We start from the raw sequence: 56,929 nt of genomic DNA, 5'->3' as shown, positions 1-56,929 counted from the left end.
GCGCGGCACGATCATCCTGCGCGGCTACGAGTCGCTGCCCGTCCTGCCGGGCCGGCCGGCGGGCGCGTCGGCCCCGGCGGCCGAACGCTCCCCCGTCGCGCCGGGCTGACTACCGGACGCGGACGAGGTCCTCGTCCTGCCGGACGCCGAAGTCGGCCACCGGGCGGAGCCCGCCGGAGGCGACCGACTCCATGACCCAGATCTGGTCGCGGCCGCTGGCCTTGGCCTCGTACATCGCCCGGTCCGCGGCGTCGACGGCGTGCTCGACCGGCAGGTCGGGGTCGACGACCGCGATGCCGGCGCTGAAGGTCAGGCCCGGGTAGGCCGTCTCGAGGCCGTGGCGCAGGCGGCGGGCGAACGTCACCCCGCACCGGGCCTCGGCGATGCAGCGGAGCAGGACGACCATCTCCTCGCCGCCGGAGCGGGCGGCCCGGTCGCGGGTGCGCAGCTCCCCCTGCAGCAGGCGGCCGAAGGTCTGCAGCGCGCGGTCGCCCTCTGCGTGGCCGCGCTCGTCGTTGAGCAGCTTGAAGTTGTCCAGGTCGAAGACGAGGACGATGTCGCCGCCCTGGGCGCCGGCGAGGAAGCGCTCCATCCCGCGGCGGTTCGCCAGCCCGGTGAGCGGGTCGGTCTCGTTCTCCACGCGCAGCTGCCGGTACAGCTCCTCGTGCTTGCGGCGCAGCAGGCCGAGCAGCTCGCCCAGCACGATCCAGGCCGCGGCCAGGAAGACGGCACGGACGACCGCCGTGCCGTTCACCTCGGGCAGCGTGCCGAAGTAGGCGACCAGCGCCGGCGGCAGCAGGACCGCGCTCCCCCCGGACGGGAGGAACAGCCCGGCGTAGGCGAAGCAGAGCGCGAAGAAGCCGCCGTACACGCCGGTCACGCCCGGGATCGCCGTCGCGACCAGCGCGACCGAGGCGGTGGAGAAGACCGGGAAGGCGAGCAGGGCCCACGGCGACCACCGCCGCCAGGGCAGCAGGAAGCTCAGCGCGACGGCCGCGACGTGCGCCAGCGCGGTCGCCGCGAGCAGGCCGGTGTCGACGTCCCCGACGCGCAGGACGGCCACCGCCGACAGCGGCGTGAGCACCGAGGCCAGCCAGATGAGCCGCCCGTACCCGACGGCATCGCCGCCGCGCCACCACCACCCCCAACGGGATCGTCTCCGGTCGGGGCGGCGCGAGGGTCTCTGCAGCCACATACCCAGGACATCGGGACGTCCGGTCACCCGGTTGAGCGCTCTCCCCCGGAGGGGGTGGGTGCGCCCCGGCGTCCCGGCCGCGGCGTCAGCAGGACGACGACGTGATGCCCAGCCCACCGGGCGAGGGCCACAGCCGCGTGAGCACCCGGCCCCGCACCTCGTCCTCGCGCACCGTGCCGAAGTGGCGGGAGTCGACGGACGACGCCCGGTTGTCCCCGAGCAGGAACACCTCCCCCGGCGGGACGGTGACCGGCCCGAAGTACTGGGCGTCGATCAGCACCGGGTCGATCGAGGGCTCGCAGACGGGCTCGCCGTTGACCACCAGCACGCCGTCCTCGATGCCGACCTCGTCCCCGCCCACCGCGACCGCCCGCTTCACCAGCGGCGGTCCGGCGCCGTCCTGCGGGTCCACCACCACGACGTCCATCCGGTGGATCGAGTCGGACCACCGGTCGACGACCAGGATCGCTCCGGAGGGGACGGTGGGCTCCATGCTCGCCGATCCCACGCGCATCAGCTGCGCCGGCAGCCAGCCGACGACGGAGGCGACGACCGCCAGCAGGAGGACGCAGGCGACGATGCCTGCCCGGGCGCCCCGCCTGCCTCTCGCGGCGGCCCGGCCGGCACGATGCCGCCCGGTCCGTGGTGCGGTTGTGCCCACGCCTCCACCCACGGGAGGAGCCTCCCGCCGGGACAGCCTGGGCCGGAACCCGCGGCGAGGGGACCGGTCACCCCCTCAGCTGGGGGATCCCGCGGAAGGGGCTCCGCCGGGTCGCGCATCTGCCCGGGGGGCGTGGTAGCGGGCCGAACGGTCTCCTGCGCTGCGGAGAGGCTCCCCCGATGGGCCGTCGACACCGAGACTTCTGGCCGGGCCGCGGCGTCCGTCACCCGCATCGCCCCCTCCTGCTGCAGCAGGGTGGCCAACAGCAGAGCAGGGTCCACGACCCGACCGCGCACGTCGGTAGGAAGAGCTGTTCCCCACAGCGGGAGGGTGGGGACCGTCGACAGGCAGCCGCACCAGCCAGGGAGTCGAGTCGTGCAGTTCTACGTGGACGGTTACCGGACCGGCGATCCGCTCGTCGAGCCCCCGCACCCCTCCGTCGCCGAGCGACCGGAGGGCCTGCCGGCGGAGGCCGACGTGGTCATCGTCGGCTGCGGGCCGGCTGGGCTGGTCCTCGCCGCTCAGCTCGCCGCCTTCCCCGAGATCCGCACCGTCGTCGTCGACCGCCGGGACGGCCCGCTCGAGGTCGGCCAGGCCGACGGCGTCGCCTGCCGCACCGTGGAGATGTTCGAGGCGTTCGGCCTCGCCGACCGCCTCGTCGCCGAGGCGTACTGGGTCAACGAGGTCGCTTTCTGGCGGCCGGACCCGGCCGACCGCAGGCGGATCACGCGCACCGGCCGGGTGCAGGACGTCGAGGACGGCCTGTCGGAGTTCCCGCACGTGATCGTCAACCAGGCACGGATGCAGGCCTGGCTGCGCGAGCACATGGAGCGCTCGGCGTCCCGGCTGCGCCCCCTCTACGGCCTGCAGGCGAGCGACCTGGCCGTCGCCCCCGCCGCCGACCTCCCGGTCACCCTCACCCTGCGGCACGTGGCCGGCGGCCGGGAGACCGGCGAGACCTCGACGATCCGCGCCCGCTACGTCGTCGGCTGCGACGGGGCGCGCAGCAGCATCCGGACCGCCATCGGCCGCGAGCTGGTCGGCGACCCGATGAACCAGTCCTGGGGCGTCATGGACGTGCTGGCGGTGACCGACTTCCCCGACATCCGGCTCAAGGCGGCCGTCCACTCGGCCAACCAGGGCAACCTGCTGATCATCCCGCGTGAGGGCGGATACCTCGTCCGGCTGTACATCGAACTCGACCAGGTTGCCGACGCCGAGCTGCACGACCGGCGGAACGTGACGCCCGAGAAGCTGGCCGCGGTGGCCAACCGGATCCTCGCGCCGTACACGATCGACGTGAAGGACGTCGGCTGGTGGTCGGTCTACGACATCGGCCAGCGGCTGTGCGACCGGTTCGACGACGTGCCCGCGGAGCAGTCCGGCAGCCGTCTGCCGCACGTGTTCATCGCCGGCGACGCCTGCCACACCCACAGCGCCAAGGCCGGCCAGGGGATGAACGTCTCCATGGCCGACGCCTGGAACCTCGGCTGGAAGCTCGCCGCCGTCCTGCGCGGGACCGCCCGACCGGAGTTGCTGCACACCTACACCGAGGAGCGCCAGGCGATCGCCCGGGAACTCATCGACTTCGATCGCGAGTTCGCCGCGATGTTCAGCGCCGCGCCCCGGGACGGCGAGGACGGCGAGGGGGTCGACCCCGAGGAGTTCCAGCGGTACTTCGTCCGGCAGGGCCGCTTCACCGCCGGCGTCGCCACCCGGTACGCCCCGTCGATGATCACCGCCCCGGGCGCCTGCCAGGCGCTGGCCACGGGACTCCCGGTCGGCATGCGCTTCCACTCGGCCCCGGTCGTCCGCCTGGCCGACGCCAGGCCGGTGCACCTCGGACACGTCGCCCGGGCCGACGGCGCCTGGCGGCTCTTCGTCTTCGCCGACGTGGCCGACCCGGCCGCGCCCGGCTCCCGCGCGCGGGCGCTGTTCGAGCGGCTGGCCGCAGCGGACTCGCCTCTCGCGCGGCACACGCTCAGCGGCGCCGATCCAGACGCCGTGATCGACGTGCGCGGCGTCTTCCAGCAGGGTCACCGGGAGCTGGAGGTGGAGGACCTGCCGAGAGTGCTGCGGCCGCGCAGGGGCCGGTTCGGGCTGGTCGACTACGAGAAGGCGTTCTGCGCCGACCCGGCCGCCGACGTCTTCGACCTGCGCGGCATCGACCGGCAGCAGGGCTGCATGGTGCTGGTCCGGCCCGACCAGTACGTCGCGACGGTGCTGCCGCTGGACGCCGCCGACGAACTGGCCGCCTTCCTGTCCGGCGTCCTGCTCGAGGCCCGGTAGCCACACCACGACCCAGGCCCCGACCGGCCAGGGCGCCGACCGCGCAGGACAGCGTCCGGGCCGGTCATCGTCGTCGGCCGGCACGGGATGCACCCGCCGGGCGCCCGGATGGGCGGGCGGCCGTGGAGCTCGTCGGTCGCTCGTTGGTCGCACCGCGTGGCGGTGCCGACCGGTCAGGCCGCTGACCTGCGGAGGGTGCTCCCCCGAGAGCACCCTGGCTCCACGTCCGGGCAGGATCGGACATGGTGCCGTGGACCCACAGCGTCGGGCGGCCGCACCCCTCGGTCCGCACGTGCAGCGACGGAGGAGTCACAGCGGACCTCCGAACTCGGCCGTGACGATGGTCTGCAGCTGCGGCAACGGGGTGGCAGCGCAAGCGCCGCCACCCCGTTGCTCGGCATCAGCGAGCGGCCGCCTCCGGGGTCCGCTCGCGTGCCCGCAGGTCGAGGGCGATGTCGACGATCATGTCCTCCTGGCCGCCCACGAGACCGCGGCGGCCGACCTCGAGCAGGATGGTGCGTACGTCGATGCCGTACTGCTTCGACGCGGCCTCGGCGTGGCGCAGGAAGCTCGAGTAGACGCCGGCGTAGCCGAGCGTCAGCGTCTCCCGGTCGACCTGGACGGGCCGGTCCTGCAGCGGGCGGACGAGGTCGTCGGCGGCGTCCTGCAGCGCGAACAGGTCGCAGCCGTGCTGCCAGCCCTGCAGGTTCGCCACCGCGACGAACGGCTCGATCGGGCAGTTGCCCGCGCCGGCCCCGTGCCCGGCCAGCGACGCGTCCACCCGGGTCACGCCCTCCTCGACCGCGACGACGGAGTTGGCCACCGCGAGCGACAGGTTCTGATGGGCGTGGATGCCGATCTGCGTGCCCGGCTCCAGCACGTCCCGGTAGGCCCGCACCCGCTCGCGGACGCCGTCCATGGTCAACCGGCCACCGGAGTCGGTGACGTACACGCAGTGCGCCCCGTAGGACTCCATCAGCTTCGCCTGCTTCGCCAGCTCCGCGGCCGGGGCCATGTGGCTGAGCATGAGGAATCCGGAGACGTCCATGCCCAGGTCGCGGGCGGTGCCGATGTGCTGGGCGGCGACGTCGGCCTCGGTGCAGTGCGTGGCGATCCGGATCGAGCGCACGCCGAGTGAGTAGGCGTGCTTGAGTTCGGCGATGGTGCCGATACCCGGCAGCAGCAGCGTGGTGAGCACCGCGCGCTCGCAGTGCGCGGCGGCGGCCTCGATCCACTCCCAGTCGGTGTTGCTGCCAGGGCCGTAGTTCAGGCTGCCGCCCGCCAGGCCGTCGCCGTGCGCGACCTCGATCGCGTCGACGCCGGCGGCGTCGAGCGCGGCGACGATCTCGCCGACGTCGGTGGGCGAGATGCGGTGCCGGACGGCGTGCATGCCGTCCCGCAGCGTGACGTCCTGGATGTACAGCTCGGGGGTCGTGGTCATGCCGTCACCTGCGCAGCTCGTCGGGCAGTGGTCCCGGTGGCCAGGCTCTCGCCGACCCGCAGGGCCGCCGAGGTCATGATGTCGAGGTTGCCCGCGTAGGGGGGCAGGTAGTGGGCGGCGCCCTCGACCTCGAGGAAGACCGTCACCTTGGTCGTCACCGGCCCGGCGCCGGCGGGGAGCAGGGTGTGCACCGGCTCGCCGTCGGCGATCGGGGTGAACTGCACCTCCTGCTTGAGCCGGTAGCCGGGCACGTATTCGGCGACGTCCTTGGCCATCCGGGCGATCGAGCCACGAATGGCGTCGTGGTCGGCGTCCCCGATCAGGCAGAGCACGGTGTCGCGCATGATCAGCGGTGGCTCGGCCGGGTTGAGCACGATGATCGCCTTGCCGCGGCCGGCGCCGCCGACCGCCTCGATGGCGTGCGCGGTGGTCTCGGTGAACTCGTCGATGTTGGCCCGGGTGCCCGGGCCGGCGGACTTCGACGCGATCGAGGCGACGATCTCCGCGTAGGGCACCGGGGTGATCCGGGCGACGGCGGCCACCATCGGGATGGTGGCCTGCCCGCCGCAGGTGACCATGTTGACGATGGTCGCGTCCTCGGCCAGGTGCTGGTCGAGGTTGACCGGCGGGACGACGTACGGGCCGATCGCCGCCGGCGTCAGGTCGACCAGCTTCTTGCCGTACGGCGCGAGCTTCTCGGCGTTGGCCAGGTGGGCCTTGGCCGAGGTGGCGTCGAAGACGATCTCGATCTCGTCGAAGCCGTCCATCGCGATGAGGCCGTCGACGCCCTGGTGCGTGGTGGGCACCTTCATCCGGCGGGCGCGTGCCAGGCCGTCGGAGTCCGGGTCGATGCCGACCATCGCCCCCATCTCCAGCACGTCGGAGTGGCGGATCACCTTGATCATCAGGTCGGTGCCGATGTTGCCGGACCCGATGATCGCGACCTTGATCCTGCTCATGCCTGGTTCCTTCCGGAGAACGTGACGGTGATGGAGCCGAGCGAGCCGAAGTCGGCCGAGACCCTCGACCCGGGGGGCGTGGCGACCATCGGACCCAGTGCGCCGGAGAGGACGACCTGCCCGGCGCGCAACGGGTCGCCGAGGTCGCGTGCGGTGCGGGCCAGCCAGGCCAGGGCGTTGAGCGGGTCGCCGAGGCATGCGGCGCCGTTGCCCTCCGAGACGAGCTCTTCGTCGAGGCGCATGGTCATGGCGACGTCGACCGGCTCGACCTCCGCGAGGGTCAGCCGCCGCTCCCCCAGCGCGAACAGCCCGCTGGAGGCGTTGTCCGCGACCGTGTCGCCGAAGGTGATGTCCCAGCCAGTGATCCGGCTGTCCACGATCTCGAGCGCGGCAGCGGCGTAGGCGACCGCGCCGCGCACCTGCGCGGCATCCAGCGGCCCCTCCGCGAGGTCGGCACCGAGCACGAAGGCGATCTCCGCCTCTGTCTTCGCCTGCAGCAGCCGCTCGGACGGCACCTCCGGCAGGTCGCTCACATCCATGTCGGCGAAGAGGACACCGAAGTCCGGGCGGTCGACGCCCAGCTGCTTCTGCACCGCTGGTGACGTGAGGCCGATCTTCCGGCCGACGATGCGCGCCCCGGCAGCGAGCCGGGCATCGGTCTGCCGCTGCTGGACCGCATACGCCAGGTCGATGTCGTCGCTGCCGATCAGGTCGCGGACCGGGGCGCAGGGCACGCCGGTCCGGGCGGCCGTCTGCAGTCGCTCCGCGGCTTCGGCGACGACGTCGGCCCGCCGGCTCGAGACGGCAGGTGTGCTTGCGTGGGTCATGACATCCCTCGGGTTGTGCGTGTGTTCACGATGGCCGGAGGTGGCCGACGGCCCCTAGCGCGACGTTCGGCTCAGTGGAACGCCGGGCCAGGATCGAGCCGATGCCTGTCGCCGCGGCCCGGACGGCGGGCGCGACCGTCTCGCGCCGAAAGCGGGGCACGGGGCCGGTGCAGTGCAGCGGCATCCGGCCACCGCCCTCAGCCCCGGTAGCCGCTCGTGGCGGTGACGACGGCGAAGCCGGCGAGGTACTCCCGGATGGGCCGGTAGAAGGACGAACGCACGGTGTACGGGCCGGCAGCGGCGAGAGCCGAGAAGGCGGCCAGCCAGGTGCGCACCTCGTGGGCGGAGTTGCCGGCGGCGGCGGCCATCTCGGTGGCGTCCATGGCGCTGACGGTGTCGAGGTCACCGGCTGCGAAGAGGTCGAGCAGCCGCCGGTCCCACTCAGGGTTCAGGTCCTGGATCTGTGCCGTTCCGGCCGCGAAGGCCGCGGCCGTCTCGATGACTTTGCGCTGACGCGCTTCACGCTCGGCCTCGGTGGGGTTGCGCCCGTCGAGCAGCAGGGCGCGTTGACGCTCGTCTGCGGTGGCCCAGCGTGGGACGGGTGGGTCGTGCGACAGGCCACCGGAGCCGATCACCAGCACCCGTTCGCCGGTCAGACCGTCCAGGAAGGACCCGATCGCGGCGCCGAGCTGGTGCACCCGCCGCATCCGGACGAACGGTGCCGCGACGCCGTTGACGAAGACGGGGATCGTCGGGACGGCGTCGCTGCCGCCGAGCAGGATCTCCAGCGGTTGCACGGCCCCGTGGTCGACCTGCATGCGACGGGAGACGGCGACGTCCAGATCGCGGTCGGCAACCCAGGCTGCCAGCTGCTCTGCGAGCGGGGTGGGCACGTCGAGCGGTCCTACGGTCGTGCCGTAGTCGCCGACCCCGCTTGCTGCGTAGCCGATGCAGAACGGTGGCATCAGGTCGTAGAAGAAGCCGTTGTAGTGGTCGGGTGCGAAGGACACGACCAACGTCGGGTCGAAGTCGGCGACGAATCGGCGGGCACCGGCGAAGGCGTCGTCCACGCTCTCGACGACCTCGACCGGCGGGTCGGCGTACTCCAGAAGCGGACTGTGCGACATGCAGACCAGGGCGAGGCTCATACGCCGACCTCCCGCCCGTGATCGGCGAGGAACCCGACGACCAGCCGGTTGAACTCCTCGGCGTGCTCGATCATCGCCCAGTGCCCGCACCGGTTGAGCAGCACCGCCCGCGAGTCGGGGATGGTGGCCAGCAGCCACAGGGTGATCTCGTAGTGCAGTACCCGGTCGTCCCGCCCGTGGATGAGCAGGGTGGGCACCCGGATGCCGGAGATCGAGTCCCGGTCGACGCGGATCGGGATGGGCGCTCCGTGGGCCAGCCCCTCGACGTAGTTCGTGAGGTGGTCGGGCCGCGCCAGAGCGGCGCGGGAACGGGCCTCGACGAGTTCGGGAGTGGCGAAGCGCTGCTTGTCGAAGGTCATCACCTCGACCAGGGCCCGCATGTTCTCCGGGCTGGGGTCGCGGTAGGCCGCCACGATGGCCTTGAGTCCTTCGCTCGGGCCGTCGGCCGGCCCGAACAGGGTGGTCCCCCGACCCAGCGAGGCGCCCATGGTGACCAGGTGCGACACCCGCTCCGGGTGCAGGGTCGTGAACCGGATCGCGGTGTGGGCGCCCATGGAGTTGCCGACCAGGGCGACCCGGCCCAGGCCCAGGGTGTCCAGCAGCTCGACCAGCGTCGCGACGTGGTCCATGTCGGTCGTCGCCACGGCGTCGGAGTCGCCCCAGCCGGGCATGTCGGGTGCCAGGACGTGATGCCCGGCCGCGGCGAGTGCACCGATGTTCCCGCCGAAGTTGCTCCACCCGGTGGCACCGGGGCCCGAGCCGTGCAGCAGCACCACCGGCGGGCGACCTGCCTCCCCCGCCTCGTACCGTCGTACGCGGGTACCCGACGGGAGCACCACGTCGCGGGCCGTCGACTCCCGGGTCAGGGCTCCCGGCCCGGGCGCCTCCCCGGTCAGCTGAGCGCCCCGGCGAGCTCGGCGACGGTCATGGGCGTCGCGAAGAGCCCCATCGACGCCAGCGACGCCTCGTGGCTCCCGGCGTCAGCGGCCGACGTCGCATCGGTCAGGACGACGACGCGGAAACCGAGGTCGGCGGCCTGACGCACCGCGCCCTCCACCGAGGCGTTGGTGGCCACCCCGCAGACGACCACGGTCTCGATCCCCCGCTCGGTGAGCCGGTCGGCCAGGTCGGAGCCGGTGAAGGGTCCGGGCCGCCGGTGGGTGAGCACCACGTCGGAGGGGTCGATCTCGAGCTTCTCGACCAGCTGGGCGCCGCGGGTGCCCTCGGCCAGGCACCCGGCCTGGGCGACCATCTGCAGCAGCGGCAGCGTCGGCTCCAGGTCGGAGTGGTCCGGGGCGAAGGCGATGCGCAGGGCCACGACGAGTCCCCCGCGGTCGCGTACGGCGCGCATGGCCGTGTTGGTGTTCTGCACGACGTGGCGGGCGGTCGCCTCGGCGGCGAAGATCGCGCCGAAGGCACTGCCCTCGGAGACGATGTCCTCCTGCAGGTGCACGACCAGCAGGGCCGTGGTGGCAGCGTTGATGTCGGACACGGGGAGCCCTCTCAATCCTGGGGACGGACGACGACGCTGGTGAACCCGCCGCCGCTGTCGGTGGCGGCGGCCTCGATGGCCGTGTTGACCTCGGCGAGCGGGAACGGCCGGGTGGTGAGGTGGGACAGGTCGAGGGTCCCGGCACCGGCCATCCGGGCGAGTGCCTCGCCCTCGGCGGTGGTGAACCACAGCGAGCCGAGCAGGCTGACGTGCAGGGTCATCAGCCGGTACATGGGGACCGGCAGGATCTCCGGCATCGCCCCGATGCTGACCATCCGGCCACCGCGGCGCAGCGCCCAGATCCCGGCCATCGTGACGTCGGCGGTCGCGCTGGAGCTGGTGGCGTCGAGGAAGACGTCGACGCCACGGCCCTCGGTGTGCTCCCGGGCCCACTCGGCGACGTCGCGGTCGCCGTAGGACAGCACCTCGATCCGGCCGGGGGCGATCGACGCCAGCCGCTCGAGCCGGCCGCGGTCACGGGCCACGCCGAGGATCCGGGTCGCACCCATCGCGAGTGCGAGCAGCACGGCGTTGACGCCGAGGGTGCCGGTGGCCCCGTGCACGAGGAGGCTGGACCCGGCGCCCACCCCGCCCTTGAGCAGGCCGCTGTACGACGTGCCGAGGTAGCCGAACCGGGAGGCGTGGTCGAAGGAGACGTTGTCGGGCAGCCGCACGATGTTCTTGACCGGGGCCAGGGTGTACTGCCCGAGCCCGCCGTAGGGGTAGTCGCGGTGGATCTGCGCCGAGCCGGGCCCGAAGCCGAAGTACCCCTCGAAGGTGTAGGCGGGGTCGTTCATCGGCTCGCCGTTGCGGGCCGCCCACGAGTCGCCCGAATCCAGGCCGGGGTTGATGTAGACCCGGTCGCCGACCTCGAGGTTGCGCACCCGGCTGCCGACCTCGGTGATCACGCCGGCGCTGTCCATCCCGAAGATCGCCGGCAGTTCGGGCAGCGGCAGGAAGGGCTTCTCGCTCGGGTACGTGTTCACGACGTTGCGCAGGTTCGGCACGATGTGCGCCGCCTCGACCCGGACGACGACGTCGAGATCACCCGGCACCGGAACTGGTACCTCGTCGATCTGGAAGGGCTCACCGACGGCGTGCAGCCGCGCGGCTCTCATGGTGGCGCTCACTGGGTCTCCTGATGCTCACGGCCAACTGGCATGCCACACCGTAGCGGTCACGTGCCGCCGGTCACAAGCATCGCGGGCAAGCGCCCCTGTTTCTGGCGGGACTGGTGCGATACCCGAGAGGAGGTCATATGATTTGGCATGCCAGTTAGTCGGGCGCAGCGTCACTCGGGGTGCTGCCATCCCGCGATCCCGGGACAGGCGAGGATGAGTGCGGTCGGCGGAGCCGAGTAGCCGGAGGTTGGGTCGATGGTGCGAGTGGACCGGGTCGACGTCTCGCGCGGCCGCCTGCTCTTCGACAGCCTGCGCGAGCGCATCGTCGAGGGAGCCCACCCGCCCGGCTCACGGTTGTCGGTCGAGGACATCACCAGCGAGTTCGGCGTGAGCAAGCAACCCGTGATGGACGCCTTGCGGCGCCTGGAGACCCTCGGGTTGGTGGAGATCGTGCCGCAGAGCGGCTGTCGGATCCGGTCCTACTCCACGCAGGAGGCGCACGACTTCTTCACCGTCTTCGCCTCCTTCGAGGGCGAGATCGCGGCTGCGGCGGCCGAGCGGCACGACGAATCCGAGATGGCCGCGCTCGATGAGACACTGGACGCGCTGCACCTCGTCGAGCAGACACGGGATCACAGCAAGCGTGGGCGTGAGTACTTCGCTCGCAACGCCGCGTTCCACGGGCAGATCCACGCGATGGCCCGTTCGCCCCTCGTGGCCGATCTCAGCCGCCGCATGTGGTATCTGTCCGACTTCTTGATGTACAGCCGCGCCGGGGCCACGCGGATCGCTGACTCCGTGGTCGCCCGCAACCACGATCACGACCTGATCCGCACTGCCCTCCGGGACCGCAACGCCATCGTGGCCGAGGCCGCGATGAAGCAGCACATCCTCTCCATCACGTCGCTCTTCACTCCGGAGCCTCCCGGCCGCCCGTGATCCCACGAGGGGCCGGACGCCTGTTCCACTCGGCAGCCCACTGCCCCGGCCCACCACCGTGCACAAATCGCCCGATGACGGCGGTCCTGTTCGTCTGCGGCGGCGACGGCGGCATCCCGGATGGCCGCCGACCCGATGTCAGCGGCGCCCGACGTGCCATTGAGTACGGACGCAGACGGTCACCGACGCCTTGCCGACGTGCAGGCCGGCGACCCGCTCGTACAGACCTCCACCGCCGACCCTCCTCACGAGGTTCCCGAAGACCACCGCCGGCCGGCGCACCATCGCCCTGCCCGCCTGGGTCGTCGACCTGCTCGACCGCCGGCGGCAGCTGCAGCTGGTGACGCCGGCGGACGCGGTGGTCTTCCCCAGCCCGAGCGGCCGGCTGCACGATCCGCACGACACCAGCGCCGACCTGCGGAGCGTGCTGGACCGCGCCGGCTTCGAGTGGGTCACCTCCCACGTGTTCCGCAAGACGGTGGCCACCCGGCTGGACGAGGCCGGCCTGAGCGCCCGGCAGATCGCCGACCATCTCGGGCACACCCGCCCGAGCCTCACCCCAGGACGTCTACCTGGGCTGCGGGCCGGCCAGCCCCGAAGCGGCCGCCGCGCTCGACCGGCTCCGCTGATTGCGCGCGGGACACGCCCGGCGGGCGCCCGGTTGTGGGCTGGGCCCGGAGTTCGTTGGTCGTTTGTCGGTCGCACCGCCTGGCGGTGCCGACCGGTCAGGCCGCTGGCCTGCGGAGATGCTCCCCCGATTGGACTCGAACCAATAACCCTGCGATTAACAGTCGCATGCTCTGCCAATTGAGCTACGGGGGATGGGCGGGGCGACCCGCGCGCCAGTCGAGAGTACCTCACGGGTTCTCGGGGCCCGCGCAGGCACCCCCGTCGCGCCGCCGCTCCCCCGGTCGTACGGTGATCGCCACCATCTAGCCCACCGGAGGTCCACTGTGGCGAAGCTGTCCTTCCTCGTCGGCCTCGGTGCCGGCTACGTGCTCGGCGCCCGCGCGGGCCGTGAGCGCTACGAGCAGATCCGGCGCGCCTGGTCGCAGGCCAAGGAGGACCCGCGCCTGCAGGAGGTCGCGGGCATGGCCCAGGCCCACGCCGACTCGGTCGTCAACTCCGTGAAGGCCCGCATGGGGAGCGAGTCGCCGAGCTGACCCGGCCGGCGGTCCGGTCCGGCCGCTCGGCGGCGGTTCAGTCCGGCCGCTCCGCGGAGACGGCCTCGGCGAGCTTCCGCCGGGCCGCCTCCCGGGACGCCGGGTCGTTGCGGTCGGCCTCGTCGTCGAAGACGACCGTCCACTCCCGGGCGGCCTGACCGGGCACCCGCCGTGCCACGAGCACCACCGCTCCCCCGCTGGGCAGCGGCGAGCGCCGGCTGTCGACGACCGTCTGGTCCACCCGCTTGCGCACGACCGCGGGCAGCTCCCCCGCGTCGGCCAGGACGTGCCGCTCGGCCGGACCTCGCGCCTGCACGCCCGGTTCGACCTCCACCAGCGGGACGACGCTGAAGCTGCCCCCGCCGTCCGTCGTCGCCGCCCACCGGGCGGAGCCGATCTCGTGCCACGGCAGCACGCCGACCTCCCCCGCGGCGTCCAGCGCGAGCCCCGCCGGCACCCGGCGCAGCCCGCGCGAGGTGGCGACCAGCCACCCCTCCCCGCGGACGAGCTCCCCCCAGGCCAGCACCCGCTCGTCGGGGTCGGGCGAGGCCAGGACGACGGCGCGGACGATCTCCGGCGGCCGGGCCAGCCGCCGGCGCACCCACTCGCCGACGCTCACGGGGTCAGCCCGCCCATGGCCCGCTCGCGCAGCGACCGGGCCTGCTGCTCCAGCGCGAGGAGCTGACCGAAGACCTTCGTGTACTCGTCGGCCTGCTCGACCGGGTTCATCCGCTGCAGCCGCCCCTTCAGCGTGGACACCTGCCGCACCGTGGCCATCTCCTGCAGCCGGGCGAGGACGGCGATGACGTAACCGGCGTCGGCCTCGCCGACCGAGCGCAGCGGCTCGACGGCCAGCGCGGTCAGCTGCGCCCGGGCCGTCTCCCGGGTGCAGTGGGCGGCCACCTCGTCGAGCCAGGCCGGCCCCGACACCTGGGCCGCGGCCGCGCCGCCCGCCTCGGCGACGGCGGCGGCGACCGCGCCGTAGTCCGGGTCGGTGTAGGAATCCGGCGGGATGGCGTCGAACGAGGGACCGGCCAGCTCGGGCACCTGCAGGGCGGCCTTGACCGCCTCGCGCTCCACCTCGAGCGCGGCGTCGTCCGGGGTGCGCTTGGGGGCGCGCGGCCGGCCGCGCTGCGGCACGTCGCCGCCGCCCATCAGCCGGCGCACGCGCTCCATCACCTCGGCCTCGTCGGTGTCGCCGATCAGCGCGGCCAGCCGGCGGGCGTAGGCCGGGCGCAGCGCGTGGTCCTTGACCTGGGCGAGCAGCGGCGCCGTCCGGTCCAGCGCGGCGACCCGGCCCTCGACGGTCTCCAAGTCGTACTCGGCCAGCAGCGTGCGCAGCACGAACTCGATCAGCGGGGTCCGCCGGGCGACCAGGTCGCGGACGGCGGCGTCCCCGTGGGCCTGCCGCAGCTCGCAGGGGTCCCGCCCGTCGGGCTCGACGGCGACGAAGGTCTGCGCGACGAACCGCTGGTCCTCCTTGAACGTCTTCATGGCGGCGGCCTGCCCGGCGGCGTCGCCGTCGAAGGTGTAGACGACCTCGCCGCGGAACTCGTCCTGGTCCATGAGCAGCCGCCGCAGCACGCTGATGTGCTCCGGGCCGAACGCGGTGCCGCAGGAGGCCACCGCCGTCGTCACCCCGGCCAGGTGACAGGCCATGACGTCGGTGTAGCCCTCGACCACGACCGCCTGGTGGCGGCGGGCGATGTCCCGCTTCGCGCGCTCCAGCCCATAGAGCACCGTGCTCTTCTTGTAGAGCGGGGTCTCCGGGGTGTTGAGGTACTTCGGGCCCTGGTCGTCGTCCATCAGCTTGCGGGCGCCGAAGCCGATGACGTCGCCGGTGATGTCGCGGATCGGCCAGATCAGCCGCCGGTGGAACCGGTCGATCAGGGTGCCGCGGCTGGACTCCTTGGCCAGGCCCGCGGTCACCAGCTCCTCCTGGCTGAAGCCCTTGGCGCGCAGGTGGCGGGTCAGCGCGTCCCAGCCGCCGGGCGCGAAGCCGCAGCCGAAGTCGAGGGCGACCTGCCGGTCGAAGCCGCGGTCGGCGAGGAACTGCCGGGCCGGCGCGGCCTCGGGGGTGCGCAGCTGCTCGGCGTAGAACTCCGCGGCCGCGGTGTTGGCCGCGACCAGCCGGGCGCGCTGGCCGACGTCCCGCCGGTCGGGGGCGCCGGTGGGCCGGCCGCCGTCGTCCTCGTAGTGCAGCTGGACGCCGGCCTTGCCGGCCAGCAGCTCGACCGCCTCGGAGAAGGTGAGGTGGTCGACCTTCTGGATGAAGGAGATGACGTCGCCGCCCTCCCCACACCCGAAGCAGTGGTACAGCCCGCGCGAGGGGGTGACGTGGAACGACGGCGACTTCTCGTCGTGGAACGGGCACAGCCCCTTGAGGCTCCCGCCGCCGGCCCGCTTGAGCTGCAGGTGCTCACCGACCACGTCGTCGATGCGGCTGCGCTCGCGGACCAGCGCGATGTCCGCCGCGCGGATGCGACCCCGCCCCGCCATCTACCGACCCCGCCCTGCAGTTGTCACGTCGTCATTGTCCCGCGCCCCGCCCGCGCGCCGGCGGGTCAGCCGATCCCCGGGGCGCCGGCGACGCTCTCGCCGGTCACCCGGTAGAGCAGGTACGCCGCCGTCTCGCGGAGGATGTAGCGGAACTGGGTGGCGCGGGTCTGCACCGCGGGCCCCTGCCGGGTCGGCGAGCTCTCCGCCTCGATCCCGGCGTCCTCGGCCATCCGCTCGGCCCGCATGGCGTGCCAGGGGTCGGTGACCAGGACGGCGCTGCCCCAGCCGCGCTCGTCGAAGACGCGGCCCACCGCGCGCATGCTCTCCAGGGTGTCCACGCCCTCCTCGACCGCCACCAGCGCGTCCGGGGACACGCCGCCCGACGCGAGGTACTCCCGCCCCGCCTCCGCCTCGGTGAACTGGTCGCCGGCGGCCTTCCCGCCGACGGTGACGATCACCGGCGCGACGCCCTGCTCGTACAGCTTCAGCGCGTGCTCCAGGCGGGCCTCGAAGATCGACGACGGGACGCCGTTGTACTGCGCCGACCCGAGCACGACGATCGCGTCCGACGCCGGCCGGGAGTCCTGCCGCGCGGTCCACCAGATGGCGGTGGCGGTCGACGCGACGAGCAGCAGCACGGCGAGGACGGCGGCGCCGACCAGCCGGACGACCAGGCTCCCCATCCGCACCCGCACAGCGTCATGCGTACCACGCGGCGCCGACGCCGCGGCGCACCCGGCGCCGACGGTGGACGGCGGTCCGCGTCACCCCCCGGCCGGCTCCCCGCCGAGCGCCGCGCGGCCGGCCTCCAGCCGCGCCACCGGCACCCGGAACGGCGAGCAGGAGACGTAGTCCAGCCCGACGGCGTGGAAGAAGTGCACCGAGTCCGGGTCGCCGCCGTGCTCGCCGCAGACGCCGAGCTTGAGGTCGGGACGGGCGGACCGGCCGCGCTGCACCCCGACCTCGACCAGCCGGCCGACGCCGGGCCGGTCCAGCGACTCGAACGGCGAGACGCCGAAGATCCCCTTGTCCAGGTAGGCGTGGAAGAACGCCGCCTCGACGTCGTCCCGGGAGAAGCCCCAGGTCATCTGCGTCAGGTCGTTGGTGCCGAAGGAGAAGAACTCGGCCGACCCGGCGATCTCGTCGGCGGTCAGCGCGGCCCGCGGCACCTCGATCATCGTGCCGATCAGCGGGTGCACGTCGACCCCGTGCTCCCGGCACACCTCCTCGATGACCCGCTCGGACTCCTCGCGGATCGCCTCCAGCTCCTGCACCGCCCCGACCAGCGGGATCATGATCTCCGGCCGCGGGTCCCCGCCCTGCGCCCGGCGCTCGCAGGCCGCCTCGACGATCGCCCGCACCTGCATGGCGAACAGCCCGGGCACGACCAGGCCCAGCCGCACGCCGCGCAGCCCGAGCATCGGGTTCTCCTCGTGCATCCGCCGCACCGCGGCCAGCAGGCGCAGCGTGCCCTCGTCGGCGTGCCCCTCCGCCTCGGCGAGGGCCACCCGCACCGACAGGTCGGTGAGGTCGGGCAGGAACTCGTGCAGCGGCGGGTCCAGCAGCCGGACGGTGACCGGCAGCCCGTCCATCGCCTCGAAGATCTCGACGAAGTCCTGCTTCTGCAGCGGCTCCAGCGCGTCCAGCGCCGCCTGCCGCTCGTCGTCGCCCTCGGCGAGGATCAGCTGCTCGACCAGCTGCCGCCGGTCGCCGAGGAACATGTGCTCCGTGCGGCACAGCCCGATGCCGCGGGCGCCGAAGCGGCGGGCGCGGGCGGAGTCCTCGGGGGTGTCGGCGTTGGTCCGGACCCCGAGCCGCCGCACCTCGTCGGCGTGGGTCAGGATCCGGTGCACGCTGCGCACCAGGTCGTCGGCGTCCTCGGCCTCGGGATCCAGCTCGCCCTCGAAGTAGCGGACGACGGACGACGGCTCGACCGGCACCTCGCCCAGCCACACCCGGCCGGTCGACCCGTCGATGCTGATGACGTCGCCCTCGCCGACCACCGTGCCGTCGGGCGCGGTGAACCGCCGCTGCTTGGTGTCGACCTGCAGCTCCTCGGCGCCGCACACGCAGGTCTTGCCCATGCCGCGGGCCACGACGGCGGCGTGCGAGGTCTTGCCGCCGCGGCTGGTCAGCACGCCCTCGGCGGCGATCATCCCGGAGAGGTCGTCGGGGTTGGTCTCCCGGCGGACCAGCACCACCTTCTCCCCCCGCCCGGCCCACTCGACCGCGGTCTCGGAGGAGAACACCGCCTTGCCGACGGCGGCGCCGGGCGAGGCGTTCATCCCCTGGGTGAGCTGGGTGGCGTCGCCGCCGGAGACGAACCGCGGGAACATCAGCTGGGCCAGCTGGTCGCCGGTGACCCGGCGGACCGCCTCGTCCATGTCGATGAGGCCCTCGTCGACCAGCTGGGTGGCGATGACGAACGCGGCGGCCGCGGTGCGCTTGCCGACGCGGGTCTGCAGCATCCAGAGCTTGTTGCGCTCGACGGTGAACTCGATGTCGCACAGGTCGCGGTAGTGCGACTCGAGCCGGGCCATGATGTCCATCAGCTCGTCGTAGGCGCCCCGGTCGATGTCGGCGAGGTCGACCAGCGGCACGGTGTTGCGGATGCCGGCGACGACGTCCTCCCCCTGCGCGTTCTGCAGGTAGTCGCCGTAGACCCCCTGCTCGCCGCTGCCCGGGTCGCGGGTGAAGGCCACGCCGGTGCCGGAGTCCATGCCGAGGTTGCCGAACACCATGGAGCACACGTTGACCGCCGTGCCGGCGTCGCCGGGGATGCGCTCGCGGCGGCGGTAGAGGATCGCCCGGTCGGAGTTCCACGAGTCGAAGACGGCGTTGATCGCCAGGTCCATCTGCTCGCGCGGGTCCTGCGGGAAGTCCCGGCCGGTGTGCTCGCGGACGATCGCCTTGAACCGGTCGACGACGTCGCGCAGGTGCTCGGCGTCCAGGTCGAGGTCCAGGTCGGTGCCCTGGTCGGCCTTGACCGCGTCGAGCGCCTCGTCGAACAGCTCGCCCTCGATGCCCTGCACGGTCCTGCCGAACATCTGGATGAGCCGGCGGTAGGAGTCCCAGGCGAAGCGCTCGCTGCCCGACTGCGCGGCCAGCCCCCGCACCGACTCGTCGTTGAGCCCGACGTTGAGGACGGTCTCCATCATCCCGGGCATCGAGGCCGCGGCCCCCGAGCGCACCGAGACCAGCAGCGGGTCGGCCGGGTCGCCCAGCGTCTTGCCCATCGCCTTCTCGAGCGCGGCCAGGTGCTCGGATACCTGGGCGGCGAGGTCGGGCGGGGTGCTGCCGTGCTCGAGGTAGTGCCGGCAGGCGTCGGTGGTGATCGTGAAGCCCGGCGGGACCGGCAGCCCCAGGTTGGTCATCTCGGCCAGGTTGGCGCCCTTGCCGCCGAGCAGGTCCTTCTGCTCCTTGCTGCCCTCGCTGAAGTCGTAGACCCACTTCTGCTGGGTCCCCGTCGTCGACACCGGCCGCCACCTCCGCCTTCCGTGCCCCGTGGGTGCCCCGGGCAGCGTCGCCCGGGGTGGGGAGGGAGTCGATCATGGCGCATGGGCGGGGACGACGCAGCGCCGCGCGACGTGGCGGGTCGCGCGGCGCTGCGGGGTGGATCAGGCGGAACGAACGGCTCAGATGAAGGCGCCGTCGCCGCCGCAGACCCGCCAGCCCTTGTCCTCGGTGACGAAGAAGTTCGCCTCCTGCGACTGCCCGGCCGCGGTGACGGTCGCGTTGACGTTCTTGCCGCTCAGCTCGCCCTGCGTGGCGTCGGTGACCTCGTTGATCTCGACGGTGATCTCGCCGGGGGGCAGGAAGGCGAAGGACTCCCGGACCTCGGTCTCGGAGGTCTCGCGGGCGGCGTCCTCGCAGACCAGGTCCAGGGCACCCTCGGCGTCCCGCTCGGAGAGCTGCTGGACGAACTGGGTGACCGCCCCCTCGGGGCTGTTGGCACCGCGGCCCGAGACGATGAGGAAGCCGATCACCGCGAAGGCGATGGTCAGGACGACGACGATCGCCCCGACGATCTTCCCGGTCATCCACGGCGGAGAGGGCTGCGGCGACCGGTAGTTCGGGAAGCCGCTGGCGAGCGGTCCGCCCTGGAGGCTCTGCGCCTGCTGCGGCGTCGGGGCGTACTGCGGCTGGGGCGCCAGCTGCACCTGACCGGGGAACCCGATCTGCGTCGGGGCGGCGGCGGGCGGCAGGCTCCCGCCACTGGGCGCGGCGGGCTGCTGCGGGTACGGCGGCTGGGACAACGATCTTCCTCTCGAGCGGCCCCGGGCACTGCGTCCGTCCCGCGGGCGGCGTCATGGTGACAGCGCCTGACCGGTCTGAGAAGGGATCCCGGCGCGCGAGTCGCCGCCGCGGGCCCTACCCGGAGATGCCGCAGACGCGGGGGCCGTCCTCCGCCACCACGGTCACCGTCGCCGTGCTGCCGTCGTCCCACCGCACCGTGACGTGCTGGACGGTGTCGCCGTCCTCGTCGGCGTCGGTCGCGCCGGTCACCTCGGGGCCGTCACCGAGCAGGTAGTCCTCGCCCGGGTCGGCGTCGGCCAGCCGGTTGCGCTCGGCCGAGCAGAGCATCTGGGTGGCGGTGTCCAGGTCGCCGTCGCCCAGCGAGTCGTAGAAGACGGTGACCGCGGCGGTCGACTGCTCCTCCGGCGAGCCCTTCACCACCGGCAGCAGCAGCACCATCGCGACGCCGACCAGCACCGTGGCCAGCATGATCCCCAGCAGCAGGCCGTTGCGGCTGCGCGGCGTGCCGGTGTGCGGGCTGGACGGCCCGTCGTCGTAGAGGAACGGGCCCTCGGGCGGAGTGCTCATCCGCCGCTGACCAGCAGCTCGGCGCCCGCGGGCGGGCGCGGGTCGTCGCGGTCGGCCAGCCAGCCCTCGGGCAGCGCCACCGGCCGCGGCGCGCTGGTCCGCCCGCGCGGGCCGCCGAGGACGGCGGTCGGGTACGGCTGGTCGGGGATCCGCGCCAGCAGTCCGGCCAGCTCCTCCAGCGAGGACACCATCGCCAGCGCGCGCCGGACGTCGGAGCCGACCGAGAAGCCCTTGAGGTACCAGGCGACGTGCTTGCGAAAGTCGGTGCAGCCGTGCAGCTCTCCCTGCTCGGCCGAGAGCAGCTCGGCGTGCCGCTGCATCACGCCGGCGACCTCGCGCAGCGTGGGGAGGGCGCGCCGCGGCGACCCGGCGAAGGCGGCGGCGAGGTCGCCGAACAGCCACGGCCGGCCCAGGCAGCCGCGACCGATGACCACGCCCGCGCAACCGGTCTCGGCGACCAGCCGCAGCGCGTCGTCGGCCTCCCACACGTCGCCGTTGCCCAGCACCGGGATGTCGACGGCCTCGACCAGCCGGGCGATCGGCGCCCAGTCGGCGGTGCCGCTGTAGAGCTGGTCGGCGGTGCGGCCGTGCAGGGTGATCGCCGCGGCGCCCTCGTCCTGGGCGATGCGGCCGGCGTCGAGGTAGGTGACGTGCTCGGCGTCGATCCCGATGCGGGTCTTGATCGTCACCGGGACGTCGCGGGCCGCCCGCACCGCGGACCGCACGATGTCGGCCAGCAGCCGGCGGCGCCACGGCAGCGCGGAGCCGCCGCCCTTGCGGGTCACCTTGGGCACCGGGCAGCCGAAGTTCAGGTCGATGTGCGCCGGGCGGGTGCCGGCGACCTCCTCGTCGACCAGCATCTCCACCGCGCGGCCGACCGTCGCCGGGTCGACGCCGTAGAGCTGCACGGAGAACCCGGCCGCCGCCTCCTCGGGGGTGGCCTGCACCATCTGCAGCGTCTTGGCGTTGCGCTCGACCAGCGCCCGCGTGGTGATCATCTCGCAGACGTAGAGGCCGGCGCCGAACTCCCGGCACAGCGTGCGGAACGCCGGGTTGGTGATCCCGGCCATCGGCGCCAGCACGACGGCGGGGTCGACGGTCAGCGGCCCGAGCCGCAGCGGCGCCACCGCCGTCGCCGGCTCGAGGGTGCTGGTCACGCCTCCAGGGTAGGTGGGGCGCCGCGACTGACCGTCGAGCCGGGGCGTGACATGGCTCAACGGTCACAGGCGCGGCTGGAGCCGCCCGTCGTCCCCAGCTCGCGGTCCCGTCCACAGAGCACCACCGTCGCGCCACCCGACCGCACATCCCGGCCACCGTCGCCGGGTGCCCACGCGACTGGATCTGCCGCTCGCCGTCGACCTACCGGCCCGCGGGCGACTCGGCATCTTCACGACCGCCGATCTCGCCGCTCGAGGAGTGACCGAGAAGGAGGTGCGCTCCGCCGTCCGTACCGGTACCTGGGTTCGGCTCCGGACGGGGGTCTTCGTGAGCTCGGGAGACCTCGACGAGGTCGAGCGCACCGGGCGGCGTCCGGGCCTCGACGCGCTCGCCGTCATGGCCACGCTCGACCGTGCTTCGGCCGTCCTCAGCGGCGGGACGGCGGCGTGGGTCTGGGGCCTGCCACGCCCACGGGAGGCAGCCGAGATCGTGCGCCTCACCGACCCGGACCGCTGGCGGCGTGGTCGGGGATGGGTGATGACGCGGGCGGCGCTGCCCGACGACGAGGTGACCGTGCGCGGGGCGTACCGGGTCACCTCTGCGGCACGGACGCTCGTCGACGTCGCACGGTCCTGGCCGGAGACGTCCGCCGTCGCGGCCGTCGACGCCGCGCTACTCCGCGGGCTGACCACTCGGGAGGAGGTCCGCCAGGTGCTCGACCGCCAGACGACCGTGCCGGGCATCCCGCGCGCGTTGCGGGCGCTGGCCCTGGCCGATGGCCGCGCCGAGTCGTGGCTGGAGACCCTCGGACGGCTCACCTTCGCGGCGATCGGGCTCCCGCCCTTCGTGCCGCAGGTCGAGCTGTGGGTCGGGGACCGGCTGCTGAAGGTGGCTGACGGCTGGTACCCCGACGCGGCGCTGGCCGTCGAGTTCGACGGGCGCGTCAAGTACAGCCGATCGCGCTTCGGGCGCACGCCCGAGGAGACGTTGTGGGACGAGAAGCGCCGGGAGGACCTGCTGCGGTCCTTCGGGGTCCGCTTCGTCCGGGTCGCCGCGGAGGACCTCGGCCCCGGCCGGCTGCGGCTGGCCGACCTGGTCCAGCGGCAGCTCCACGTGGGCGGACCAGCGGCGCGTCAGTTCCGGGAGGTGCCGCGGTCGGAGGGCCGGTGGCGGGGCGAGGACCGCGGCGACGACGGGTGGCTCAGCCGCGCGGACGACGGCGTGGGTGGCGCGACTCGAGCCGCGTCACCGCCCGTCGAGCCGCGCCGTGGCCCGGCTTGACGGCCGCCGGCGGGGGTCGACCCACCTCGGGAGCTGGCAGCATGCGCGCGACCGCACCCGACCCGACGAGGAGACGACGCATGTCCGACCTGCCCGAGCTGCTGCAGCTGACCGAGGTGGGCGACCGCCGCTACCACGTCTTCCAGCCCGCCGAGTCCGCCGAGGGCCGCGACGTCGTCTTCAGCGGCCAGCTGCTCGGCCAGATGATGATGGCCTCGGACCTGCACGCCGGCGGCAAGGACATCCGCTCGGTGCACGCCGTCTTCGCCCGCGCCGGCTCCTACCAGTCGCCGATCGAGGTCGAGGTCGAGTCGCTGCAGGCCGGGCGCACCTGGGCCAGCGACACGGTCACCGCGCGGCAGAACGGCAAGCTGCTGGCCCGCGCCACCGTGCTGCTCAACGTCGTGGACCCCGACCTCATGCGGCACGGGCCGGCGATGCCCGAGGTCCCCGGCTTCGCGGGCCTCTCCCCCGCCCGCGGTCAGGCGTTCCCGGGCGCGGAGGTGCGGCCGGTGCCGGGCGAGCCGATGCTCGGCGACGTCCCGGTGGAGATGGCGTGGCACCGGTTCGACCGGCCGCTGGAGTCCCCGGCCGCCAACCAGGCCGTGCTCGCGTGGGCCACCTGCGGCCAGCTCATCGGCCTGGCGATGCGGCCGCACGCGGACACCGTCGACATCGGCCAGGCGCACGTGTCGCTGTCCACCGGCGTCATCGCGCACACGCTGCACTTCCTCGAGCGCTTCGACGTCGCCGCGCCCCTGCTGGTCACCAACGAGGCGACCAAGGCCGCGGCCGGCCGGGTCTACGGGCGGGGTTCGGTCTTCACCGAGGACGGCGTGCTCGTCGCGGCCTTCCACCAGGACTCGATGGCCAAGGACGCCGGCCGCTCGCTGGACCCGCGCACCGCGATGTAGCCGCGGAGGAGATCCGGGAGCGTGACGCCCACGGATCTCCTCCGCTCGGGTCAGCAGCCGGGGAGGCGGGCGGCCAGGTAGGACTCGACCTGGTCCAGGCCGATGCGCTCCTGGCTCATCGAGTCGCGCTCCCGCACGGTCACCGCCTGGTCCTCGAGCGTGTCGAAGTCGACGGTGAGGCAGAACGGCGTCCCGACCTCGTCCTGGCGCCGGTACCGGCGGCCGATGGCGCCGGCGTCGTCGAAGTCGACGTTCCAGTTCCGCCGCAGCGCGGCGGCCAGGTCGCGGGCCTTGGGCGACAGGTCGGCGTTGCGCGACAGCGGTAGGACGGCGGCCTTCACCGGCGCCAGCCGCGGGTCCAGCCGCAGCACCGTGCGGGTGTCGACGCCGCCCTTGGCGTTGGGCGCCTCGTCCTCGGTGTAGGCCTCGACGAGGAACGCCATCAGCGACCGGGTGAGGCCGGCGGCCGGCTCGATCACGTACGGCGTCCAGCGGGTGTTGGTGGCCTGGTCGAAGTAGGACAGGTCGGTGCCCGAGTGCTGGGTGTGCGTGGACAGGTCGAAGTCCGTGCGGTTGGCGATGCCCTCGAGCTCCCCCCACTCCGAGCCCTGGAAGCCGAAGCGGTACTCGATGTCGACGGTGCGCTTCGAGTAGTGCGACAGCTTCTCCTTCGGGTGCTCGAAGTGCCGCAGGTTGTCCGGGGAGATGCCCAGGTCGGTGTACCAGCGGGTGCGCTCGTCGATCCAGTACTGGTGCCAGGTCTCGTCGCTGCCGGGCTCGACGAAGAACTCCATCTCCATCTGCTCGAACTCGCGGGTCCGGAAGATGAAGTTGCCCGGGGTGATCTCGTTGCGGAACGACTTGCCGATCTGGCCGATGCCGAACGGCGGCTTCTTCCGCGCGGCGCCCATGACGTTGGCGAAGTTGACGAAGATGCCCTGCGCGGTCTCCGGGCGCAGGTAGTGCAGCCCCGACTCGTCCTCGACCGGGCCGAGGTAGGTCTTGAGCATCATGTTGAAGTCGCGCGGCTCGGTCCACGCGCCCTTCGTGCCGCAGTTCGGGCAGGTGATGTCGGCCAGGCCGTTCTCCGGCGCCCGGCCCTTGCGCGCCTCGAAGTCCTCCTCGAGGTGGTCGGCCCGGAAGCGCTTGTGACAGTGCTGGCACTCGGTCAGCGGGTCGGTGAAGACGCCGACGTGACCGGAGGCGACCCAGGTCTGGCGGGGCAGGATGACCGAGGAGTCCAGGCCGACGATGTCGTCACGGCTCTGGACGACGGTCCGCCACCACTGCTTCTTGATGTTCTCCTTGAGCTCGACGCCCAGGGGCCCGTAGTCCCAGGCGGAGCGGGTGCCGCCGTAGATCTCGCCGGAGGGGAAGACGAACCCCCGCCGCTTGCAGAGGTTGACCACCTTGTCGAGGCGGGCGGGGTCGTGCTTGGTCTGGCTCTCGGCCACGGGCGCTCAGGCTCCATCCGGCTGGCGGTCGGCGGTTGACCCGTCCACGGTAGTCGCGCGCCGGCGGGGAGCCGGGGACCGGTCACGGTGCCGGGAGGAACACCCCGGGCTCGTCGACGGCGTGCACCCACACCGGCGCGCCGGCGATCTTCACCTCGGCCGCGGACAGGGCCCGCCGGTAGGCGCCGACGCCGTCCCACGCGGTGACCAGCGCCCACAGGCCCGGCTCCTCGGCGGCCTCGCCGGCGTGCCCGCCGCGGAAGCCCGGCCGTGCCGACAGCGCGGCCAGCAGCGCGTCCACCTCGCCCGGGAAGGCGGCCGCCGCGTCGGCGGGCACGCGCAGTCGGGTCACCGCGAACACGCTCGCTCCCCTCCCCCGGCCGGGCGCCGGTCGGCCCGCCCGCGGCATCGTCGCAGACGCCGTCCCCCGGGAACGGCGACGGCCGGTCCCCGCGAGCGGGGACCGGCCGTCGTCGGACCGTCAGGGGTCAGGGCAGCGCGAGGTCGGCGACGAGCAGGTCCTCGCTGACGTAGATGGTCACCTCGTTCGAGGTGCTCGCGGTGCTCAGCTCGATGGTGATCGCCTCGAGGCCGCTGGCGCTGTCGTACTCGATGCTGACCAGCGCGGCGTCGGTCGGCTCCTCGTTGTTCAGCGCCGTCTCGTAGAACACCGCCACGAGGAAGTCGCCGGGGGCGAGGCCGTTGCTGGCCGCCGCCTCCTCGATGACCGCCACCAGGTCGGGGCCAGCGAGGCTGAGGGCGGTGGCGCCGTCACCGTCGATGATGGCGGCCAGGAAGGTCGCGGCCAGGTCGACCGAGCCCGGGATCTCCTCGCCGGAGTCGCCGCCGCCGCTGCTCGGCGGGTCCATCTCCTCCATCGGCACCTCGGCGCCGGTGGGGAGGTCCATGTCCGGGTCGACCTCCTCGGCACTCATCTCCTCCGCGGCGACGGACGCCGAGGTGGTGCTGGTGGCCGTGGCGGTGTTGCTGTTGTCGTCGTCGTCCTTGAGCAGGAAGAACAGCAGGACGCCGACGCCGGCGAGCACCACGACGGCCGCGGTGATCACCCAGGGCAGGACGCTCTTCTTCTGCGGCGGCTGGCCGTAGCCACCGGGACCGAAGCCGGGACCGCCGAACCCGGGGCCGGGCTGGCCGTAGCCGCCGGGCTGGCCGTAGCCACCGGGCTGCCCGTACTGGCCGGGACCGGGCTGGCCGTACTGCCCGGGACCGGGCTGGGCGTACTGACCGGGCTGGCCGTACTGGCCGCCGTACTGACCGGGGGGTTGGCTCATCGTGCTTCTCTCGTCTCGGTTGCCGGGGCGGGAGCCCCCGGGAGCGGGAGCAAGGTAGCCACGCGCCGCGGTCCCGCCTACCGGTTCCTGCGCGCGAGTTGTCACAGCTCCGTCACGAACCGTCCGCGCCTGCACACGCCCCCGGGCCGCACCAGCGAGGCTGGGCACATCGCCGCGGCGGCACGAGGCCGGGCGGATCACCGCGGCGAGGTCGCTGGTCGGCGTCGGACCTCGTACCTACACTCCGCCGACGACCGCACCCCGGCGCCGGCTCGGACGCGGGGCCGGGCAGCGGCACACGGAGGGACGTCAGCACGTGGAGTTGGAACAGTTCGGTCCCTACCGCATCGAGGCCCTGCTGGGCCGCGGCGGGATGGGCGAGGTCTACCGCGCCTTCGACACCGAGCACGACCGGGTCGTCGCGCTCAAGGTGCTGTCGGAGGCGCTGGCCGCCGACACCGGCTACCGGGAACGGTTCCGCCGCGAGGCCCACCTGGCCGCCCGGCTCAACGAACCCCACATCGTCCCGATCCACCGCTACGGCGAGATCGACGGCCGCCTGTTCCTCGACATGCGCCTGGTCCCCGGCCGCGACGTCGCCGCCGTGCTGGCCGAGGAAGGCCCGATGGAGCCCGCGCGCGCGGTCTCGGTGGTCTCCCAGACCGCCCGCGCCCTGGACTCCGCCCACGCCGACGGCCTGGTCCACCGCGACGTCAAACCCTCCAACGTGCTCATCACCGGCACCGGCGACGACGAGTTCGTCTACCTCGTCGACTTCGGCATCGCCCGCTCCACCTCCGACGCCGCCGGCCCCGCCCTCACCCAGACCGGCGCCGCGCTGGGGTCCTTCGACTACATGGCCCCCGAACGCTTCCTCGAGAAGCCCATCGACAAGCGCGTCGACGTCTACGCCCTGGCCTGCGTGCTCTTCGAGTGCCTCACCGGCCGCCGCCCCTTCACCGGCGACGGCCTGGCCACCCTGATGTACGCCCACCTCAACACCGACCCCGTCGCCCCCTCCACCCTGCGCCCCGGCCTGCCCAAGGCCCTCGACGACGTCGTCCTGCGCGGCCTGGCCAAGGACCCCGACACCCGCTACCCCACCTGCGGCGAACTCGCCGCCGCCGCCCGCGCCGCCCTCCGCGACTCCGGCGGCGCCGACGTCGTCGTCCCCGCCGCCCCGCCCACCTCCGTCACGCCGCTGCCCGTCCGGCCGCAGACCGTCGGCTTCTCCAACCCCGGGCCGCCCGGCTACGGGCCGCCGTCCAACCCCGGGCCCGGCGGCTTCGGCCCGCCCACGGGCGGCTACGCACCGGCGGCGGGCACCGGCTACCCGGCTGCGGCCGGTGGCTACGGGCCGCCGTCCAACCCGGGTCAGCCCGGCTACGGGCCGCCGTCCAACCCCGGGCCCGGCGGCTACGGGCCGCCGTCGAACCCGGGTCCGCCCGGCTTCCCGCCGCCGGGACCGGGCGGCACCGCCGGCACCGGCCCCGGCGGCCCGCCGAACGTCAGCAGCGGCTACGTAGCGCACGGCAGCTCCCCGTCCGGCGCGGGGCGCGGCCCCAACCGCCTGCCGCTGATCCTGGGCGGGGTGGGGCTGCTCGTCGTGCTCGGCGTCGTCCTGGTCCTCGTGCTCGCCGGCGGCTCCGGCGGGGGCGGCGGCGGGGGCGGCGGCGGGGGCGGCGGCGGGGCCGACCCGACCACCGCGGGGCCCACGACGTCCGACCCGGTCACCACGACCTCGTCGACGACCCCGGCCGGGGACGACCCCGAGGAGACCCTGCGGGCGATCCTCCCGGAGGCGTTCGACCCCGACGACTGCGAGCCCCGGGACGAGCCCGTCGGCGACGGCGACCTCGCCGCACTGCTGTGCGGCGCCGCGCCGACCCAGCCGGGGCCGGAGGTGTCGAACTTCTTCCTCTACGAGGACGCCGACGCCGTCACCGAGGTCTTCCGGAACGACGTGGTGGAGCAGCTGCAGCGGCCGGAGGCGCCGTCGTTCACCGACGTCCCGACGTCCCAGGGCTGGCACACCTACACCACCGGGGACACCGGCGGGTACGTCGCCACCTACAACAACGACGACGGCGACGCGATCCTCTACTGGACGCAGGACGACGTCGGCGCCATCGGGGTGGTCACGATCCCGGGCGCGGGGACGGCGGGCATCCAGACCCTGTGGCAGTGGTGGAACGACCCCGCCAACAGCGACTTCGTCGCGAACTGACAGCAGCGCCGCGACCCGCCGTCCCGACCGGGCGGCGGGTCGTGCGGCGCCCGGCCCGACCGCGCCGCGGGAGCGGGCCGGACGACGGAGCGGCATCCGAGGAGACGTCGGCACGTGGAGTGGGAACAGTTCGGTCCCTACCGCATCGAGGCCCTGCTGGGCCGCGGCGGGATGGGCGAGGTCTACCGCGCCTTCGACACCGAGCACGACCGGGTCGTCGCGCTCAAGGTGCTGTCGGAGGCGCTGGCCGCCGACACCGGCTACCGGGAACGGTTCCGCCGCGAGGCCCACCTGGCCGCCCGGCTCAACGAACCCCACATCGTCCCGATCCACCGCTACGGCGAGATCGACGGCCGCCTGTTCCTCGACATGCGCCTGGTCCCCGGCCGCGACGTCGCCGCCGTGCTGGCCGAGGAAGGCCCGATGGAGCCCGCGCGCGCGGTCTCGGTGGTCTCCCAGACCGCCCGCGCCCTGGACTCCGCCCACGCCGACGGCCTGGTCCACCGCGACGTCAAACCCTCCAACGTGCTCATCACCGGCACCGGCGACGACGAGTTCGTCTACCTCGTCGACTTCGGCATCGCCCGCTCCACCTCCGACGCCGCCGGCCCCGCCCTCACCCAGACCGGCGCCGCGCTGGGGTCCTTCGACTACATGGCCCCCGAACGCTTCCTCGAGAAGCCCATCGACAAGCGCGTCGACGTCTACGCCCTGGCCTGCGTGCTCTTCGAGTGCCTCACCGGCCGCCGCCCCTTCACCGGCGACGGCCTGGCCACCCTGATGTACGCCCACCTCAACACCGACCCCGTCGCCCCCTCCACCCTGCGCCCGGGCCTGCCCAAGGCCCTCGACGACGTCGTCCTGCGCGGCCTGGCCAAGGACCCCGACACCCGCTACCCCACCTGCGGCGAACTCGCCGCCGCCGCCCGCGCCGCCCTCCGCGACTCCGGCGTGGCCGAGACCCCGATGCCCGCGGCCCCGCCCACGGCGGTGACCCAGCTCCCGGTCCGGCCCGAGACGGTGGGCTTCTCCCAGCCGGGACCGCCCGGCCTGCCCGCGCAGGGACACGGCGCGGCCACGGGGCACGGCGCCGGCTACCCGACCGGCTACGGCCCGACCGGCCCGGGCGGCGCGACCGGCTACGGCCCCGGCGGCTCGACCGGTTACGGCCCCGGCGGCCCCGGCGGCCCGACCGGCCACCCGGGGCCGGCCGTCGCGCCGGCGGGCGCCGGGCGCAGGTCCACCCGCCTGCCGCTGGTCCTCGGCGGCGTGGCGGCGTTGCTGGTGCTGGCCGTCGTCCTCGTCGTCGTGCTGGCCGGCGGCTCCGGCGGCGGCGGTGGCGGCTCCGCCGAGGACACCACTCCGCCCCCGGTGATCACCACCCCGAGCACGCCGCCCACGACGCCCCCGGCCGAGGACCCGGAGGAGGAGCTGCGGGCCATCCTGCCGGGTGGCTTCGACGCGGCCGACTGCGACACGGGCGACGCCACCGGCGACGGCTCGACCGCGGTGCTCGACTGCGGGCCGGCGACCAGCCAGCCCGGGCCGTCCGCGGGGACCTTCTACCTGTACGAGGACGGGGAGGTCGACGACGTCTTCCTCGCCGACATGCAGCGCAACGGCATCCAGCCGCTCCCGACCGGGACGCTGTGCCCGGACGCGCAGGGCTACGGCTACTACCGGATCGAGGGGCAGCGCGCCGGGCGCGTGGCCTGCTACGTCGACGGGAACGACAACGCGATCATGGTGTGGACCCAGGACGACGTCGGCGCCGAGGGGCTCATCGGCATCGTCGGCGGCGGGCAGGAGGGTCTGGTGACGCTCTCGCAGTGGTGGACCGAGCAGGGCAACAGCGACTTCGTCGAGCGCTGAGCCACCGCGCGGTGGGGCTCGCCGGGGGCGTGGTCGTGCGCGCGCGCCGGCAGGGGACGATCGGCCGCACAGCGGTACACGGAGGGACGTCGGCACGTGCAGCGGGAACAGGTGGGCCCCTACCGGGTCGAGGCCGTCCTCGGCGAGGGGCCCCGGGGCGAGCGTCTCCGGGCGACCGACACCCGGGACGGCCGGGCCGTCGTCCTCGACCTGCTGCCCGCGGCGCTGTCCGCCGACCCCGGCTACCGCGCCCGCTTCGCCCACGACGCCGGCCTGGCCGCCCGGCTCGACGAGCCGGACGTCGTCCCCGTGCAGCGCTCCGGCGAGCTCGACGGGCGGCTGTTCCTCGAGCGGCCGCTCGTCCCGGGGCGGGACCTCGCCGCCGTCCTCGCGGAGGAGGGCGCGCTGGACCCCGCTCGCGCGGTGTCCCTCGTCGGCCAGGTCGCCCGCGCCCTCGACACCGCCCACGCCGCCGGCCTCGCGCACGGCGACCTGACGGCCGCCGACGTCCTGCTGACCGGCGCCGACGGGCCGGTCGCCGTGACCGGCCTCGGCGTCCCCCGCCCGGGCGGCGAGCCGGCCGACCCGCGGGCGGACGTCGCCGCGCTGGCCCGCCTGCTGCACGAGTGCCTCACCGGCGCCGGGCCCGTCCCCGGCGGGGGCGGTGCTCCCCCGGCCGCCCGACCCGAGGTGCCGCCGGCTCTGGACGCCGTCGTCCGCACGGGCCTGGGCGAGGCCCCCGGCCGGGGCTACGCCGACTGCGGCGAGCTCGCCGCGGCCGCGCGGGCCGCGCTCGAGGAGCCCGGCGGGTCCCCGCCGGCCGGGGGCGGCCGGAACCCGCGACCGCTGGCGATCGTCCTGGCCGGGGTCGCGGTCGCGGCCGTGCTCGCCCTCGTCCTGGTCGTCGTCCTGGGCGGCTCCGGCGACGAGGCCGGCTCCGCCGAGGGCACGCCGACGGCGACGCGGCTGGTCACCACCACCCCGAGCCCGCCGCCGGACGACGAGGCCGAGGACCGGCTGCGCTCGATCATCCCGGGCGACTTCATCGCCGTGGACTGCGATCCGGGCGAGCCGACCGACGACGGCGCCGTCGCCGTGCTCGGCTGCGGGTCGGCCAGCACCCAGCCCGGGCCCGAGGACTCCGTCTTCTACCTGTACGAGGACGGCGCGACCCTCGACGAGGTCTTCCTCGCCGACGTGGAGCGCAACGGGGTGCCGCCGCTGCCGGACGGGGCGTCGTGCCCCGACGCGCAGGGCCACGGCTCCTACGCGATCGACGACGAGCGCGCCGGGCGTCTGGCCTGCTACATCGACGAGGACAACGACGCGATCATGATCTGGACGCAGGACGGCTTCGCCGCCGAGGCGCTCGCGGTGATCGTCGACGGCGGCCGGCCGGGGATGCAGGCGCTCTGGGATTGGTGGCTCGTCGCGGAGCAGAGCGGCTTCGCCCCGCGCTGACCCGCGCGCCACGAGGAGGGCCCCTCCTCCCACCCGGACGGTGGGGGGAGGGGCCCTCCTCGTGCGTGCGGCGCCTCAGGCGGTGGCGAGCGCCGCGGCGGCCAGGGCGTCGAGCCGCTGGGCGACCTGCTCGGCCGTGGCCGGCCGCTGCCCCACGGGCGCGAGGCAGTCGCTGACCAGCGCCGCCTCCTCGTGGGTGAGGCCGGGGGCCAGCGCCGGCTCGGCGCTCATCACCCGGCGGATCGCCAGCAGCGGCTCGCTGTCGGGCAGCTCGCCGTAGAGGCCGTTGCCGGTCAGCGCGCGGTGCAGCGTGGCGCCCAGCGCGAACACCTCGGTGGCCCGGGAGGGCCGGTCACCGCGCAGCAGCGCGGGGTCGAGGAACTCCACCGACGCGGCGCTGGCCATGCCGGTCAGCGTCACGCCGGGGGTGAGGAACCGGGCCAGCCCCAGGTCGGAGACCTTGCCGCCCTCGTCGGTGAGCAGGATGTTGGCCGGCTTGAGGTCCCCGTGGGTGAGGCCGGCCTCGTGCAGGGCGTGCAGCGCGTGGGCCGCGTGGGCGACCGCCCGGAGCACCTCGCCGCGGCTCAGCGGCCGCGCGGGGGCGGCGAGCGAGCCCAGCGGGCAGTACTCCATGGCGTACAGGAAGCTGTCCTGCAGCACCGCGTCGTAGACCCGGACCAGGTACGGGGAGTTGACCTGGGCGAAGGCGCGCAGCTCGCGCACCCCGCGCTCGTAGGCCTGCTCGCTGTGGCTGCCGGTGAAGACCTTGACCGCCACGTACTCGTCGGGCAGGCCGAGCCGCGCCGGCGGGCGGGCCAGGTAGAAGCGTCCGTTGTTGCCCTCGCCGAGCACCCGGATCACCTGGTAGTCCGCGATCGTGGCAGGCGCCGCGCCCGCCAGGCCGACGGCATCCATGCATGTCCTCCTGTTGCTGTGGTGCACCCGGTCACGCCGGGTCGCCGCCCGTGCGGCAGCGCGTCAGTGTGCACGGCACCGGCTCCGGCGGGAAGGCGAACGCGCGCCCGATGACGGCTCGTGCCACCGCGCGCCGAAAACCGCCGAGCGGGGCGGGCCGGGGCTAGCATCCGCGCCCGGTGCACGCCTGCTGCGGCGGCCCCGAGGCCGGATCGGCCGTCCCGTCCCCACCGCGGATCCGGCAGCACGGGTCCGTCCGCACATCCCCGGAGTGACCGTGCACCACGACGTCGCGGAGATCACCGCCTACGTCTTCCTCGACCTCGCGGTCATCATGGTCGTCGCGCGACTCATGGGCCGGCTCGCCATCCGCGTCGGCCAGCCGGCCGTGATGGGCGAGATCGTCGCCGGCATCCTGCTGGGGCCGACCTTGCTGGGCGCGCTGCCCGGCGACCTGGACACCCTGCTCTTCCCCGAGGACGTCCGCCCCTACCTGCAGGTCCTGGCACAGCTCGGACTGTGCCTGTTCATGTTCCTCGTCGGCCTGGAGGTCGACCTGTCGTTCATCCGCGGCCGGGAGAAGATCGCCGTCTCGGTCTCGATGTCCTCGATCGTCCTGCCCTTCGCGCTCGGGGTGCTGCTGGCCACGCTCCTGCACGCCCGGCACGACGTCTTCACCGACGCCGACGGGGCGACCCAGGCCATCGAGTTCGCCGGCTTCGCCCTGTTCATGGGCGTGGCCATGTCCATCACCGCGTTCCCGGTGCTCGCCCGGATCCTCGCCGAGCGGGGCATGCACAAGATCCCGACGGGTGTCCTCGCGCTCGCCTGCGCCGCCGTCGACGACGTCCTGGCCTGGGCGCTGCTCGCCGTCGTCGTCGCCGTCGTGGCGGCCGGCTCGGTCACCGGGGTCTTCCTGATCATCTGCTACTCGGTGATCTTCGCGCTGGTGATGTTCCTGGTGGTGAAGCCGCTGCTGAGCCTCCTGGTGAGCCGGTACGAGCGCTTCGGTCAGCTGACACCGGAGATGCTGGCCGTGGTGCTGATCGGCATCCTCGGCAGTGCCTGGGTCACCGAGCAGATCGGCATCCACTTCATCTTCGGCGCCTTCGTCTTCGGCGTGATCATGCCCCGCCAGGGCGCCGCGCGGCTCAACCACGAGGTCATCGACCGGCTCGAGTCGGTCAGCGTCCTGCTGTTGCTGCCCGTCTTCTTCGTCGTCACCGGGCTCGGGGTCGACGTCGGCGCGATCGACCTGACCGGCCTGGGCGAGCTCGGGCTGATCCTGCTCGTCGCGATCTCCGGCAAGTTCATCGGCGCGTTTGCCGCGGCCCGCGCCAACCGGGTGCCACGGCGCCAGGCCACGGCGCTGGGCGTGCTGATGAACACCCGCGGCCTGACCGAGCTGGTCATCCTCAACCTCGGCCGCGAGAACGGGGTGCTCGACGACCAGATGTTCACCCTCATGGTGATCATGGCCGTGGTGACGACGGTGATGACCTCTCCGCTGCTGCACGTCGTGTACCCCACCCGCGTCCTGCAGCGGGACATCGCGGCCGCCGAGCGTGCCGCGATGGGCCTCGAGGAGGCCTACACCGTCGTCGTGGTCGTCGAGGACCCGGACAAGGACGCCGGCCTGGTCGAGCTCGCCTGCGACCTGGTCGGACGGGAGTCGCCGGCTCAGATCGTCGTGACGCGGGTCGTCAAGCGCTCGTTGCCGAAGCCCGAGGTGGCCAGCGGCCTGGGCGCGGACCTGGCGCTGATGGCGACGACGGCCGGGGAACTGCGTCAGCTGGCCGGGCAGGTCGAGGCGCGCGGTCTGCGGGCATCGGTCGCGTCCCGGTTCAGCGACGACCCGTGGGCCGAGGTGGCCGACCTCGCCACCAGCTCCGCCGCCGACGTGGTGCTGGTCCGCAGCGGCTGGGGCGTCGCCGAGGGCGCGACGGACGCCACGCCGTGGCCGGACACCCTCCAGGGCACCGTGGTCGTGGTCAACGGTGAGCTCGGCGAGCCGGGGCTGAGCCCCCACGGGCCGGTGTCGGTCGTGCAGGACGGCGACGCCAGCGGCCGGGCGGCCCTGCGCCTGGCCGCGCAGGCCTCGATGGGCCGGTCCGTGCCGCTGCAGCTGCAGGCCGGCGACGGCTGGCGGGCCGAGCGGCGGGCGGCCGGCGTCAGCGAGTCGCTGCGCCGCGCCGGCGTGCTCGTGGCCGCCGAGGACGAGCCGACCGCGCTGCCCTCGCTGCGGGTGGCGCCGGCGGGCGCGCCCGTCACCGCGTCGGACGACCTGACGCCCGTCCTCGTCGTGCACGCCGGCACTGCCGACAGCGACCGGGACATGGACGAGACGCTGGCCGGGATCAGCAGCGGGGCCGCGCCCGCCTGACCCGCACGCGTCGCGACGGCGCCCGTCCCCGGCCGGGGGCGGGCGCCGTCGCCGTCTCCGGGGGCGGGCCGGCCACGATCAGCTCACCTGATCGTGCGGCGTCCTCCCTCACGGCAGACGGTGAGGGAGGACGCGCAGCGGTGAGGGAGGACGCCGCGGTGAAGGGGACGGCGCGGTGAAGGGGACGCCGCGGTGAGGCGGACGCCGCGGTGAGGGGCCGATCGGCGGGCGCCGGGTCCGGACACGACGGCGCCCGCGACCCCGGAGCAGGGACGCGGGCGCCGAGGTGCCGCTGAACGGTCAGTAGCCGCCGTGCGGGGACTCGAAGGCGAACTGTCGCCCGCCCATGCGCACGGTCATGCCGGGCGTGAGCTGCACCGGCTGGCCGGGGATCAGCGAGGTCCAGGCGAGCTCGCCGCGCCGCGCGAACAGGGTGCCGTTGGCCGAGCCGATGTCGGTCAGGACGACGTCCCAGCCCTCCAGCCGGATCTCGGCGTGGTGCCGGCTGACCCCGCCGGTCTGGTCGACGACGAGCAGCGGACGGTGGCTGCCGTCGCGGACCCGCCCGTCGGTCTCCGGCTCGCGGCCGAGCAGGTAGTCCGCGTCCAGGCTGACGGTGGCCCCGTTGTCGAAGACCAGCAGGCCCAGCGGCGGCCGCACGCCCTCGACGAACACCGCGGTCTGCTGCGTCGTGCGGATGCCGCACTGCGCGCAGAACAGCACCCGCGGGTCGTTGAGGTGCCCGTTCTTGCAGAGGATGCCCTTGACCTTGGGCCGGGTGTCGCCCTCCTCCTGCGGGGCCAGCGCGGCCGGCGGCTGCTCGTCGGTGACGACCGGCAGCGGCTCGCGTGGCGGCTCCACCTCGTCGGCGGGCGGCGGCTGGAGGAACGACACCGAGCGGGCCGGGGCGGGCAGCTCGACCGGCGGCGCGACGGGCGCCGACGGCTCCGGCGCCGCGTGGGCCCCGTGGTCGTGGGCGCCGTGGTCGTGGGCGCCGTGGTCGTGCGCCCCGTGGTCGTGGGCGGCGTGGTCGTGGCCCGCGTGGTCGTGCTCGGGCGCCGCCGGGGTGGCGGGCGGCGGCGGGACCGCGGCGGCGGGCGCCGGCGGCGGCGGGACCGGCGGCGTCGTCACCCGGGCGGCCACCGGGGTGGGCAGCTGGGCCAGGACCGTCCCGCCGGTCACGACGGGCGGCGCGGGCGCCACCGGGGTGGCCGGGGTGGGCGCCGGGGAGAGCACCGCCGCCGCACCCGGGACCGCACCGGCCTCGAGGTCGGCCAGCGGGTGCGGGCCCATGTCGGCCTTCGAGCCGGCGGACAGCCGCAGCGCGGCCGGGGGCCAGTCGACGAGGCGGTCCAGGTAGGCGCGGCCGTCGGCCAGGGGGTTCTCCCCCTGCGCGCTGGTCAGCCGCAGGCCGAGGTCGGGCACCTCGGCCACGCCGTCGCCGAGCAGCGCGAGGGCCAGGCCCTCCTCGGTGGCGGCGGCGACGGCGAACGAGGGCACGCCGTCGGCGGTGGGCAGCCAAGCGCGCAGCTCCTCGTGCAGCCGGCGCCCGGGGGCGCGCCGGCCGGCGGCCGACACGCGCCGGGCCAGCCCGACGAGCTCGCCGAGGCGGCGGTCGCCGGCCGGCGCGGCCGGGGCGGGCGGTGCGACCGGGGCGGCACCCCAGCCACCGAGTCCGGCGGCGGGCGCGGGCGCCGGCGCCGCGGTCGCCTCGACGGCGACGACGAGCACGACGCCGGGCAGCCGGACGACGAGGTCCTCGCCGGGCGTCACGGCGACGGCGACCTGGTCGAAGGGCGGGACGCCGACCGCAGCCGCGGGAGCGGCGGCCGGCGGGACGACGGGCGAGCTCATCAGACGAGCCTCCCGCCGTTGATCCGCCAGTGGACGAACGGCACGCGCATCGGGCCGTTGGCGACCAGCCAGACGATGATCCACGTCGTCACGAAGTGGATGACGAACGCCGGGCCGGGGATGCCGTCGTGCCAGAACACGGCGCCGCCGGCGAACAGGAACCACACCAGCAGGCCCTCGTTGATGCCGGTGAGGAAGCCGAACAGCGTCGGCCAGTCCTTCTCCCACCGGAACTGCTGGATGCCGTGGTAGAGCAGCTCCCACAGCACGCCCAGCACCGTGGTCACGAGGATGACGGAGAACGTGGCGCCGTAGGAGGCGCCGATGCCGACGCCGGTCGGCAGGACCGGCGTGATGATCAGGGTCCACAGGCCGCCGATCACGACCAGGAGGAAGATCCGGGTCTGGATGCGGCCGTTGAGGGTGGGGAGCACAGGGGTCTCTCTCGGGTCGTCGCGGGTTCAGGCGGGGCGGTCGGTCAGATCTGCTTGTTGCGGACCCACTTCCACCACTGGCTGGTCGACCGGCCGGGGCCCAGCTTCTGCGCGAAGCCCTGCTTGATCAGGTCGTCGGCGATCTCCTGGGCCGCGATCTGCAGGCCGAAGAAGGTGTCGACGCCGGGGAACGGGCCGCCCAGGGTGGCGCTGCCGGAGGCGTAGATCTTGCCGCCGTTCTGCGTCCCGAGGAGCTCGAAGTTGGTGCCCACGTCGAGCCGGCCGACGGGGTTGCGCCCGGCGCCGGAGTGGTCGAGCAGGTCGGCCAGGACGCGGTGCTCGCGGATGTCGGCCTCGAGGCCGGTGCAGTCGATGACGAAGTCGAACGTCCCCAGCTGCGGGCCCTGGTCGCTGCTGACCGCGACCTCGACGAGGTCGCCCACCGGCCGCAGGTTGTCGATCTGGCCGATCATCACGCGGTACCAGCCCTCGCGGCGGCCGCGGTCGAGCTGCTCGAGCCAGTCGTTGCGCAGCGGGGTGTTGGTGCCGCCCATCTCCTTGTACAGGCGGGCGCGCTCCTCCCCGTGGCTCTTGCGCACCTGCTGCTTGAGCTGGCCGCCCCACACCGACTTGGGGTAGTTGAAGCCCTGGTAGGCCCACCCGTCGGCGCCGCGGCGGCGCTTGAAGATGCTCGGGCCGTGCGCCTTGTCCACGTAGGTGCGGAACAGGTGCACGATCTGCGTCTGCAGGCCCCGCTGGTCGCGGTCGTCGATCAGCCGCTGCAGCACCCGGGAGGCGACGATGCCGCCGCCGCGGATGAGCACGGTGCCGGGGCGCTTGTGCAGCCGCTCGTAGACGTGCTCGTGCGGCTCGTAGGCGTTCACGACCTTGTGGAAGTCGTTGTACTCCTGCCGGTACTTCTGCAGGTCGGGCAGGAACTTCAGGCCCGGGTAGCCGACGGCGACGTGCACCCACTGGCTGCGGTAGGCGATGCGCCGGGTCGGGGCGGCGCCCTCCGGCGGGGTGAGGACCGTGAAGTACCCGCCGCCGGCGCGGCGCCGGACCATGCGCACCTGCCCGTGCACGACCATCTCGGGGTACCGGATCCGGTACATCTCCCGCTCCATGGACGTGAACGCGTGCCCGGCCTTGGGCGTGTAGTAGCGCTTGAAGATCGGCTCGAGGAAGACGTTCCACCACTGCTTCGGGCCCTCGCGCAGGGCGTAGCTGGGGAAGCCCCAGATGTTGTCCGGCGTGGAGGCCGAGTCCGAGCGCAGCCGCTCGCCCCGGGGGATCTGCGAGACCGTCGTCAGGTACTCGTAGCTCTCCCACGGCGTCTTCAGCGGGGTGAGCACGCGCATCGCGCTGGTCGGCACCCCGCAGATCCGCAGGTAGTCGACCGTCACGAACGACCCGATGCCGCCACCGAAGGTGACGAACGGGACGTCGATGATCGGGATGCCGGCCTCGGCCAGCATCTGGTCGGTCCAGACGTGGGTGTTGATCAGCTGGTCGTTGAGGTCACCGCGCTGCGGCGACCCCGACGGGGGCTGGGCGTGCTGGGGCGCGATCGTGCTCTCGCTCACGGGGTGTTTCCGTCCTTGCTCGGGGAGTCGCGACACTGTCGGCGACCCCGGCACCGGTGTCAACGAGTTCCGCCGCGCCGTCCCGAACCGTTGCCCGGTCGCCGCAGAGGTGTCCCCGGCGGGGCGCGGAACCGGGGTGCGGCGGCCGGCGGAGCCTAGACTCCCGGCGTCCGGTCCACGGGGGGACGGCGTCGCGCCGCAGGTCGTCCGGGAGGTCGTGGGTGGAGTTCCGCGAGTTCGGCCCGTACCGGATCGAGCGCCTGCTCGGCCGTGGCGGCATGGGCGTGGTCTACGAGGCCTTCGACACCGAGCACCAGCGCCGGGTGGCCCTCAAGGTGCTCGCCGAGGACCTCGCGGCCGACCAGGCCTACCGGGAGCGGTTCCGGCGCGAGGCCTACGCCGCGGCGCGGCTCAACGACCCGCACATCGTGCCGATCCACCGCTACGGCGACATCGACGGCCGGCTGTTCCTCGACATGCGGCTGGTGCGCGGCAGCGACCTGTCCGCGGTGCTCGCCGAGCGCGGCCCGCTGGCGCCGCGGCGGGCGGTGGACGTCGTCGCGCAGGTGGCGCACGCGCTGGACGCCGCCCACGCCGAGGGCCTGGTGCACCGGGACGTGAAGCCCTCGAACGTGCTGGTCTGCGCGCCGCTGTCGGAGGTGCCGGACGAGGACGAGGAGGAGTTCGTCTACCTCGTCGACTTCGGCATCGCGCGGATGCTGATGCCCGACCCGGGCCAGCCCAGCCTGACCCAGGCCGGCTCGGCCGTCGGCAGCTTCGACTACATGGCGCCCGAGCGCTTCCTGGAGCGCCCGGCCGACGCCCGCGCCGACGTGTACTCGCTGGCCTGCGTGCTGTTCGAGACCCTGACCGGACGCCGCCCGTTCCCGGTGACCGGGCTGGCGCCGCTGATGTGGGCGCACCTGAACGAGGCGCCGCCGTCGGTCACCGCGCTGCGACCCGAGCTGCCGCGCGGGCTGGACGAGGTGCTGGCCAAGGGGCTGGCCAAGGAGCCCGAGCAGCGGTGGCCGTCCGCGGGCGCCCTGGCGACGGCCGCCCGCCGCGTGCTGACCTCCACCGCGCGCATCCCGACCCTCCCGCCGGCCCCGACCGTCGTCCCGGCGCCGCCGGCCCCGCCCGCCGTGGCCGCCTGGTCACCGGAGTCCCCGGCGACCGCGCCGGCAGCCGCCCGCGCCGCCGTCCGGCCGGCCGCCCGGGCCGCCGCCCCGGCGTCCGCGGCCCCCGCCCGGCCCGGGCCGCCGTCACCGCCGCCGTCGCCGTCCGGGCGGGCGGGTCGCGGCGGCCGGACCGCGACGGTGCTGGTCTGGACGGCGGCGGCGCTGCTCGCCGCGCTCGTCGCCGTCCTCGTGCTGACCGACGGCGGGGACGCGCCGCTGGACCGGCCGGAGCCGCCGGCCGCCGGGCCGCAGCACGACGACCTGCTGGCGATCCTCCCGCCGGACTACGACGCGGCCGGGTGCCGGCCCGCACCCGCCCCCGAGGACGGCGAGGTGGCGGCGGTCGACTGCGGCGCCAGCGCCACCCAGCCCGGGCCGGGGCACTCGCGGTTCTTCCTCTACCCCGACGGCGAGACCGCCGAGCGGGTGTTCCTGGACGACGTCGCCCGCGTCGAGCTCGAGGAGCAGCCCGCCGGCACCTCCTGCCCGGCGACCCAGGGGCACGGCACCTGGGAGGAGGAGGGCGTCGGCTCGGGCCGGGTCGCCTGCTACGTGGACCGGGAGAACGACGCCGTCCTCATCTGGACCGAGGCCGAAGACGGCGTCGAGGCGGTCGTGCGCATCCGCAACGGCGGCACCCAGGGGCTGACCGCGCTCACCGACTGGTGGCGCGACACCGACGTCGCGTCCTTCGGCGGTTAGGCGCTGCCGAACCGGCGCTGGCGGGAGGCGTACTCCTCGCAGGCGGCCCACAGGTGCCGGCGGTCGAAGTCCGGCCAGAGGGTGTCGAGGAAGACGAACTCGGCGTAGGCCGACTGCCAGAGCAGGAAGTTGCTCGTGCGGTTCTCCCCCGAGCTGCGCACGAAGAGGTCGACGTCGGGCATGTCGGGCTCGTCGAGGTAGCGGGCGACGGTCGCCTCGGTGACCTTGGCCGGGTCCAGCCGTCCGGCGGCGACGTCGCGGGCGATCGCGGCGGCGGCGTCGGCGATCTCGGCGCGGCCGCCGTAGTTGACGCACATGGTCAGGGTGAGGACGTCGTTGTCCCTCGTGAGCTCCTCGGCGACCTCGAGCTCGGTGATGACGCTGCGCCACAGCCGCGGACGGCGGCCGGCCCAGCGCACCCGCACCCCGAGCTCGTGCATCTCGTCGCGGCGGCGGCGGATGACGTCGCGGTTGAAGCCCATGAGGAATCGGACCTCCTCGGGGCTGCGCCGCCAGTTCTCGGTGGAGAAGGCGTAGGCGCTGATCGCCTTGATGCCGAGCTCGATGGCGCCCTCGACGCAGTCGAACAGCGAGGACTCCCCCGCCTCGTGCCCGGCGGTCCGGGGCAGCCCGCGCTGCTTGGCCCACCGGCCGTTGCCGTCCATGACGATGGCGACGTGGCCGGGGACCTTGTCGGCCGGCAGGTCCGGCGGCTGGACGCCCGACGGGTGCGGGTTCGGCGGCTTGACCTCGCGCCGGGCGGCGGCGCGCCTCACGGTGTCCTCGGTTCGCTACCGCGGAGCGCTCCGCTCCTCGCTCGCTGGCGCTCGCTGCGATGCTCACGCCCCTGTCCGCTCACGTGCGGTCGACCAGGGCCAGCGAGCGCAGCCCGCGCTCCAGGTGCCACTGCAGCAGCGCCGCGACCAGGCCGCTGCCCTCGCGACGCTGGGCGGCCTCGCTGGCCTCGGCGCGCTCCCAGTCGCCGGACAGCAGCGCCTCGAGCAGCTCGAGGGTGACCGGGTTGGGCATGGCCGAGCCGGTCGGGCGGCAGTCCCGGCAGACCGACCCGCCGGCGGGCACCGAGAAGTGCCGGTGCGGGCCGTCCTCCCCGCAGCGGGCGCAGGCGCCCAGCGCCGGCTCCCACCCGGCCACCGACATCGCCCGCAGCAGGAACGCGTCGAGCACCAGCGGCGCGGGGTGGCTGCGCTCGGCCAGCGCCCGCAGCGCGCCGATGACGAGCAGGAACATCCGCAGCGAGGGCTCCTTCTCCTCCGCCGTCAGCCGGTCGGCGGTCTCCAGGACCGCGGTGCCGGCCGTGTAGGCGGGGTAGTCGCCGACCACCGCCTGCCCGTAGGAGCGGATCGACTCGGCCTGGCTGACCACGTCGAGGGTGCGGCCGGTGTACAGCTGCAGGTCGACGTGGCTGAACGGCTCCAGCCGGGCGCCGAACTTGCTCTTGGTGCGGCGCACGCCCTTGGCCACCGCCCGCACCTTGCCGTGCCGGCGGGTGAGGACCGTGACGATCCGGTCGGCCTCCCCCAGCTTCTGGGTGCGCAGGACGACGCCCTCGTCGCGGTACAGCGACTTCGGAGTGGTGCTCAATACCCCAGCCTGTTCAGCTTCTTCGGGTCGTCCTGCCACTCGCCGAGGACGGTGACGTGCAGGTCGAGGTGGACCCGGGCGCCGAGCAGCGCCTCCATGCCGGCGCGGGCCTCGGTGCCGATCGCCTTGATGACCGACCCGCCCCTGCCCAGCAGCATCGGCTTCTGGCTGGGCCGCTCGCAGTGCAGCAGCGCGTGCACCTCGACCAGCTCGCCGCCGGCCCGCTTGGGGTCGGGACGCCGGTTCATCTCCTCGATGGTCACGGCCAACGAGTGCGGCACCTCCTGGAACACCTTCTCCAGGGCGGCCTCGCGGACGAGCTCGGCCAGCTGCCGCTCGACGTCCTCGTCGGTCGTCTGCTCCTCCGGGTACAGCGGCGGGCCCTCCGGGAGCAGGCCGACCAGCAGGTCCTCGAGCAGCTCCACCTGGTCGCCGGCGACGGCGCTGACGGGCACGACCTCGGCGGCCTCGACCAGCCCGCTGGCGGCCACCAGCTGCTCGGCGACCTGCTTCTTGCTCGCGGCGTCGGTCTTGGTGACGACGACGACCGTGGGCGCCGTGACCTCCCGGAGCTGGCGGGCGATGAAGCGGTCCCCGGTGCCGACGGGCTGGTCGGCGGGCACGCAGAACACGACGACGTCGACGTCGGCCAGGGTGTCGCGGACGACGTCGTTGAGTCGGCGGCCGAGCAGGCTCTTGGGCTTGTGCAGGCCGGGGGTGTCGACCAGCACCAGCTGCCCCCCGGGCCGGTGCACGACACCGCGGATGGCGTGCCGGGTGGTCTGCGGGCGGTTGCTGACGATGCCGACCTTCTCGCCGACCATCGCGTTGGTCAGCGTGGTCTTGCCGGCGTTGGGGCGGCCCACCAGGCAGGCGAAGCCGCTGCGGTACGGCTGCTCCGGCGTGCTCACCGGCCCAGTCTCCCACTGCGCTGTGACATCGTCGGCCTACCGGCCGACACCGCGGCCAGTTGCCGTCCCCGACGTGCGCTGAGCCGATCCGTCGCACCCGCCGGGGACCCTGCGGGCCCGCCGCCGGTCACGACCCCCTCGCGCGGGCGGTCCCGGGGAGGATGGGGGCGTGGCGGGACGAGGACGGCGACGCGGCGGGTCGCAGGCGGCGTGGACCGGTCAGCGGCGGATGCACGTCGAGCAGGTGACCGGCCACCGCTTCGTCGTCGGCTGGGGTCCGCGCCGGTCGGCCACCGTCGTCCCGGCCCCCCTGCGCTACTGGCAGTACGAGGCGCCCGGGCCGGTCGCGTGGGCGCTGGCGGCGCTGGTCGTCGTCGGCTGGGTCGGGCTGGCCGCCTGGCGCGGCGGCGGGGTCATGGCCGGCGGCGAGCTGCCGTGGGCGGTCGGCGCCGCGCTGCTGGTGCTGCTGCTCAACGTCCGCCGCACCACGGTCTCCGACCACGGGCTGTCCACCACGACCGCCGGCACCCGGCCCGACCCGGCGGAGGTCGTCGCGCTCGGGCAGGTCCGCGAGGTCCGCACCGGCCGCCCGCCGGCCGGGTGGCCGGCCCCGCGGCAGCTGCGCGGCTGGCTGCCGGGCCGGGCCCGCGTCGCCGTCCGCTACGCCGGCGACGACGGCGCCGAGCAGGCGCTCACCCGGTGGGTGCGCGACCCCGACGCGTTCGCCGAGGCGCTGGGCGCGCCGCTGTGAGGAGGGCTCAGGCCTGGGCGCGCAGGGCGCCGTCGGGGCCGGCGAGGTACACGGGGGCCGACGGCGTGAGGTCGTGCACCGCGGCCAGCCCCTCCTGCTCGACGGCGTCGGCGGCCGAGACGACGGCGGCGGCCTCCAGCCCGGTCACCCCGCTGGAGACGGCGGCGGCGACGGCGGCCTGCAGGGCGGAGAGCTTCAGCGACGGCAGGTCCACGGTCGCGGCCAGGTAGGTGCGGCCGTCGGTGTCCCGCACGGCCGCCCCCTCCCGCGCGCCGGTGCGGCCGACGGCGGAACGGGCGAGGGTGACGAGCTTGGCGTCCTCGGGCTGCAGATCCGGCACCGGGACATCCTCACCCACCGAGCCGGCCGGCCCTCCTGCAGGGCCCGCCGCGAGCCTGCGAGCGGTGGGGGGCAGGAGGGTCCTCCCTCAGCCCTCCACGACGCCGGCCGGCTCCTCGGCGCGGGTGGCCCCGGACGGCGCGGCGTCCTCGGCGCCGTCCTCGCCGCCGGCCTCCGGCACCCGGCAGACCAGCAGCGTGTCGATCCGGTTGCGCCGCCCGCCGGTGCTCTCGGCCACCAGGCGCAGCCCGCCGACCTCGGTGGCCGACCCCTCGATGGGCACCATGCCGAGCTCGCGGGCCAGCAGCCCGCCGACGGTCTCGACGCCCTCGTCCATCGGCAGCTCGACGGAGAACAGCTCCGCGAGGTCCTCGACCGGCAGGCGGGCGGTGACCCGCATGGAGCCGTCGGACAGCTCCTCCACCGGCGGCCGCTGGAAGGCGTCGTGCTCGTCGGCGATCTCGCCGACGATCTCCTCGAGGATGTCCTCGATGGTCACCAGGCCGGCGAACCCGCCGTACTCGTCGACCACGATCGCGATGTGGATCCGCTGCGCCTGCATGTCGCGCAGCAGCTCGTCGACCGGCTTGGACTCCGGCACGAACGTCGGCGGCCGCATGAGCTCCTCGACCCGCGGGCCCCGGCCGTCGCCGAGGTTCTGCGACCGGCGCACCAGGTCCTTGAGGTAGACCACGCCCACGACGTCGTCCACGTTCTCGCCGATCACGGGGATCCGGCTGAAGCCGCTGCGCAGCGCGAGGGCCATCGCCTGGCGGACGCTCTTGGTCCGCTCGATGTAGACCACCTCGGTGCGCGGCACCATGACCTCGCGGGCGATCGTGTCGCCCAACTCGAAGACCGAGTGGATCATGTTGCGCTCGCCGGACTCCACGACGCCGCGCTCCTCGGCCATGTCGACCAGCTCGCGCAGCTCGACCTCGGAGGAGAACGGCCCGTCGCGGAAGCCGCGGCCGGGGGTGATCGCGTTGCCGATGAGGATGAGCAGCGTGGCGACCGGCCCGAGCACCCGCCCGAACAGCCGGACGACGCCGGCGGTGGCCAGCGCGATGCCGTAGGCGTGCTGCCGGCCCAGCGTCCGCGGGCCGACGCCGACCAGCACGTAGCTGACCACGGTCATGATCCCGGCGGCGGTGAGCACGGCCGCCCAGCCGGTCCGCCACAGCTCGTACAGGACGACGGTCACCAGCACCGCGGCGACCATCTCGCACACGATCCGCAGCAGCAGGAGCAGCGAGACGTGCCGGGCGCGCTCGGCGAGGACCTCCTCGAGCGCGGCGGCACGCTTGGTGCCCTCCCGGCGCAGCTCGTGCACCCGGGCGGCGGAGACGCGCTGCAGGGCGGCGTCCATCGCACCGAACAGGCCGGCCAGCGGGATGAGCAGGACCGCGACCACCAGCATGGTGAGCTGGCCCGCGGTCACCGGGCCACCGCCGTCCCGCGCTCCATCGCCGGCCTCACCGGGGGCGGGGCTCGCGCTGCGCGGGCTCCCCCGTCACCGGCTGCCGGGGCGCCGAGCGCCAGGCGTCGAGGAGCTTGGCCTGCAGGCCGAACATCTCCTTCTCCTCCTCGGGCTCCATGTGGTCGTAGCCGAGGACGTGCAGCACGCCGTGGGTGGCGAGCAGCACCAGTTCGTCGTCCATGGTGTGGCCCGCGGCGCGGGCCTGGCGGACGGCGACCGACGGGCACAGGACGACGTCGCCGAGCAGCGCCGGCCCGGGCTCCGGGTCGTCGGGCCGGGACGTGTCCAGCTCGTCCATGGGGAAGGCGAGCACGTCAGTGGGGCCCTTCTCGCCCATCCACCGCTCGTGCAGCGTCGCCATGTAGTCGGGGTCCACGCACAGCACCGACAGCTCGGCCATCGGGTTGACGCCCATCTCGGCGAGCACGAACCGGCAGACCCCGGCGAGCTCGGCCTCGTCGACGGCGATCTCGGACTCGTTGGCCACCTCGACCGGCACGGCGGTCAGCTCCCCTGCCGGCGTGGGCGGGCCCCGCGGGCCGGCGCCGGACCGGCCGGGCGGGACGGCGCCTGCTGGTGGGCGGCGTCCCAGCGCTCGTAGGCGTCCACGATGTCGCCGACCAGCCGGTGCCGGACGACGTCGGAGCTGGTCAGGTTCGCGAAGTGCACGTCGTCGATGCCGTCGAGGATCTCCCGCACGATCCGCAGGCCGCTCTGCGCGCCCCCGGGCAGGTCGACCTGGGTGACGTCGCCGGTGACCACGATCTTGGAGCCGAACCCGAGCCGGGTGAGGAACATCTTCATCTGCTCGGCGGTCGTGTTCTGCGCCTCGTCGAGGATCACGAACGCGTCGTTGAGCGTGCGGCCGCGCATGTAGGCCAGCGGCGCGACCTCGATCGTGCCGGCCGCCATCAGCCGCGGGATGGACTCCGGGTCGACCATGTCGTGCAGCGCGTCGTACAGCGGCCGCAGGTAGGGGTCGATCTTCTCCGACAGCGTGCCGGGCAGGTAGCCCAGCCGCTCCCCCGCCTCGACCGCGGGCCGGGTCAGGATGATCCGGTTGACCTGCTTGGTCTGCAGCGCCTGCACGGCCTTGGCCATCGCCAGGTACGTCTTGCCGGTGCCGGCCGGGCCGATGCCGAACACGATGGTGTGCGCGTCGATCGCGTCGACGTAGCGCTTCTGGTTCAGCGTCTTGGGCCGGATGGTGCGGCCCCGGCGGCTGATGATGTCCAGGCTGAGCACCTCGGCGGGGCGCTCGGAGCCCCCGCTGCGGAGCATGCCGATGACCCGGCGGACGGAGTCCGGGCGCAGCGCCTGGCCGGTGCCCAGGAGCGCGATGAGCTCGTCGAAGACGCCGACGGCGAAGGCGTTGTCGGCCGGCTGGCCGGTCACCGAGATCTCGTTGCCGCGGACGTGGACGTCCGCGGCGACCTCGGCCTCGACCAGGCGGAGCAGTTCGTCGCCCGAGCCGAGCAGCCCCACCATGGAGACGCTCTCGGGGACGGTGATCGTGGTGCGGACGGGTGCGGGCGCGGTGCCCGCCAGTGCCGACGTACCCGCCGAGCCGCTGTCCACCGCGGCGGCGGAGGCCGAGGCCTCACGCGACGTGGGGGCTCCCGGCACGGGGACGTTCGGGGAGGAGTCGGGCAAGAACCCTCGACCCTGCCTTCCTGCTGAGGCGGTGCGGACCGGTCGAGGATACCCGCGCCCGGGGCCCCGGAACCGGCCTCGCCCGAACGGGTCAGCGGCCCTCGTAGGACGCCTTGCCCGGCCCGTCGGTCAGGAAGGAGCGGACGGCGTTGCGCAGGTCGGCGGTGGCGAACAGCGGACCGGACAGCTGCGGCATCACCGCGTCGGCCGCGCGCACCCCGTCGCGCAGCGCCGTGCCGACCAGCCGCTTGGTCGCGGCGTGCGCCACGGTCGGGCCCGCGGCCACCTGCGCGGCGATGGCGCGGGCGGCCTCGGCGAACCCCTCGTCGGGCAGCACGCGGTTCACCACGCCCCAGCGCTCGAGCTCCGCGGCCGGGTAGCGCCCGCCGGTGTAGACGAGCTCCTTGGCCCGGGCCGGGCCCGCGCGCTCGGCCAGCCGCTGTGGCCCGCCCATCGACGGCGTCAGCCCGACGACGATCTCCACCAGCCCGAAGGAGGCGCGCTCCGCGGCGACCAGGAGGTCGCAGGCCAGCGCCAGCTCGAAGGCCGCGGTCAGCGTCAGGCCGTGCGCGGCGAAGATGGTCGGCACCGGCAGGTCCTCGAGGGTCTGCGCCAGGCGGATCAGCCGGGCCCACAGCGCCGTCCCCTCGCCGGCGGGGTCCGGGCCCTCGGCGATGGCCTGGAAGTGGTGGACGTCGACGCCCGCGGACACCACCTTGCCCCGTGCCTCGAGCAGCACGGCCCGGGCACGGTCCGGCCGGCCCGGCTCGGTGAGCGCGACCAGCTCGGCCACCGCCGCCTCGTAACCGGCGAAGACGGACTCGTCGAACAGGTTCAGCGGCGGGGCGTCCAGGACGACGACGGCGACGTCGCCGTCCCGCTCGACGCGGACGGGGCTCTCGGTCATGCCGTCACCCTGACACCTGGGTCGCCCGGCCGCTGCCGCGGTGCGGTCCCCGGGCCGGGCTGCGGCGCGGCACCCACGCCCGGGCCGCGGCACCCGGCGGCGCGTCCCGTCGGACGTCAGCCCGGCGGCCACCGCAGGTCGCGGCCGCCGAGCACGTGCAGGTGCAGGTGGTCCACCGACTGGCCGGCCTGCGGGCCGGTGTTGGTGACCACCCGGTAGCCGGGCTCGACGCCGCCGTCGGCGACCAGGCCCTCCTGCCGCGCCACGTCGGTGGCGGCGCGCACGACCGCGCCGAGCAGCTCCGGGTCGGCGGCGGCCAGGGCGCCCAGGTTGCGGTGGTGCTCCTTCGGGATGACCAGCACGTGCGTCGGTGCCTGCGGGTTGATGTCCCGGAAGGCCAGCGTGCGGTCGGTCTCGGCGACGACGTCGGCCGGGATCTCGCCGGCGACCATGCGGCAGAACAGGCAGTCGCTCACGGAAGACGACCCTAGTGGGTGATCCCGCGGCGTTCCGTTACTCGACAGGATGACGGGCACCGTCACCCCTGCGGAGGAGGTCCCCGTGCGCTCGCTCACCCGTCGTGACGTGCTGGCCGGCGGGCTGCTCGCGCTGGTCGGCTCGGCCGCGGTCGGCTGCGCCGGTCCGGCCGCCGTCGACCCCGACGGTCCGCAGGGGACGCTGCGGATCAGCGCCCTGCCCGAGCGCGAGCCCGACGAGCTGGGCCGGCTGTACCGGGCCGTCGCCGAACGGATGTCGGACCCGCTGCGCCTGCAGGTCGCCTACGTGCCGGCCGCCGACTACGACGAGTCGATGCGCCGGTTCCGCACCGGCGGGGTCGACCTCAGCTGGTTCCCGGGCCTGGCCGGGGTCCGCGCGCGGCTCCTGGCGCCGGGCGCCGTCCCGCTGGTCCGCCGGGACGTCGACACCGACCAGCGGTCGGTGTTCGTGGTCGGCGTCGCCGCCGGGCTCACGCCGTCCCCGGACCTCTCCCCGCTGGCCGGGCGGCCGTTCGCCTACGGCGAGGCGTCGTCGGTCTCCGGCCGGCTGATGCCCGCGTGGTTCCTCCGGGAGCAGGGCGTGGACCCGGCCGGCTTCCCCGGCGGCCCGGTGCTGGCCGGCTCGCACGAGGCGGTCGTGGACCGGGTGGCCGGCGGCGCGGTCGACGCCGGCGTGCTGAGCGCGCGGGTGTGGGACGAGCTGCGCGCGGCCGGGCGGGTCCCGCCCGAGGTGGTCGAGTACGCCCGGACCGAGGCCTACGCCGACCACTGCTGGCTGATGCACCCGCAGCTGCCCGCCCGGCTGGGCGGGGACATCGGCGCGCGGCTGACCGGCTGGTTCACCGGGCTGTCCGCGACGGACCCCGGCGACGCGGAGGTGCTGGACCTGTGCGGCGCCGGCGCGTTCGTCCCGGCCGGCCCGGCCGACCTCGACCGGCTGGAGGGGATCGCCCGGGAGCTCGGCCTCGTCGAGCCGTGAGCGGCTAGCGCCAGCGGGTCCGCAGCGACAGCGCGGCCAGCGCGGCGGCCCCGGCCGTGGAGGTGCGCAGCACCTCCGGCCCGAGCCGCACCGGCTCGGCCCCGGCGGCCCGGAAGGCGAGCACCTCGCCGTCGGTCAGCCCGCCCTCGGGGCCGACGACGACGGCCACCGTGCCCTCGGCCGGCACGTCGACGTCGGCGATCCGGGCGCGGGCCTGCTCGTGCAGCACCACGGCGAGGTCGACCTCGGCCAGCTCGCCGCAGACCTCCCGGGTGCTGGCCAGGTCGGCGATCTCGGGCACCCGCGGCCGGCGGGACTGCTTGCTGGCCGCGTGCGCCGCCGCGCGCCACTTGGCCACGCCCCTGGCGACGCGGTCGTCCCGCCAGCGGGTGACGCAGCGCGACGCGGCCCACGGCACGATCCGGTCCACCCCGAGCTCGGTGGCCAGCTCCACGGCCAGTGGGCCGCGGTCGCCCTTGGGCAGGGCCTGCACCAGCACCAGCCGCGGCTGCGCCGACGGCACCTCGAGCCGGGCCTCCACCCGGACCCGCAGCCCGTCGGGCCCCGCGGCGGCGACCTCGCCCTCGGCGACGGTGCCACGGCCGTCGCCGACGCGGACCCGCTCGCCCGGGGCCAGCCGCAGCACGTCGACGGCGTGCCGTCCCTCGGGCCCGGTGACCAGCAGCTCGTCGCCGCCGGGCAGCTCGTCCAGCAGGAACAGCGGGGCGCCGTCGAGCTCCGGCAGGCGCGCTCCCGTGCTCAGGGGTCCCGTGCTCATGCCCTCACTTCAACACGTCGCGCAGCCGCGAGAACAGCCCGCCCTGCCCTTCGGAGGCAGAGCCGGGGCGGTCCTCGCCGCGCAGCGTGGCCAGCTCGCGCAGCAGCTTCTCCTGCTCGGGGTCGAGCCGGGTCGGCGTCTCCACCTCGACGTGCACCATGAGGTTGCCGCGGCCGGTGGCCCGCAGCCGGGGGGCGCCGCGGCCGCGCAGGGTGAGCACCGTGCCGGACTGGGTGCCGGGCCGGATGTCGACGTCCTCCTCGCCGTCCAGCGTGGCCAGCGACAACGTCGTGCCCAGCGCGGCGGCGGTCATCGGCAGCGTGACCCGGCAGTGCAGGTCCTCGCCGTCGCGGGTGAACACGTCGTGCGGCCGCTCGGCGATCTCCACGTACAGGTCGCCGGCGGGGCCGCCGCCGGGGCCGACCTCGCCGTGGCCGGTCAGCCGGATCCGCATCCCGTCCTCGACGCCGGCCGGCACCTTGACCGAGATCGTCCGGCGCGCGCGGACCCGCCCCTCGCCGCCGCACTTGGGGCACGGCTCGGGGATGACCTGGCCGGTGCCGTCGCAGGTCGGGCAGACGCGGCTGGAGACGACCTGGCCGAGGAACGAGCGCTGCACGCTCTGCACCTCGCCCCGGCCGGCGCAGGTGGTGCAGGTGGCGGGGTGGGTGCCCGGGGCGGTGCCGCCGCCGGCGCAGGCGTCGCACAGGACGGCGGTGTCGACGGTGATGTCCTTCGTCGTCCCGAAGACCGTCTCGTCCAGGTCCAGCTCGAGGCGGATCAGGGCGTCACCGCCGGCCCGGGTGCGGCTGCGCGGGCCGCGCGCGCCCATGCCGCCGCCGAAGAAGGCGTCCATGATGTCGCCGAGCCCGCCGAAGCCGGCCGTGCCGAAGGGGCTGCCGCCCCCACCGCCGCCGGTCTCGAACGGGTCACCGCCGAGGTCGACGATGCGGCGCTTCTCCGGGTCGGTGAGCGCCTGGTACGCGCGGCTGACCTCCTGGAAGCGCTCTTTGGCCTCGGGGTCGGGGTTGACGTCGGGGTGCAGGTCCCGCGCCAGCCGCCGGTAGGCCTTCTTGATGTCGCTGTCGGAGGCGCCGCGGGCCAGGCCCAGCACGCCGTAGTAGTCGGTTGCCATGGAGGGGTTCTCGCCTCAGCTCTCGGCCAGCAACTGGCCGACGTAGCGGGCCACGGCGCGGACCGCGGCCATGTTCGTCGGGTAGTCCATGCGGGTGGGTCCCACGATGCCCAGGCCCCCCAGTGCCCGGTCGGGTGACCCGTACCCCACCGAGACGACGGAGGCACCGGTGAGCGCCTCGTGCGCGTTCTCCTCGCCGATCCGGACGACGACGCTCCCGGCGGCGTCGACCTCGCTGATCAGCCTCAGGACGACGACCTGCTCCTCGAGCGCCTCGAGCAGCGGGCGCACCGTGCCGGGGAAGTCCAGCGCGGTGCGGGCGAGGTTCGCCGTACCCCCGACGACCAGCCGGTCCTCACCGGGCTCGACGAGGGTCTCGATGAGCGCGGCGCTGACCGTGGCGACCAGCGACCGCAGGTGCGGCGGGGCCGACTCGACCAGCTCCGGCACCTTGTTGCCGGCCTCGGCCAGCCGGGCGCCGGTGAACGCGCCGTTGAGCAGCGCCCGCAGGTCGGCGACGGTGTCGGCGTCGACGTCCCCGGGGCACTCGACGACCCGCTGCTCCACCCGGCCGGTGTCGGTGATCAGCACGAGCAGCAGCCGGGAGCCGGCGACCTGGACGACCTCCAGGTGCCGCACGGCGCTGCGCGACAGGGTCGGGTACTGGACGACGGCGACCTGCCGGGTCAGCTGGGCCAGCAGCCGGACGGTGCGGCCCAGGACGTCGTGCAGGTCGACGGCGCCGTCGAGGAACTTCTCGATCGCCTTGCGTTCCGCGGCCGACAGCGGCTTGACCGCCGACAGCCGGTCGACGAACAGCCGGTAGCCCTTGTCGGTGGGCACCCGTCCGGCGCTGGTGTGCGGCTGGGCGATGTAGCCCTGCTCCTCGAGCACCGCCATGTCGTTGCGGATGGTGGCGGGCGAGACGCCGAGGTCGTGCCGCTCGGCGAGGGCCTTGCTGCCCACCGGGTCGTTGGTGGAGACGTAGTCCTGGACGATCGCCCGCAGGACCTGCAGGCGCCGTTCGTCGTGCGCCACGGTGACACCTCCCCGTACCGGTCGACGCGCCGTGCGAGCGGGTGGCAGCGCCTCGCCGGACCGCTCCGTCGCACCGTCGTCAGGGCTGGCACTCGCACGAACGGAGTGCCAGACCAGCATACGACCGCGGGACCACCCCGTCGCGCGGCTCGCGCGAGTCCGGCCCCTCCGGGGGGCTCGCTCGCCGGGCGCCGGCCGGCCGCCCGGCGGCGACGGCGCACCGGCCCGGCGGATAGGCTGGCGGGGAGTCGCAGCAGGTGCGCGGGCGGTCCGGACGGAGGTCGGTTCCCTGATCTTCAAAGCGGTGCGCGAGGGCCGTCCGTATCCCGAGCACGGGATGTCCACCAAGGACTGGGCGATGATCCCGCCGCGGCAGATCCGGCTGGACACCCTGGTGACGACCAAGCGCGAGCTCGCCCTGGACGCGCTGCTCGCCGACGACTCGACGTTCTACGGCGACCTGTTCCCGCACGCCGTCCTCTGGCACGGCGAGATGTACCTCGAGGACGGCCTGCACCGGGCGCTGCGCGCGGCGCTGCAGCAGCGCACCGTGATCCACGTGCGGGTGCTGGACCTCGACGCGCTCATGCCGGCCGAGCCGGCCCGCTGACCCCGGCCCCGGCCCCGCTACAGCCAGCCGCGCTCCTCGGCCACCCGCGCGGCCTCGACCCGGGTGCGCGCCCCGGTCTTCCCGATCGCCGAGGACAGGTAGTTGCGCACCGTGCCCTCGGAGAGGAACAGCCGGCGGGAGATCTCGGCGACCGTGGCGCCGTCGGCGGCCTCGCGCAGCACGTCGGCCTCCCGGCCCGACAGCGGGGTCGCGCCGATCGCCAGCGCGGCGGCGGCCAGCTCGCGGTCGATCACCCGCTCCCCCGCCACGACCGCGCGGATCGACCGGGCCAGCTCGGCCACCGGGGCGTCCTTGACCAGGAAGCCGGCGGCACCGACCTCCATCGCCCGGCGCAGGAACCCCGGCCGGCCGAAGGTGGTGAGGACGACGGCGCGCGTGCCCGGCACCTCGGCGGCCAGCGCCCGCGCGGCCTCCAGCCCGTCGCAGCCGGGCATCTCGATGTCCAGCAGCGCGACGTCCGGCGCGTGCGCGCGGGCGGCGGCCACCACCTCGTCGCCGCGGCCGACCTCGGCGACCACCTCGATGTCGTCCTCGAGCTCGAGCAGGGCCTGCAGCGCGCCGCGGACCATCGACTGGTCCTCGGCGATGAGCACCCGGATCACGGCGCCGCCACCGCGGCGGCGACCGGGACCCGCGCCGACAGCCGGAACCCGCGCCCGCCGGGGCCCGGTCCGGTGTCCAGCCGGCCGCCGAGCGCGGCCAGCCGCTCGTCCAGCCCGGACAGCCCCGCCCCCGCCGGGCCGGTCGGCCCGCCGCCCGGGCCGCGGCCGTCGTCGGTCACGGTGAGCGCGGCGCCGTCGTCGTCGGTGCCGACGGTGACGGTCACGGTGCGGGCGCCGCTGTGCCGCAGCACGTTGGTGGTGGCCTCGCGCACCACCCAGCCGAGCACCGCGTCGACCGCCCCGGGCAGCGCCGGCACCGCGTCCGGCGGGACGAGGGCGATGCCGGCGGCCGACAGGGCCGCGCGGGCCTCGGCCAGGGCGCTGCCGAAGCTCACCTGCCGGTAGCCGCTGACCGCGTCGCGCACGTCGGCCAGCGCGCGCCGGGCGGTGGCCTCGACGTCGGCCATCTCGGCGCGGGCGCGGGCCGGGTCGCGGTCGGCCAGCCGGCCGGCGAGCTCGCTCTTGAGCGCGATGAGCGACAGGCTGTGGCCGAGCAGGTCGTGCAGGTCGCGGGCGAAGCGCAGCCGCTCCTCGGCGACGGCGGCGCGGGCCAGCTCCTCCCGCGCGCCGGACAGCTCGGCGTTGAGCGTGACGAGGGTGCGGGTGCCCGACAGCGCGAACGCCGTCAGCAGGCACATCACCGGCAGGATGAACAGGCTGTCGAACGCGCCGTCCGCGGCGACCACCGCGGCGCACACCCCGGCGCAGGCCAGCACCGCCGGCCACACCCACCGCGCGGGCAGCGCGCCGGCCGAGGCGGCGGACACGTAGATCATCAGGCCGGCCCAGCCCGGGCCGAGCCAGGCGGCCAGCGCCACCCCGAGGACGGCGACGACGGCCAGGTGCCGCCAGGCCGGCGGCCGGCGGTCGAAGAAGCGGCCGAACACCACCAGGTAGGAGGCGGTGAAGGCGAGCAGCCCGGCGGCGGCGACCGCCTTCGCCCAGCCCGGCCGCGGGGTGGAGACCAGGTCCGCGACGGGGAAGAACTGGAACAGCAGCCACGGCACCGCCCAGCCGAGGCGCTGCCAGGCCGGCCGGCAGTCCATGGTCCGCGACGCTAGCGGCTCGGGCACGGCGCCCGGCCGGACCGCGGGTGGCTGCGCCGGACCAGGTCGAGCACCCACGCCGTCGAGGGTGCTGCGGCGGGCCGCCCGGCCGGTAGTGCGGGACGTCGCCGGTCTCCCCTGACATCCGTCAGGGGAGACCGGCGGGGCGGGTCAGTCCAGCGTCTTGAGGCTGCCGCCCGCGTCGACCGAGATGAACTGCCCGGTGACGTACCGCGCGGCGTCGGAGGCCAGGAACAGCACCATCTCGCTGATGTCCTCGGGCTCGATCCACGGCACCGGCATCGACTGCAGCGTCGCCATCGCCGGGGTGGCGTCCTCCTTCGTCGGGTTCTCCAGGTCGGGCCGGAAGACGCGGTAGAGGCCGTCGTTCTGCAGCAGGTCGGTGTTGCAGTTGGTCGGGTGGACGCCGTTGACCCGGATGAACTCCTTGGCCACCGCGGCGGCGGTCGCCTGGACGAAGGGCACCAGCGACCGCTTGGCCAGCGTGTAGGCGCTGCCGCTCTCCCCGATGCCGCCCTTCAGCAGCGCCGCGAGGGACCCGGTGACGATGACCGACCCGAAGCGGGGCAGGTGCGGCAGCCCGGCCAGCACGGTGTTGATCACGCCGACCAGGTTCACGTTGAGCACGTCGATGTAGTGCTGGCGGGTCTGCTCCGGGGCGTAGGAGGCGATGCCCGCGTTGGCGCAGATGACGTCGACCTTGCCGAGCTCGGCGATGCCGGTGTCGAAGGCCGCCTTCATCTGGTTCGGGTCGCGCACGTCGGCGATCACCTTCACCGCGCGCCGGTCGAGGGCCTCGATCGACTTGATGGTCTGGTCGAGCTCCTCCTGGGTGCCCATCGGGTAGCCGACGGTCTCGTAGTCCTGGCAGAGGTCCACGGCGATGATGTCCGCGCCCTCCTGCGCCAGGCGGATCGCGTGGCTCCGCCCCTGCCCGTGCGCAGCTCCGGTGATGAGCGCGACCTTGCCCTCGACCCGTCCTGCCATGTCGGCGTCCTCCCTGCTGCCGGGAGCGGGGCGACACCGCCCCGCGGGGACGGCGGTGCCGCCCTGTGACGCACCCAACACTCCCGCGGCGGCGCCGTCCAGAACCGCGTTCCTGCCGCTCTAGTCCGTGAGCTCCCGGACCAGCGCGTCGGCCAGCAGCCGGCCGCGGTCGGTGAGGACGGCGCGGCCGCCCGCGTGCGCCGCCGGGTCGAGCAGGCCGCGGGCGACGGCGTCGGCGGCCCG

The 56,929-nt window shown here is 74.5% G+C and carries 53 protein-coding genes, 1 tRNA gene and 2 pseudogenes (2 of these 56 cut by a window edge); 16 read left to right on the top strand and 40 right to left on the bottom strand.

Annotated features, from left to right (window positions below; genetic code table 11):
• On the top strand, positions 1-109 hold the 3' end of the coding sequence (locus tag ACI79F_RS05755) for a cytochrome P450 (RefSeq protein ID WP_456547081.1). Its footprint begins 1,259 nt before the window's first position; only the last 109 of its 1,368 coding nucleotides appear in the window; its start codon lies off the left edge, out of view; it ends in the stop codon at positions 107-109.
• On the opposite strand, the gene ACI79F_RS05750 is transcribed toward ACI79F_RS05755, so the two are convergent.
• Both ACI79F_RS05750 and lepB read right to left on the bottom strand, forming a co-directional pair.
• Positions 110-1,084, bottom strand: coding sequence for a GGDEF domain-containing protein (locus ACI79F_RS05750; RefSeq protein WP_456547080.1), 975 nt, complete (start codon positions 1,082-1,084; stop codon positions 110-112).
• Positions 1,085-1,280: 196 nt separating this feature from the next.
• Entirely contained in the window at positions 1,281-1,856 is a 576-nt protein-coding gene (gene lepB / locus ACI79F_RS05745; RefSeq protein WP_456547079.1) for a signal peptidase I, read from the bottom strand.
• 375 nt (positions 1,857-2,231) lie between these two features.
• Here lepB and ACI79F_RS05740 point away from each other — a divergent pair, with 375 nt between their 5' ends.
• The gene (locus tag ACI79F_RS05740; protein ID WP_456547078.1) at positions 2,232-4,145 is read left to right on the top strand and encodes an FAD-binding monooxygenase; all 1,914 of its coding nucleotides are present in this window, start codon (positions 2,232-2,234) and stop codon (positions 4,143-4,145) included.
• A 400-nt stretch (positions 4,146-4,545) separates the two neighbouring features.
• Here the strand turns inward: ACI79F_RS05740 and dmpG are convergent, their stop codons facing one another.
• The 7 genes from dmpG to ACI79F_RS05705 form a co-directional block, all read right to left on the bottom strand.
• Entirely contained in the window at positions 4,546-5,586 is a 1,041-nt protein-coding gene (gene dmpG, locus ACI79F_RS05735) for a 4-hydroxy-2-oxovalerate aldolase (protein ID WP_456547077.1), read from the bottom strand.
• Entirely contained in the window at positions 5,583-6,545 is a 963-nt protein-coding gene (locus ACI79F_RS05730; protein ID WP_456547076.1) for an acetaldehyde dehydrogenase (acetylating), read from the bottom strand. The genes dmpG and ACI79F_RS05730 overlap by 4 nt, the downstream gene beginning before the upstream one ends.
• Complete coding sequence (locus tag ACI79F_RS05725; protein WP_456547075.1) at positions 6,542-7,372, bottom strand: 2-keto-4-pentenoate hydratase; 831 nt, start codon at positions 7,370-7,372, stop codon at positions 6,542-6,544. Before ACI79F_RS05725 ends, ACI79F_RS05730 begins: the two co-directional genes overlap by 4 nt.
• A gap of 197 nt (positions 7,373-7,569) precedes the next feature.
• Positions 7,570-8,520, bottom strand: a complete 951-nt coding sequence (locus tag ACI79F_RS05720) for a 3-carboxyethylcatechol 2,3-dioxygenase (RefSeq protein WP_456547074.1) — start codon at positions 8,518-8,520, stop codon at positions 7,570-7,572.
• Entirely contained in the window at positions 8,517-9,296 is a 780-nt protein-coding gene (locus ACI79F_RS05715; RefSeq protein ID WP_456547073.1) for an alpha/beta fold hydrolase, read from the bottom strand. Before ACI79F_RS05715 ends, ACI79F_RS05720 begins: the two co-directional genes overlap by 4 nt.
• Positions 9,297-9,412: 116 nt before the next feature.
• Entirely contained in the window at positions 9,413-10,012 is a 600-nt protein-coding gene (locus ACI79F_RS05710; RefSeq protein ID WP_456547072.1) for a cysteine hydrolase family protein, read from the bottom strand.
• Between the two features lie 11 nt (positions 10,013-10,023).
• Positions 10,024-11,142: an alcohol dehydrogenase catalytic domain-containing protein gene (locus ACI79F_RS05705; RefSeq protein ID WP_456547071.1), complete on the bottom strand. Its 1,119-nt coding sequence runs from the start codon at positions 11,140-11,142 to the stop codon at positions 10,024-10,026.
• Positions 11,143-11,388: 246 nt separating this feature from the next.
• On the opposite strand from ACI79F_RS05705, the gene ACI79F_RS05700 reads away from it, so the two are divergent.
• Both ACI79F_RS05700 and ACI79F_RS05695 read left to right on the top strand, forming a co-directional pair.
• Positions 11,389-12,072 (top strand): GntR family transcriptional regulator, encoded by a 684-nt coding sequence (locus tag ACI79F_RS05700; protein ID WP_456547070.1) that lies wholly within the window; start codon positions 11,389-11,391, stop codon positions 12,070-12,072.
• Positions 12,073-12,262: 190 nt separating this feature from the next.
• Positions 12,263-12,571 (top strand): annotated as a pseudogene (locus ACI79F_RS05695) (hypothetical protein); the annotation flags it as partial.
• Between the two features lie 250 nt (positions 12,572-12,821).
• Here the strand turns inward: ACI79F_RS05695 and ACI79F_RS05690 are convergent.
• Positions 12,822-12,894 (bottom strand) — tRNA-Asn (locus ACI79F_RS05690).
• A 131-nt stretch (positions 12,895-13,025) separates the two neighbouring features.
• On the opposite strand from ACI79F_RS05690, the gene ACI79F_RS05685 reads away from it, so the two are divergent.
• Entirely contained in the window at positions 13,026-13,235 is a 210-nt protein-coding gene (locus tag ACI79F_RS05685; protein WP_456547069.1) for a hypothetical protein, read from the top strand.
• A 37-nt stretch (positions 13,236-13,272) separates the two neighbouring features.
• On the opposite strand, the gene ACI79F_RS05680 is transcribed toward ACI79F_RS05685, so the two are convergent.
• From ACI79F_RS05680 to dusB, 7 genes are all read right to left on the bottom strand, one after another.
• On the bottom strand, positions 13,273-13,854 hold the full coding sequence (locus tag ACI79F_RS05680) for a hypothetical protein (RefSeq protein WP_456547068.1): 582 nt from the start codon (positions 13,852-13,854) through the stop codon (positions 13,273-13,275).
• Positions 13,851-15,734 (bottom strand): DNA primase, encoded by a 1,884-nt coding sequence (gene dnaG / locus ACI79F_RS05675; RefSeq protein ID WP_456547067.1) that lies wholly within the window; start codon positions 15,732-15,734, stop codon positions 13,851-13,853. Before dnaG ends, ACI79F_RS05680 begins: the two co-directional genes overlap by 4 nt.
• A 65-nt stretch (positions 15,735-15,799) precedes the next feature.
• Complete coding sequence (locus ACI79F_RS05670) at positions 15,800-16,417, bottom strand: YdcF family protein (protein WP_456547099.1); 618 nt, start codon at positions 16,415-16,417, stop codon at positions 15,800-15,802.
• A gap of 81 nt (positions 16,418-16,498) precedes the next feature.
• Entirely contained in the window at positions 16,499-19,210 is a 2,712-nt protein-coding gene (ppdK, locus tag ACI79F_RS05665) for a pyruvate, phosphate dikinase (protein WP_456547066.1), read from the bottom strand.
• Between the two features lie 159 nt (positions 19,211-19,369).
• The gene (locus ACI79F_RS05660) at positions 19,370-19,990 is read right to left on the bottom strand and encodes a hypothetical protein (protein WP_456547065.1); all 621 of its coding nucleotides are present in this window, start codon (positions 19,988-19,990) and stop codon (positions 19,370-19,372) included.
• 115 nt (positions 19,991-20,105) lie between these two features.
• Entirely contained in the window at positions 20,106-20,558 is a 453-nt protein-coding gene (locus ACI79F_RS05655) for an Rv0361 family membrane protein (RefSeq protein WP_456547064.1), read from the bottom strand.
• Positions 20,555-21,715, bottom strand: coding sequence for a tRNA dihydrouridine synthase DusB (gene dusB / locus ACI79F_RS05650; protein ID WP_456547063.1), 1,161 nt, complete (start codon positions 21,713-21,715; stop codon positions 20,555-20,557). The genes ACI79F_RS05655 and dusB overlap by 4 nt, the downstream gene beginning before the upstream one ends.
• A 46-nt stretch (positions 21,716-21,761) precedes the next feature.
• Between dusB and ACI79F_RS05645 the strand changes: the two are divergent.
• From ACI79F_RS05645 to ACI79F_RS05635, 3 genes and pseudogenes are all read left to right on the top strand, one after another.
• Positions 21,762-22,034: pseudogene (locus tag ACI79F_RS05645) on the top strand (type IV toxin-antitoxin system AbiEi family antitoxin domain-containing protein); the annotation flags it as partial.
• 9 nt (positions 22,035-22,043) lie between these two features.
• Complete coding sequence (locus ACI79F_RS05640) at positions 22,044-22,997, top strand: type IV toxin-antitoxin system AbiEi family antitoxin domain-containing protein (RefSeq protein WP_456547100.1); 954 nt, start codon at positions 22,044-22,046, stop codon at positions 22,995-22,997.
• Between the two features lie 80 nt (positions 22,998-23,077).
• Positions 23,078-23,911, top strand: a complete 834-nt coding sequence (locus tag ACI79F_RS05635; protein WP_456547062.1) for an acyl-CoA thioesterase — start codon at positions 23,078-23,080, stop codon at positions 23,909-23,911.
• Positions 23,912-23,961: 50 nt separating this feature from the next.
• On the opposite strand, the gene ACI79F_RS05630 is transcribed toward ACI79F_RS05635, so the two are convergent.
• The 3 genes from ACI79F_RS05630 to ACI79F_RS05620 all read right to left on the bottom strand — a co-directional run bounded on the left by ACI79F_RS05630 (position 23,962) and on the right by ACI79F_RS05620 (position 26,657).
• Complete coding sequence (locus ACI79F_RS05630; RefSeq protein WP_456547061.1) at positions 23,962-25,365, bottom strand: glycine--tRNA ligase; 1,404 nt, start codon at positions 25,363-25,365, stop codon at positions 23,962-23,964.
• An 82-nt stretch (positions 25,366-25,447) separates the two neighbouring features.
• The gene (locus tag ACI79F_RS05625; RefSeq protein WP_456547060.1) at positions 25,448-25,717 is read right to left on the bottom strand and encodes an antibiotic biosynthesis monooxygenase; all 270 of its coding nucleotides are present in this window, start codon (positions 25,715-25,717) and stop codon (positions 25,448-25,450) included.
• Between the two features lie 136 nt (positions 25,718-25,853).
• On the bottom strand, positions 25,854-26,657 hold the full coding sequence (locus tag ACI79F_RS05620; RefSeq protein WP_456547059.1) for a hypothetical protein: 804 nt from the start codon (positions 26,655-26,657) through the stop codon (positions 25,854-25,856).
• 316 nt (positions 26,658-26,973) lie between these two features.
• Between ACI79F_RS05620 and ACI79F_RS05615 the strand changes: the two genes are divergently transcribed.
• The 3 genes from ACI79F_RS05615 to ACI79F_RS05605 all read left to right on the top strand — a co-directional run bounded on the left by ACI79F_RS05615 (position 26,974) and on the right by ACI79F_RS05605 (position 32,217).
• Positions 26,974-28,884, top strand: coding sequence for a serine/threonine-protein kinase (locus ACI79F_RS05615; protein WP_456547058.1), 1,911 nt, complete (start codon positions 26,974-26,976; stop codon positions 28,882-28,884).
• Between the two features lie 114 nt (positions 28,885-28,998).
• Positions 28,999-30,756, top strand: coding sequence for a serine/threonine-protein kinase (locus ACI79F_RS05610; protein WP_456547057.1), 1,758 nt, complete (start codon positions 28,999-29,001; stop codon positions 30,754-30,756).
• Between the two features lie 96 nt (positions 30,757-30,852).
• Entirely contained in the window at positions 30,853-32,217 is a 1,365-nt protein-coding gene (locus ACI79F_RS05605) for a protein kinase domain-containing protein (RefSeq protein ID WP_456547056.1), read from the top strand.
• A 75-nt stretch (positions 32,218-32,292) separates the two neighbouring features.
• Here the strand turns inward: ACI79F_RS05605 and ACI79F_RS05600 are convergent, their stop codons facing one another.
• Positions 32,293-33,132, bottom strand: coding sequence for a protein kinase domain-containing protein (locus ACI79F_RS05600; protein ID WP_456547055.1), 840 nt, complete (start codon positions 33,130-33,132; stop codon positions 32,293-32,295).
• Between the two features lie 277 nt (positions 33,133-33,409).
• Between ACI79F_RS05600 and ACI79F_RS05595 the strand changes: the two genes are divergently transcribed.
• The gene (locus ACI79F_RS05595; protein WP_456547054.1) at positions 33,410-35,515 is read left to right on the top strand and encodes a cation:proton antiporter domain-containing protein; all 2,106 of its coding nucleotides are present in this window, start codon (positions 33,410-33,412) and stop codon (positions 35,513-35,515) included.
• Between the two features lie 300 nt (positions 35,516-35,815).
• Here ACI79F_RS05595 and ACI79F_RS05590 read toward each other — a convergent pair whose 3' ends face one another.
• Genes ACI79F_RS05590 through ACI79F_RS05580 form a run of 3 tightly spaced genes read right to left on the bottom strand, consistent with a single transcriptional unit; the run spans position 35,816 to position 39,389 of the window.
• Entirely contained in the window at positions 35,816-37,369 is a 1,554-nt protein-coding gene (locus ACI79F_RS05590; RefSeq protein ID WP_456543848.1) for an FHA domain-containing protein, read from the bottom strand.
• Positions 37,369-37,803, bottom strand: a complete 435-nt coding sequence (locus ACI79F_RS05585; RefSeq protein ID WP_456543849.1) for a hypothetical protein — start codon at positions 37,801-37,803, stop codon at positions 37,369-37,371. The genes ACI79F_RS05590 and ACI79F_RS05585 overlap by 1 nt, the downstream gene beginning before the upstream one ends.
• A gap of 44 nt (positions 37,804-37,847) precedes the next feature.
• Entirely contained in the window at positions 37,848-39,389 is a 1,542-nt protein-coding gene (locus ACI79F_RS05580) for a hypothetical protein (RefSeq protein ID WP_456543850.1), read from the bottom strand.
• Between the two features lie 221 nt (positions 39,390-39,610).
• Between ACI79F_RS05580 and ACI79F_RS05575 the strand changes: the two genes are divergently transcribed.
• Positions 39,611-41,269 (top strand): serine/threonine-protein kinase, encoded by a 1,659-nt coding sequence (locus ACI79F_RS05575; RefSeq protein WP_456543851.1) that lies wholly within the window; start codon positions 39,611-39,613, stop codon positions 41,267-41,269.
• On the opposite strand, the gene ACI79F_RS05570 is transcribed toward ACI79F_RS05575, so the two are convergent.
• The 3 genes from ACI79F_RS05570 to era form a co-directional block, all read right to left on the bottom strand.
• Positions 41,266-42,045 carry an isoprenyl transferase gene (locus tag ACI79F_RS05570; RefSeq protein WP_456543852.1) on the bottom strand — a complete coding sequence of 260 codons (780 nt, stop codon included), beginning with the start codon at positions 42,043-42,045 and terminating at the stop codon, positions 41,266-41,268. The two genes, ACI79F_RS05575 and ACI79F_RS05570, sit on opposite strands and share 4 nt — an antisense overlap.
• 79 nt (positions 42,046-42,124) lie before the next feature.
• Entirely contained in the window at positions 42,125-42,871 is a 747-nt protein-coding gene (recO, locus tag ACI79F_RS05565; protein WP_456543853.1) for a DNA repair protein RecO, read from the bottom strand.
• Positions 42,868-43,782, bottom strand: coding sequence for a GTPase Era (gene era, locus ACI79F_RS05560; protein ID WP_456543854.1), 915 nt, complete (start codon positions 43,780-43,782; stop codon positions 42,868-42,870). The genes recO and era overlap by 4 nt, the downstream gene beginning before the upstream one ends.
• Positions 43,783-43,951: 169 nt before the next feature.
• Here era and ACI79F_RS05555 point away from each other — a divergent pair, with 169 nt between their 5' ends.
• Positions 43,952-44,533: a hypothetical protein gene (locus ACI79F_RS05555; protein WP_456543855.1), complete on the top strand. Its 582-nt coding sequence runs from the start codon at positions 43,952-43,954 to the stop codon at positions 44,531-44,533.
• 7 nt (positions 44,534-44,540) lie between these two features.
• Here ACI79F_RS05555 and ACI79F_RS05550 read toward each other — a convergent pair whose 3' ends face one another.
• From ACI79F_RS05550 to ACI79F_RS05525, 6 genes are all read right to left on the bottom strand, one after another.
• On the bottom strand, positions 44,541-44,873 hold the full coding sequence (locus tag ACI79F_RS05550) for a cytidine deaminase (protein WP_456543856.1): 333 nt from the start codon (positions 44,871-44,873) through the stop codon (positions 44,541-44,543).
• 87 nt (positions 44,874-44,960) lie between these two features.
• Entirely contained in the window at positions 44,961-46,313 is a 1,353-nt protein-coding gene (locus ACI79F_RS05545) for a hemolysin family protein (RefSeq protein WP_456543857.1), read from the bottom strand.
• A 34-nt stretch (positions 46,314-46,347) separates the two neighbouring features.
• The gene (gene ybeY, locus ACI79F_RS05540) at positions 46,348-46,851 is read right to left on the bottom strand and encodes an rRNA maturation RNase YbeY (RefSeq protein WP_456543858.1); all 504 of its coding nucleotides are present in this window, start codon (positions 46,849-46,851) and stop codon (positions 46,348-46,350) included.
• Between the two features lie 5 nt (positions 46,852-46,856).
• Complete coding sequence (locus ACI79F_RS05535) at positions 46,857-47,930, bottom strand: PhoH family protein (RefSeq protein ID WP_456578886.1); 1,074 nt, start codon at positions 47,928-47,930, stop codon at positions 46,857-46,859.
• Positions 47,931-48,096: 166 nt separating this feature from the next.
• A complete protein-coding gene (locus ACI79F_RS05530) occupies positions 48,097-48,912 on the bottom strand; it encodes an enoyl-CoA hydratase/isomerase family protein (protein ID WP_456543860.1) in 816 nt (271 codons plus the stop codon).
• 116 nt (positions 48,913-49,028) lie between these two features.
• Positions 49,029-49,388 (bottom strand): histidine triad nucleotide-binding protein, encoded by a 360-nt coding sequence (locus ACI79F_RS05525; protein ID WP_456543861.1) that lies wholly within the window; start codon positions 49,386-49,388, stop codon positions 49,029-49,031.
• An 85-nt stretch (positions 49,389-49,473) separates the two neighbouring features.
• Between ACI79F_RS05525 and ACI79F_RS05520 the strand changes: the two genes are divergently transcribed.
• Positions 49,474-50,388 carry a PhnD/SsuA/transferrin family substrate-binding protein gene (locus ACI79F_RS05520; RefSeq protein ID WP_456543862.1) on the top strand — a complete coding sequence of 305 codons (915 nt, stop codon included), beginning with the start codon at positions 49,474-49,476 and terminating at the stop codon, positions 50,386-50,388.
• A gap of 4 nt (positions 50,389-50,392) precedes the next feature.
• Here ACI79F_RS05520 and ACI79F_RS05515 read toward each other — a convergent pair whose 3' ends face one another.
• The 3 genes from ACI79F_RS05515 to hrcA are packed head-to-tail and all read right to left on the bottom strand — an operon-like array spanning position 50,393 to position 53,339.
• Positions 50,393-51,166, bottom strand: a complete 774-nt coding sequence (locus tag ACI79F_RS05515) for a 16S rRNA (uracil(1498)-N(3))-methyltransferase (protein ID WP_456543863.1) — start codon at positions 51,164-51,166, stop codon at positions 50,393-50,395.
• A gap of 4 nt (positions 51,167-51,170) precedes the next feature.
• Positions 51,171-52,301, bottom strand: coding sequence for a molecular chaperone DnaJ (dnaJ, locus tag ACI79F_RS05510; protein ID WP_456543864.1), 1,131 nt, complete (start codon positions 52,299-52,301; stop codon positions 51,171-51,173).
• A 15-nt stretch (positions 52,302-52,316) separates the two neighbouring features.
• On the bottom strand, positions 52,317-53,339 hold the full coding sequence (hrcA, locus tag ACI79F_RS05505; protein ID WP_456543865.1) for a heat-inducible transcriptional repressor HrcA: 1,023 nt from the start codon (positions 53,337-53,339) through the stop codon (positions 52,317-52,319).
• A gap of 1 nt (position 53,340) precedes the next feature.
• On the opposite strand from hrcA, the gene ACI79F_RS05500 reads away from it, so the two are divergent.
• A complete protein-coding gene (locus ACI79F_RS05500; protein WP_456578885.1) occupies positions 53,341-53,949 on the top strand; it encodes a type II toxin-antitoxin system VapB family antitoxin in 609 nt (202 codons plus the stop codon).
• 17 nt (positions 53,950-53,966) lie between these two features.
• Here ACI79F_RS05500 and ACI79F_RS05495 read toward each other — a convergent pair whose 3' ends face one another.
• From ACI79F_RS05495 to hemW, 4 genes are all read right to left on the bottom strand, one after another.
• On the bottom strand, positions 53,967-54,572 hold the full coding sequence (locus ACI79F_RS05495; protein ID WP_456543867.1) for a response regulator transcription factor: 606 nt from the start codon (positions 54,570-54,572) through the stop codon (positions 53,967-53,969).
• On the bottom strand, positions 54,569-55,678 hold the full coding sequence (locus ACI79F_RS05490) for a sensor histidine kinase (protein ID WP_456543868.1): 1,110 nt from the start codon (positions 55,676-55,678) through the stop codon (positions 54,569-54,571). The genes ACI79F_RS05495 and ACI79F_RS05490 overlap by 4 nt, the downstream gene beginning before the upstream one ends.
• A 171-nt stretch (positions 55,679-55,849) precedes the next feature.
• Positions 55,850-56,686 carry a mycofactocin-coupled SDR family oxidoreductase gene (locus ACI79F_RS05485; protein ID WP_456543869.1) on the bottom strand — a complete coding sequence of 279 codons (837 nt, stop codon included), beginning with the start codon at positions 56,684-56,686 and terminating at the stop codon, positions 55,850-55,852.
• Between the two features lie 120 nt (positions 56,687-56,806).
• Positions 56,807-56,929: the end of a radical SAM family heme chaperone HemW gene (gene hemW, locus ACI79F_RS05480; protein ID WP_456543870.1), read on the bottom strand. It continues 1,101 nt past the right edge of the window; only the last 123 of its 1,224 coding nucleotides appear in the window; the start codon falls outside the window, past its right edge; the stop codon is at positions 56,807-56,809.

The sequence above is a fragment of the Blastococcus sp. SYSU D00868 genome, assembly GCF_054050575.1.
Note: the sequence above shows the minus strand (reverse complement) of the source record. Positions and strands in the feature narration are given on the sequence as shown.

What these genes read in the sequence shown, in the direction of transcription:
- ACI79F_RS05655 (WP_456547064.1), bottom strand. Translation starts at nt 20,558, where the DNA reads ATGAGCACTCCGCCCGAGGGCCCGTTCCTCTACGACGACGGGCCGTCC.
- ACI79F_RS05700 (WP_456547070.1), top strand. Translation starts at nt 11,389, where the DNA reads ATGGTGCGAGTGGACCGGGTCGACGTCTCGCGCGGCCGCCTGCTCTTC.
- ACI79F_RS05620 (WP_456547059.1), bottom strand. Translation starts at nt 26,657, where the DNA reads ATGAGCCAACCCCCCGGTCAGTACGGCGGCCAGTACGGCCAGCCCGGT.
- ACI79F_RS05725 (WP_456547075.1), bottom strand. Translation starts at nt 7,372, where the DNA reads ATGACCCACGCAAGCACACCTGCCGTCTCGAGCCGGCGGGCCGACGTC.
- ACI79F_RS05530 (WP_456543860.1), bottom strand. Translation starts at nt 48,912, where the DNA reads ATGACCGAGAGCCCCGTCCGCGTCGAGCGGGACGGCGACGTCGCCGTC.
- ACI79F_RS05600 (WP_456547055.1), bottom strand. Translation starts at nt 33,132, where the DNA reads ATGGATGCCGTCGGCCTGGCGGGCGCGGCGCCTGCCACGATCGCGGAC.
- ACI79F_RS05720 (WP_456547074.1), bottom strand. Translation starts at nt 8,520, where the DNA reads ATGAGCCTCGCCCTGGTCTGCATGTCGCACAGTCCGCTTCTGGAGTAC.
- ACI79F_RS05515 (WP_456543863.1), bottom strand. Translation starts at nt 51,166, where the DNA reads ATGAGCACGGGACCCCTGAGCACGGGAGCGCGCCTGCCGGAGCTCGAC.
- ACI79F_RS05485 (WP_456543869.1), bottom strand. Translation starts at nt 56,686, where the DNA reads ATGGCAGGACGGGTCGAGGGCAAGGTCGCGCTCATCACCGGAGCTGCG.
- ACI79F_RS05490 (WP_456543868.1), bottom strand. Translation starts at nt 55,678, where the DNA reads ATGGACTGCCGGCCGGCCTGGCAGCGCCTCGGCTGGGCGGTGCCGTGG.
- dnaJ (WP_456543864.1), bottom strand. Translation starts at nt 52,301, where the DNA reads ATGGCAACCGACTACTACGGCGTGCTGGGCCTGGCCCGCGGCGCCTCC.
- ACI79F_RS05590 (WP_456543848.1), bottom strand. Translation starts at nt 37,369, where the DNA reads ATGAGCTCGCCCGTCGTCCCGCCGGCCGCCGCTCCCGCGGCTGCGGTC.
- dmpG (WP_456547077.1), bottom strand. Translation starts at nt 5,586, where the DNA reads ATGACCACGACCCCCGAGCTGTACATCCAGGACGTCACGCTGCGGGAC.
- ACI79F_RS05635 (WP_456547062.1), top strand. Translation starts at nt 23,078, where the DNA reads ATGTCCGACCTGCCCGAGCTGCTGCAGCTGACCGAGGTGGGCGACCGC.
- ACI79F_RS05670 (WP_456547099.1), bottom strand. Translation starts at nt 16,417, where the DNA reads ATGGGGAGCCTGGTCGTCCGGCTGGTCGGCGCCGCCGTCCTCGCCGTG.
- ACI79F_RS05730 (WP_456547076.1), bottom strand. Translation starts at nt 6,545, where the DNA reads ATGAGCAGGATCAAGGTCGCGATCATCGGGTCCGGCAACATCGGCACC.
- dnaG (WP_456547067.1), bottom strand. Translation starts at nt 15,734, where the DNA reads ATGGCGGGGCGGGGTCGCATCCGCGCGGCGGACATCGCGCTGGTCCGC.